Consider the following 49,161-nt stretch of genomic DNA (forward strand, 5'->3'; position numbering starts at 1 on the left):
GACAGACTCCTGGGCTTGCCGCGCCGATCCGGCGCGGCGATATGACCCGGCAGCCGATCCCGGGTCACCGATCGCCTGCGAGCGCTGACGGGGGATCGGAATGGTCGTTTGGTTAGACCAGGACCTCGGGCGGATCGGGGTGGCCGAGGAATGCGGTGGGGCTGGCGGTCAGGCCGTATGCGCCGGCCTGGAACAGGACGATCAGGTCGCCGATCTCGGCTGGGGGCAGGTCGGCCTTGTCGGCGAGCACGTCTAGGGGTGTGCAGAGGCGGCCGACCACGTTGACCGTCTCGGTCTCGGGGCCGGCGGAACTGGCGACCGCGATCGGGTAGTTGCGGCGGATGGCGCGGCCGAGGTTGCCGGTGGCGGCGAGTTGGTGGTGGAGGCCGCCGTCGACGACGAGGTAGGTCCGGCCGCGGGACTGCTTGCGGTCCACGACGCGGGTCACGTAGACGCCTGCCTCGCCGACTAGGTAGCGGCCGAGTTCGATCACCACGCGGGCCTCGGGCAGTCGGCGCGTGATGGTGTCCTGCATCAGGTCGGCCAGGTTCTCGCCGATCGCGCCGAGGTCGAGCGGCTTGTCGCGGTCGGCGTATGGAATGCCGAAGCCGCCGCCCAGATTCAGGTAGCGGACCGGGCCGGGGGCCGCGTCGGCCAGTGCCGCGACTAGGTCTACGGTGGCGCGCTGGGCGGCGCAGATGCTCTCCACCTCGAGGTTCTGCGAGCCGGCGAAGATGTGGAAGCCCAGGAATTCGACGTCGCCGGCGCTGCCGATTTCGGCCAGCAGTGCTGGGACCTGCTCGGCGTCTACGCCGAACTGCTGCGGGCCACCGCCGAGGCGCATCCCTGAGCCGCGCACGGCGAAGTCGGGATTGACCCGCACGGCGACCCTGGCCGGCACGCCGAGATCCCGGCTCACCGCGCGGATCCGGCGCAGTTCCCCCTGCGACTCGAGTTCCAGGGTGACCCCGGCGGCGACCGCCTGGCGCAACTCCGGGGTGGTCTTGCCGGGTCCAGCGAAGCTGATGCGCCGGGCCGGCACCGTGGTGTCCAGCGCCTTGCGCAGCTCGCCGCAGGAGGCCACGTCGAGGCCGTCCACCAGCGTGCTCATGTGGTGCAGCAGCGCGGGCATCGGATTCGCCTTGACGGCGTAGCTGAGCTCGATCCCGGCCGGCAGCGCTCCACGGACTGCGCGGACCCGCTGGGTGAGGAGGTCTCGGTCGTAGGCGAAGAACGGGGTGGCGCCCACGCGCTCGGCGAGTAGATCCAGCGGAACGCCGCCCACGGTGAGCATCCCGTTCTCGCGCGCGAACGGTACGTCGGTGATTTCTCTCGTACTCGTGCTCGTACTCGTCATCGCGTCCCTCGTCCCGACGTTATAAGGATTCTCGGGACGTGTCGGCGTGCGACTTCATCCCGCAGTCCTCTTGCATGATTTCAGGCTTGTGCCGATCGGCCCCCGATGTCAACGGCCCCCCGGCGACAGCTAGTTGCAGTCGCTTTGCTGGCGCCGGTACCAGGGCTTTTGCACGTTGACCGCACCGTTGGGCCAATGCAGAATCAGGAATCGCTGGTCCACGTCGTTATCCGACTTGATATCTCGACCGGCTTTCAGCCGTGAGATTACTGTGATGGCGGGTGAGTGAATGTCCACCGGAAACGCGTCCACTGCCGATGAACCGATCGCGGTCGTCGGCGCCTCCTGCCGGCTTCCCGGAGCGGCGAATCCCGAGCAGTTCTGGCAGCTGCTCGAGGGCGGCCGGCAGGCCGTCGCCGAGGTGCCCGAGGGGCGCTGGCCGGACGAGGGCCTGACCCGGTACCGGCGCGGCGGGTTCCTGCGGGACGTGAGCCGCTTCGACGCAGCGTTCTTCGGGATCTCCGCCCACGAGGCGGCGGCGATGGACCCGCAGCAGCGGCTGATGCTGGAGCTGTGCTGGGAGGCGCTGGAGCACGCCCGGGTGGCCCCCGCCGGCATCCGCGGCAGCCGGACCGGCGTGTTCGTGGGCGCGATCAACGGCGACTACGCGCTGCTGCAGCAGAAGCTCGACGGCCAGGCCGCCACCCGGCACACCCTCACCGGCGCCCAGCGCAGCCTGATCGCGAACCGGGTCTCCTACCTGCTCGGCCTGCGCGGCCCCAGCCTGACCCTGGACTGCGGCCAGTCCTCGTCGCTGGTGGCGGTGCACATGGCCTGCGAAAGCCTGCGTCAGGGCACGACGGATCTGGCGCTGGCGGGCGGCGTGAACCTGAACCTGCTGGCCGAGACGAGCGCCACCATCGGCGAGTTCGGCGCGCTCTCCTCGGACGGACACTGCTACACCTTCGACAGCCGGGCCAACGGCTACGTGCGCGGCGAGGGCGGTGTCGTGGTCGTGCTCAAGCCGCTCTCGGCCGCCCTGCTCGCCGGCGACCGCGTGCTGTGCGTCATCCTCGGCGGCGCGGTCAACAACGACGGCGGCGGCGCGGGTCTCACGGTTCCGGACCAGGGCGCGCAGGAGGACGTCGTCCGGCTGGCCTGCGGCCAGGCCCGGGTGCGCCCGTCCGACGTCCAGTACGTCGAGCTGCACGGCACCGGCACCCGTGTCGGCGACCCGATCGAGGCCGCGGCGCTGGGCGCGGTGCTCGGCACCGACCGTCCGGCCGAGCGGCCGCTGCTGGTCGGCTCGGTCAAGACCAACGTCGGCCACCTCGAGGGCGCGGCCGGCGCCACCGGTCTACTCAAGACGGTGCTGAGCCTCAGCCACCGCGCGCTCGCGCCCAGCATGAACTTCCAGTCCCCGCCACCCGAGATCCCGCTGCCCGAACTCGGCCTCGACGTGGTGCGTTCGGCGCGGCCGTGGCCAGCTCCCGACAGCAGGCTGATCGCCGGGGTCAGTTCCTTCGGCATGGGCGGCACCAACTGCCACCTCGTGCTCGCCGAGGCGCCCGTATCAGTGCCGAAAAACACTGAGCCCGGCGCGGCGCAGGTCCGCGACGTCCCGGTGCTGCTCTCGGCCCGCTCGAGGCCCGCTCTGTTTGCCCAGGCCAGAGCTCTGTCCCGGCACCTGGGCGCCCACCCGGAGGCGGCGCCGGCCGACGTGGCCGCGTCGCTGGCCCGCACCCGCTCCCGGTTCGAGTACCGGGCCGTCGTGTTCGGCGAGGACCGGACCGAGCTGCTGGCCGGTCTGGACGCGCTCGCCGACGGCCGGCCCGGCGAATCGGTGGTGCTGGGCAAGCGGATCGAGGGCGGCGACGTCCTGGTCTTCCCCGGACAGGGTTCGCAGTGGCCTGGCATGGCTCGCGCTCTGCTGGAGAGTCCCGGCCCGTTCACGCGGCGGCTGGCCGAGTGCGCGCAGGCGCTGGAGCCGTACATCGACTTCTCGCTGCTCGACGTGTTGCGGGAGGCACCCGGCGCGCCGGGGCTGGACCGCGACGACGTCGTGCAGCCTGCGTTGTGGGCCGTGATGGTGTCGTTGGCCGAGGTCTGGCGTGCGCACGGGGTCGAGCCGACGACCGTGCTCGGGCACTCGCAGGGCGAGATCGCCGCGGCGACGGTCGTCAGGGCGCTGAGCCTGGCCGACGCGGCACGGGTGGTCGCGCTGCGCATCCGGGCCATCCGAGAGCTCTCCGGCGGCGGCATGATGTCGGTCGGGGCGCCGTACGAAACAGTGCTCGACGTCGTGGCGAGCAGGCCGGCCCTCACCGTCGCGGCCGTCAACGGCCCCCGCGCCGTGGTGCTGTCCGGTCCGTCGGACGACCTGGCCGACGCGCAGGCCGAGTTTGTGGCGGCCGGCCACCGTACCAAGATCCTCCCGGTCGCCTACGCCTCTCACTCCGCGGCCGTGGACGGGGTGCGCGAGCGTCTGCTCGAAGAGCTCGCGCCGATCAGGCCGGTGTCGGTTCCGGCGGTGTTCATCTCCAGTGTGACCGGCGAGCCGATCGACACCGCGAAGCTGGACGCCGAGTACTGGTTCAGCAACCTGCGTCAGACCGTGTTGTTCGCGCAGGCCACCCGGTACGCGCTTGAGCACGGGGCGGCCCGGTTCGTGGAGTGCAGCCCCCACCCGGTGCTGCTTGGCGCCATCGGCGAGACCGCCGAGCAGGCGGAGCGGCCGGCGGCCACCATCGGGACGCTGCGCCGCGACGACGGCGGACCCGACCGGGTACGCCGCGCCGCCGCCGAGCACCACGTGGCGGGCGGCACGGACCTGGACGTGTACTGCGTCCTGCCTGGCGCGCGCCTGACCGATCTGCCCACCTACGCCTTCCAGCGGGAGCGGTACTGGCTGAGCGGTGTGCTCGCCACGCCCGCCGCGTCCTCGGCCTCTGTTTCGCTCGTGCCTGATGCCAAGGAGTCGGGGACGCCGGCCCGGTCGCGGCGCGAGCTGCGGGAGCTGGTGACCGACGCGGTGGCCTCCATCCTCGGCAACGGCGACTCCTCGGCGATCGAGACGTCCCGCACCTTCAAGGATCTCGGCTTCGAGTCGGTCGCCGTGGTCGAGCTGCGCAATCGTATCCAGGTCCTGACGGGGCTGGCGCTGCCCTCCACCGTGATATTCGACTTCCCGACTCCCGAGGACCTGGTCGACGCGCTGTACCAGCGCCTGTCCGGCGAGCCGGAGTCTGGCGCCGCAGCGGCCCCGAGTGCCGGTGGGACGGCTGAGGTGGACGAGCCGATCGCGATCATCGGGATGGCCTGTCGGTTCCCCGGCGGCGCGGACACACCGGAGGGGCTCTGGCGGATCGCGGCCGAGGGGATCGACGCGATCGGGCCGTTCCCGGCGGACCGCGGCTGGGACGTGGAAGGCCTCTACCATCCCGAGCCCGGCCACACCGGCACCGCCTACACCCGGCACGGCGGCTTCCTGCCCGACGCGGGCCACTTCGACCCGGCCTTCTTCGGCATCAGCCCGCGTGAGGCCACGGCGATGGACCCGCAGCAGCGGCTGCTGTTGGAGACCGCGTGGGAGGCGTTGGAGCGGGCCGGGATCGACCCAGCGAGCCTGCGCGGCCGACCCGTCGGCCTGTATGCGGGGGCGAGTGCCGACGAGTACGGCCCCCGGCTGGCCGAGGGCGCCCCGGGCCACGACGGCTTCCTGCTCACCGGCAGTTCCAACAGCGTCATCTCCGGTCGCGTCGCCTACACCCTCGGCCTCGAGGGTCCGGCGGTCACGGTGGACACGGCGTGCTCCTCCTCACTGGTCGCCCTGCACCTGGCGGCCCAGGCGCTGCGGACCGGTGACGCGCGGCTGGCGCTGGCCGGTGGCGTGGCGGTGCTCGCGACCCCGGGCATGTTCCTGGAGTTCAGCCGGCAGCAGGGGCTGTCCCCGGACGGGCGCTGCAAGTCCTTCGCGGCCGGCGCGGACGGCACCGGCTGGGCGGAGGGCGTGGGCCTGGTCGTGCTGGAGAAGCTTTCGGACGCCCGCACCCAGGGCCACCAGGTGCTCGCGGTGATCCGCGGCAGCGCGGTCAACCAGGACGGCGCGAGCAACGGCCTGACCGCGCCGAACGGTGCCTCGCAGCAACGGGTGATCCGGCAGGCGCTGGCCAACGCCGGGCTGACCACGGCCGACGTGGACGTGGTGGAGGCGCACGGCACCGGCACCAGCCTCGGCGATCCGATCGAGGCGCAGGCGCTGATCGCCACGTACGGGCAGGAGCGTCCGGCCGACCGGCCGGTGCGGCTCGGATCGCTGAAGTCGAACATCGGGCACACCCAGGCCGCGGCCGGCGTCGCGGGCGTGATCAAGATGGTGCAGGCCATCCGGCACGGGCTGCTGCCGCGCACCCTGCACGTCGACGAGCCCACGCCGCACGTGGACTGGTCCGCCGGGGCCGTGCAGCTGCTGACCGAGACGGTCGCCTGGCCGCAGACCGGCGTGCGGCGGGCGGCGGTGTCCTCGTTCGGTATCAGCGGGACGAACGCGCACCTGATCCTCGAGCAGGCGCCCGAGGTGGAGGCCGAAACCGAGCCCCGGCAGCCGGAACCGGTCCAGTCGCAGGTCCCTGCTCGGCCGCAGAGCCTGGTGACCGTGCCGGTCTCGGCCAAGTCGCCGCAGGCACTGGCCGCCTACGCAGGACGGCTGCTGTCCCACGTCGAGAGCTCCGCGCAGGTGGAGCCAGCTCACCTGGCGGCAGGACTGGCCCGGCGCACGGACTTCGAGTACCGCGCGGCCGTGGTGGCCGCGGACCGCGCCGAACTGGCCGCGGCGCTGGCCGCCCTCGCACGGGACGGCAGGAACGGCGGCCTGGTGACGGGGGTCGCGACCCGCGATGGCAAGCTGGCGTTCCTGTTCACCGGCCAGGGCAGCCAGCGGCTCGGGATGGGCCGGGAGCTGTGCCGGAACGAGCCGGTGTTCGCAGAGGCCTTCGAAGCGGCGTGCCAGGCCCTAGATGAGTATCTGCCGGTGCCGCTGGAGACGGTCGTGTTCGCCGAGGCGGGTTCGGCCAAGGCGGCGCTGCTGGATCAGACGCGGTATACGCAGGCTGCGTTGTTCGCGATCGAGACCGCGCTCTACCGGCTGGTCACCCGGCGCGGGCTGGTCCCGGACCTCCTGATCGGCCACTCCATCGGCGAGCTGACCGCCGCGCACGTGGCGGGAGTGCTGTCGCTGGAGGACGCGGCTCGGCTGGTGGCGGTGCGCGGACGGCTGATGCAGGCCGCCCGGGACGACGGAGCCATGGCCGCGATTCAGGCCACCGAGTCCGAGATCCTGGCCACGCTGCCCGAGGGCGTGGCGATCGCCGGGCTCAACTCCCCCACCACGACCGTCGTCTCCGGCGACCGCGATGCGGTCGGAACCCTGGCCGCGCAATGGAAGCAGCGGGGACGCAAGGTCCGGCCGCTCGCGGTGAGCCACGCCTTCCACTCCTCGCACATGGACAGCGCGCTGGCCGAGTTCCAGGACGAGGCCGCGCGGCTGACCTACGGGGTGCCCACGATCCCGATCGTCTCCAACGTCACCGGCCGGCCGGCTACGTCCGAGGAGTTGGCGTCCCCGGAGTACTGGGCGCGGCATCTGCGGCAGCCGGTGCGCTTCGCCGACGGTCTGCGCACGCTGCACGAGGCGGGCGTGACCACGTACCTCGAGCTCGGCCCCGACTCCACCCTGACGATTCTCACCCGCCAGACGCTGACCGCGCCGGTCACCGCCTCCGTGCTGCACCCCAGGCAGCCCGAGGCCCGCAGCTTCGCCGCCGCGCTGGCCACGGCCTGGACCGGCGGCCACCTGCCCAAGTCCACGTCCACACAGACCGTCGCAGCCCCCTTCGACCTGCCCACGTATCCGTTCCAGCGCAGCCACTACTGGCTGAGCGCCCCGGCCACGCAGAGCGCGGAGGGCCTCGGGCTGGACACGACGGGGCATGCGCTGCTGGCCGCTTCCGCTGCGCTGCCGGACGACCAGGGCGTGCTACTCAGCGGGCGGATCTCGCTGACGACTCACCCGTGGCTGGCCGACCACACCATCGGTGGGACGACGGTACTGCCAGGCACGGCGTTCCTCGACCTGGCCCTGCACGCCGCCCAGGCCCTCGACGGCTACGAGCTCGACGCGTACGACGTCCGGGAGCTGACGATCGAGGCGCCCTTGGCCCTGATGGGTCGGGCCCGGGTTCAGCTCCAGGTCGTCGTGGGCGCACCGGATACCGAGGGCCTGCGCACCTTGACCGTCCAGTCCCGGCCCCACTCGGCCCAGGCCGACGCGGATCCGGCGCCGTGGACCCGGCACGCGAGCGGCCACCTTGCTCCGACCGGTACCGCCCCCGCTCCGAGCCTGTCCGCCGGCGCCGAGGCAGCCGCGTGGCCGCCGCCGGGTGCCGAGCCGCTGGACCTCAGCGCCGCCTACGAACGGCTGGCCGACGCCGGGTATGCCTACGGCCCCGCCTTCCAGGGCCTGGCCGCGGCGTGGCGACACGGCGAGGACGTCCTCGCGGAGATCGAGTTGCCGCAGATCACTGACCCGACCTACCGTGCCGACGGCTTCGGCATCCACCCGGCCCTGCTGGACGCCGCGCTCCACCCGCTGGTCCTGGCCGCGCTCGCCGCAGACGGCAGCACCCGAGTGCCCTTCACCTGGGCGGACGCCCGACTGCACGCTCTCGGCGGCACCACGGCGCGCGTCCGGCTGCACCCGACGGGCCCTGACACCACCTCGGTGTTCGTCACCGACGCGGCCGGCGCCCCGCTGGCCGAGATCGGCGCGCTCACGCTGCGGCCCGTCGCCCTCGAGCAGCTGAGCGGCGCGACGGCGCCGGGTGCCGCGTTGCTGTACGAGTCCTGGACGCAGATCCCGCTTGAGACCGGCCCTGTCGCCGACGCCCTGTCCGTCATCGGCACGCCTGAGGCTGTGGCCGAGGTGCTGGGCGATGCGGCCGGAGCGAGTGTCCACCCGGACCTCGCGGCCGTCGCCAGTCCCGCACCCGCACTCGTCCTCGCGCCCTTCGCAGGATCCTCCGACAAGGGCCTCACGGTGCCGCAGGCTGCTCGCGCTGCGGCGCGGCAGGCGCTGGAGCTGGTGCAGGGATGGGTTTCCCTGCCGGAGTTCGAGGGCTCACGACTGGTCGTGGTCACGCAGGGCACTGTTTCCGCGCGGCCCGGGGAGTCGGTGCCGGGGTTCGTGGACGCCACCGTGTGGGGGCTGCTGCGGTCCGCGCAGACCGAATACCCCGGACGCATCACCCTGATCGACCTCGACGGCGCGGCCGCTTCCCGCGACGCTCTCGCCGCGGCGGCGGCCACCGGCGAGAACCAGATCGCCCTGCGCGACGGCACCGCGCTGATCCCCCGGCTCGACCGGGTCCCCGCGTCTGCTGGGCAGTCCGAGGCACTGGAGTTCGATCCGGCGGGGACCGTGCTGGTGACGGGTGGCACGGGCGTGCTGGCCGCGCTCTTCGCCCGCCATCTGGTCTCCCGCTACGGGGTGCGGCACCTGCTGCTGACCAGTCGACGGGGCTTGGCTGCCCCGGGGGCGGCCGAACTGGTCGCGCAGCTCGGCGAGCTGGGCGCGGAGGCGACGGTCGCAGCGTGCGACGTGGCCGACCGGGACGCGCTCACCGCGCTGCTGGCCTCCGTGCCCGCCGAGCACCCGCTGACCGCCGTGATCCACACCGCCGGCGTGCTCGACGACGGAATCGTCAGTGCCCTTTCGCCAGAGCGCATCGACACCGTGCTGCGGCCGAAGGTGGACGCGGCGTGGAACCTGCACGAGCTCACCCAGGGCGCGAGCTTGTCAGCCTTCGTCCTGTTCTCGTCCATCGCGGGCGTACTCGGCACGGTCGGGCAGGCCAACTACGCGGCGGCGAACGCCTTCCTGGACGCCCTGGCCCGCCACCGCAAGGACCTGGGCCTGCCGGCCACCTCGCTTGCGTGGGGTCTGTGGCAGCAGGACGGCGCCATGGCCAGCAACCTGTCCCAGGCCGACCTGGCGCGCTGGGCCCGCAGCGGACTGTCCGGGCTGACCGAGGAGACCGGGATCCCGCTGTTCGACCGGGCGGTTGCCGACGCGTCGCCCGTGCTGATCCCGGCCAAGCTGGACCTGGCCACGCTGCGCGCCCAGGCGGCAGCCGGCCGACTGCCCGGGCTCTTCCGAGGGCTGATACGCACCGTCACCCGCCGGCAGGCGGCCGCCGGTGGCCGAAGTGGTGTGGACGCCCTGGCGGCGCGGCTGGCCGGGCTGGCCGCCGCAGAACGCAGTGCCCTGCTGCTGGACTTGGTGCGGACGCAGACGGCCGTCGTCCTCGGTCACGCGAGTGCCGAGGCCATCCGCGCCGACCACGCCTTCGGCGACCTCGGCATCGACTCGCTGACGGCAGTCGAGCTCTGCAACGGCCTGCGCGCCACCACCGGCCTGTACCTGCCCGCCACGCTCGTCTTCGACTACCCGACCCCGGCCGCGGTCGCCGCGTACCTGGAGGCCGAGCTCGTCGGGACCGCGACGGCCGACGCCGCAGCCACCGCGAGCAACACGCCCACCATCGCCGACGAACCGATCGCCCTGGTGGGGATGGCCTGCCGCTATCCCGGCGAGGTCGCCACCCCCGAGGACCTGTGGCGGATCACGGTCGAGGGCGTCGACGCCGTCACCGAGTTCCCCACCGACCGCGGCTGGGACCTGGACCACCTCTACCACCCGGATCCCGACCACCCCGGCACCTCCTACGCGCGGCACGGCGGATTCCTGCACCACGCCGGGCAGTTCGATGCCGAGTTCTTCGGCATCAGCCCCCGCGAGGCGCTGGCGATGGACCCGCAGCAGCGCCTGCTGCTGGAGACCTCCTGGGAGGCCGTGGAGCGCGCCGGTATCGACCCGGGTACCCTGCGCGGCAGCCGGACCGGCGTCTACGCGGGCCTGATGTACCACGACTACGCCCCGCAGCCCGCCCAGGTGCCGCAGGACGTCGAGGGATACGTCATCACCGGCACGACCGGCAGCGTCGCCAGCGGCCGCATCTCCTACACGTTCGGATTCGAAGGACCCTGCGTCACCGTCGACACCGCCTGCTCCTCCTCGCTGGTGGCCATCCACCTCGCGGTGCAGGCGCTGCGGGGCGGCGAATGCGATCTCGCCCTGGCCGGCGGCGCCACCGTGATGTCCGCGCCGGGCAGTTTCGTGGAGTTCAGCCGGCAGCGCGGCCTCGCCCCCGACGGGCGCTCGAAGGCCTTCGCCGCGGCGGCCGACGGGGTCGCGTGGGGTGAAGGCGTGGGCCTGATCGTGCTGGAGAAGCTCTCCGACGCCCGGGCCCGGGGCCACGAGGTGCTCGCGGTGATCCGGGGCAGCGCGGTCAACCAGGACGGCGCGAGCAACGGCCTGACCGCGCCGAACGGACCGTCGCAGCAGCGCGTCATCCGGCAGGCGTTGGCCAACGCCGGGCTGACGACCGGCGACGTGGACGTGGTGGAGGCGCACGGGACGGGCACCAAGCTCGGCGACCCCATCGAGGCGCAGGCGCTGATCGCCACGTACGGCAAGGACCGCCCGACCGGACAGCCGCTGTGGCTCGGCTCGCTCAAGTCGAACATCGGCCACACGCAGGCCGCGGCCGGCGTCGCGGGCGTGATCAAGATGGTCGAGGCGATGCGGCACGGCGTGCTGCCGAAGACGCTGCACGTGGACGAGCCGACGCCGCACGTGGACTGGTCGACCGGGACAGTGCGGCTGCTGACCGAGGCCACCGCCTGGCCGGAAGTACGCCGGGCGCGCCGCGCCGCGGTGTCCTCCTTCGGCATCGGCGGGACCAACGCGCACGTGATCCTGGAGCAGGCGCCCGAGCCCGAGCTCGCCGACGTGGCCCAGCCGGTCGAGGCGGGGACGGCCCCGGTCGTGCCGATCACGCTGTCGGCGAAGTCGGCGCAGGCGCTCGCGGCCTACGGGGCTCGACTGGCCGATCACGTCGCAGCCGAGCCGGAGTCGGAGCCCGCGCGGCTCGCCGGAGTCCTGGCTCAGCGTGCTGACTTCGAGTACCGGGCCGGTGTCGTGGCCGAGGGCCGGGCGGAACTGGCCGCGGCGCTGCGGGATCTGGCGGCCGGTACGCCGTCGGCCGCGGTGGTGGTCGGCCGCACGGTGGCCGGGCGGCGGGTGTTCGTGTACCCGGGTCAGGGTTCGCAGTGGGCCGGCATGGGTGCCGGGCTGCTCGACTCCTCGCCGGTGTTCGCCGCCGCGCTGCGCGAGTGCGCCGACGCGCTGGCCCCGTACACCGGCTGGGACGTGGAGGACGTGCTGCGCCAGACGCCCGGTGCCCCCGGCCTGGAGCGGGTGGAGGTGGTGCAGCCGGCGCTGTGGGCGATGATGATCTCGCTGACGCGGTGGTGGGAGAGCCACGGGATCACCCCGGACGCGGTGATCGGCCACTCCCAGGGCGAGATCGCCGCCGCGCACATCGCCGGAGCGCTGACGCTGCAGGACTCCGCGCGGATCGTGGCCCTGCGCTCGCAGGCCATCAATACCCTGACCAGCACGGGCGGCATGCTGACCGCCGCGCTGCCGGTCGCCGAGGCACAGGCGCTGCTCGAGGAGCACGGCGAGGGGCTGGTGTCGGTGGCCGCGGTGAACTCCCTGGCGTCCACGGTGCTCTCCGGCGACGCGTCCCGCTTGGACGCCATCGAGCTCGTACTCGCCGAGCGCGGCGTGCGGCATCGTCGGATCCCGGTCACGTACGCGTCCCACAGTGCCCACGTCGAGCCGCTGCGCGAGCACCTGCTCGAGGTCCTCGGGTCTGTCGAGGCGTCGCCGGCGTCAGTGCCCTTCTACAGCACCGTCGCCACCGAGTCGATCGACACGACCACTCTCACCGCGGAGTACTGGTACGAGAACCTGCGCCGGCCGGTCCGGCTGCACGAGACGGTCCAGCGCCTGCTCGCCGACGGCTACACGCACTTCGTCGAGCCCAGCCCGCATCCCGGCCTGGTCTCACCGTTGCAGGAGATCCTCGAATCCCACGCCGCACCCACCGCGGTGCACCACACGCTGCAGCGCGGCCAGGACGGTCCGCGCCAGGCCCAGACCGCTCTCGCCCACGCCTACGCCCACGGCCTGACGACCACGTTCGCGGGCCCGGCGTCCCCGGCTACTCCGGCCACCGCAGCTACCCCGGCGACGGTCCCGCCGACCTATCCCTTCCAGCACGAGCACTACTGGCTGCTCGCCACGGCTCACAGCGGGAAGGCCGATGAGCACGGCCTCGACGCCACCGACCACGCGCTGCTCACCGCGGCCACCGTGCTCGGGGACGAACACGGCGTCGTGCTCACCGGGCGGCTCTCGCTCAGCGCGCAGCCCTGGCTCAACGACCACGCCTTCGCCGGCACGACCCTGCTGCCCGGCACCGCGTACCTCGACCTCGCGCTGCACGCCGCGACCCGGCACACCGAGCACCCCTACGTCGAGGACCTCACCATCCAGGCCCCGCTCGCCCTGACTCCCGGCAGCCCCACCCAGATCCAGGTCATCGTCGCCGCCGCGGACTCCGACGGCCGCCGCGCCCTGGACATCTACGCCCGGCCCGAAGACGGCGGCGAGACCCCGTGGACCCGCCACGCCGGCGGCGCCCTGACCGACCAGCCGCCGACGACCGCACCCGAGGACCCCGCCGAGCTCACCGCGTGGCCGCCCGCAGACGCCGAACCGCTAAACCTGGACGGCGCGTACGCGCGGCTCGCGGACGCGGGCTACGAATACGGTCCGGTATTCCAGGGTCTGACCGCAGCCTGGCGGCGCGGGCAGGACCTGTTCGCCGAAGTCTCGCTGCCGGAGGGCACGGCCGGTGTAGACGACCACACCGTGCACCCGGCCCTGCTCGACGCCGCCCTGCATGTCATTGCCCTGCAACCGGCCGAGCGGCCCCGCCTGCCCTTCTCCTGGTCGGGGATCCGGCTGGCCGCGACCGGCGCCACCACGCTGCGCGCCCACTTCCGCGCGACCGGCGAGGACGCCTACGCCGTCACCCTCACCGACTCCGCCGGCAACGCCGTCGCCCACATCGTGGAACTCTCGCTGCGTGCGACGTCCGCGCGGAACGCAGAGCTCTACCGACTCGAGTGGGTCGGCGTGCCGAGTGCGCCGCGGCGGATCGAGCCCGGCGAGCAGCGGTGGGCGCTCGTCGGCACCGGTCCGCAGGCCCGGGACGTGCGCGCCCTGTTCGAGACGGACGGCATCGACGTGGTCGCATACCCCGACCTCGGCTCGCTCGTGGATCCGGTGCCCTCGGTGGTGGCCGTGCCCCTCGGGTGGCCTGCCGGACCGCATCCGGTCGACGCGGTACGCACGGCGCTCGGCGAAGTCCTGAAGCTGGTCCAGCAGTGGCTGGCGCAGGACAGGTTCGCCGACTCGCGCCTGGTGATCCTCACCGACCGGCAATCGCCGACCGGGGCGGCGGTATGGGGCCTGATTCGCTCGGCGCAGGCCGAGAACCCGGGTCGGTTCGTCCTCGCCGACCTCTCGGCGGGCGGACCGGGCGCGGGCGGGCTGCTCGCCGGAGCGCTCGAGGCGTACACGCCGCAGCTGGCGATCAGCGCGGACGGCGTATCAGTGCCCAGGGTGCATCGGCACACCACGAGCCATCCCTCTGCCGTTGACCTGAGCGGCGGGACGGTGCTCATCACCGGCGGCACGAGCGGGTTGGGCGCGCTGACCGCGGCTCACCTCGTCGAGCGCCACGGTGTCAGGGATCTGCTGCTTACCTCGCGTCAGGGCCCTGTGGCACCCGGCGCGGCGGAACTCGCCGCCGAGCTGAAGCGCTTGGGCGCGAGCGTCCGAATCGAGGCCTGCGACGTGTCCGACCGGGCCGCGCTCGCCGCGTTGCTCGACTCCGTCCCGGCGCAGCGGCCTCTCGTCGGCGTCGTCCACGCGGCCGGAGTGCTCGACGACGCGGTCGTCGCACGGCTCACCGCCGATCAGGTGGACGCCGTGCTGCGGCCGAAGGCCGACGCGGCCTGGCTGCTGCACGAGCTCACCGAAGGACAGCAGCTGCGCGCCTTCGTCCTGTTCTCCTCGGCCGCCGGAGTGCTGGGTACGGCCGGGCAAGGGAACTACGCCGCCGCCAACGCCGTCCTGGACGCGCTCGCCGAGCACCGCCGCGAGAGCGGGCTGCCCGCCACGTCGCTCGCCTGGGGCCTGTGGTCGATGCCGACCGGCATGACCGGACAGCTGACCGAGACCGATCTGGCCAGACTCGCCGCGATCGGAATCTCTCCGCTGACCGAGCGTCAGGGGCTCGACCTGCTGGACGCCGCGTTGGCCGCGCAGGGTGGCGACGACGCGCGTCTGGTGGCCTCCCGGTGGGACCTGCCGGCGCTGCGGGCCAGGGTGGCCGTGGGCGAGAGCGTGCCCGAGGTGCTGCTGGATCTGGCCGGTCCGCCGCGTACCGCGACGACCTCGACGTCTGGCACCTCGACGTCTGCCGCCGGGCGAGCCCCGGCAGCGGCGAAGCAGGGGCCCTCGCGCGGGCTGGCGGAGCAGCTCGACGGGCTCAGCCGCGCCGACGCCGAACCGGTGGTGCACGACTTCGTCCGGCGGCAGGTGGCCGTCAGCCTCGGCCACCGCTCGCCCGACGCTATCGACGCCGACACGCCCCTGAGCGAACTCGGCATCGACTCGCTGACCTCGGTGGAGCTGCGCAACCGGCTCAGCGCCGAGACCGGACTGCGGCTGCCCGCGGCCCTGGTGTTCAACCACCCCACAGTGACGCTGCTGGCCGGGCACCTGCTCGACGAACTGGTGCCGAGCGAGGCGGTCGCGGCCGAACGGCTGCTGCGGGAGACCTTCGACCGCGTCACCCCGTGGTTCTCCCGCATCCAGCCGGCCGAGCGCGACCAGCTCGCGGCCGTGCTGCGCGACGCCCTCGACCGGCTCGGCCTGCCGACCGTCGCCGAGGTCCCGGCCGCCGGGCTCGGGCTGGACTCGGACGAGGAGCTGTTCGCCTTCATCGACGCACGATCCTGAGATTCATGACCTGCTGAGATTCACGACCTGCTGAGATTCAAGACCTTGAGTTCCACGGACACTTTCGGATTGGGGTTCCCATGGCCGGCGAAGACGAGCTTCGCGACTATCTGAGACGGGCCGCGCTCGACCTCGCGGACGCGCGCAGGCGCCTGGCGGAGCAGGACGCGCGGCAGCACGAGCCGATCGCCGTGGTCGGCATGGCCTGCCGGTTCCCGGACGCACCGGACCCGGAGGCCTACTGGGAGCTGCTGCACGACGGGCGCCGCGCCGCCATCGGCGACGTGCCGCCGGAGCGCTTCAACCACGATCCGCGGTCCGCGGACAACGACCTCTACACCCCCCGCCGCGGCGCGTTCCTGCCCGACGTCGCGGGCTGGGACGCCGGATTCTTCGGGTTCTCGGCGCGCGAGGCGCTGCGGATGGACCCGCAGCAGCGGCTGCTGATGGAACTGGCCTGGGAGGCCATGGAGGACGCCGGCACTCCCCCGGCGAGCCTGTCCGGCAGCCGCACCGGCGTGCTGCTCGGCTTCTCCGACGCCTTCCAGTACGGGCAGTTGGAGACCGAGCGCCACGGTCAGCGCGTCTACGCCGACCCGTACATGGGCCAGGGCAGCCTGGCCAGCGTGGTCGCCGGACGGCTGGCCTACCACTTCGACCTGCGCGGGCCGACGTTCTCGCTGGACACCGCGTGCTCCTCCTCGCTCGTCGCGGTGCACCTGGCGGTGCAGGCGCTGCGCAACCGGGAGTGCGACCAGGCGCTGGTCGGCGGCGCGTACCTGGCGCTGCACCAGTTCCTCTACATCCACAGCTGCGCGACCTCGATGCTCTCGCCCACGGACGGCTGCAAGACCTTCGACTCCGCCGCCGACGGATACCTGATGGGCGAGGGCGGTGGCATGGTGATGCTGGCCCGGCTCTCCGACGCGCTGCGCGACGGCCGCCGGATCAGGGCCGTGATCCGCGGCTCTGCGGTCAACCAGGACGGCCGGAGCAACGGCCTGACGGCGCCCAACCGCGCCGCCCAGGTCGAGGTGATCCGGCAGGCGCTGCACGCGGCCGGGGCGACGCCGGACGAGGTCGACTACGTGGAGGCGCACGGCTCGGGCACCGCGCTGGGCGACGACATCGAGCTGACCGCGCTCCAGGACGTGTTCGGCGCCCGCGCCGCGGACCGCCCGCTGCACGTCGGCGCGGTCAAGACCAACCTCGGCCACACGCACACGGCGGCGGGTATCGCGGGGCTGATCAAGTCCGTGCTCGTGCTCGAACACGGCGTCGTCCCGGCGAACCAGAACATGACCGAGCCGGTGGAGGTGCTCGCGCACTGCCCGGCGCTGCGTCCGGCCGGCGGCACGACGCCGTTGCCCGCCGACGGACGCCCGGCGATCGCCGGGGTCAGTTCCTTCGGCTGGTCCGGGACCAACGCCCACGTCGTCCTCGAGACCGCGCCGGCCACCGCCCCCGAGCCCGAGTCGGCCGTCGAGGACGCTCTGCCCGCCGACCTCCCGCTGCTCCTGCCGATATCAGCGGCCGATGACGCCGCGCTGCGCCAGTCGCTGACCCGGCTGGCGGACGGCATCGGCACCGCGCCGCTGCGCGACGTCGCCCACACCCTGCAGTCCGGCCGCGCGCAACACCGGCACCGCCGCGCGGTGGTGGCCTCGGACGCCGCCGGTGCGGCGGCCCGGCTCAACGAGGCGGCGAGCACCGGGAGCCGCAGTGTCGCGGGACGTCCGCGGGTGGCGTTCCTGCTGCCCGGGGTCGGCGACCAGTACCGCGGCCTGGCCCGTTCGCTCTACCGCACCGAGCCCGTGTTCGCGGCGGCGATCGACACCTGCGCCGCCGTCCTGGCCGACGAATGCGGCGTCGACATCCTGCCTCTGCTGCTGGCCGATCCGCCCAGCGGGCAGGCCGAGTCGCTGGTGTTCCCCGGCCGTGGCCAGTCCGCTCCCGCGGTGGACGAGGACCCGCTCTCGCGCGCACAGACCGCGCACCCGTTCCTGTTCAGCGTCGAGTACGCGCTGGCGAAGCTGCTCGGGCACCGCGGCGTCACGCCGGACGTGCTGGTCGGCTACAGCCTCGGCGAGTACGTCGCGGCCTGTCTGGCCGGGGTGTTCACCTTGGCCGACGCGCTGCGGGTGGTCACCGAGCGGGCCCGGCTGATCGAGTCCGCGCCCGAGGGCCGGATGCTCGCGGTCGCGGCGGCCGAGCAGGCCGTGCGGACCGCGCTGGCCGACTGCGCCGCGCAGGTGGACGTCGCCGCGGTCAACGGGCCCGGGATGACCGTGCTCAGCGGCGCGCCGGACGACATCGACGCGGCGGTGGGCCACCTGACGGCGGCCGGCATCCCCGGCAGGGTCCTGCGTTCCGCGCACCCGTTCCACTCCACGCTGCTGAGCCCGGCGCAGGACCGGCTCGCCGCGCTCATCGCCGCCGTGCCCCGCCGGGCGCCGGCCATCCCGATCGTCTCGAACGCCACGGGCCGTCAGCTGACGGACGAGCAGGCGACCGACCCGCAGTACTGGGCGCAGCATCTGTGCCGACCGGTCCGCTTCGCGCAGAGCGTATTGACCTGCGCCGACCGAGGCGTGGACGCCTACGTCGAGCTCGGCCCCGGCCAGGTGCTCGGCTCTCTGGTGCGGCAGAACCTCGCCCACGCCGACACGCAGGTGGACGTGCTGGGCACGCTGCCCGCGCCGTGGGCGGCGCACGGGGACCGGGAGGAGGCGGCTGCGCTGTTGGAGACCTGCGGCCGCCTGTGGGAACTCGGCACGCCGCTGGACTGGTCCGCGCTCGCGCCGCAGGGCGGCACCTTGGTCGGACTGCCCGGATATCCCTTCCAGCGCACCAGGTACTGGCCCGAGTCCGAGACGTCCGAGACTTCTGGCGCCTCCGGCACCTCCGGCACCTCGCGCGGCGTCGACCTCCCGGCGACCGGGACTGCCTACGCGCCGGTCTGGCGCCCCGACCACAAGCGCCCTGCCGCTGCCGCGCCGCTCACCGGCACCCTCGTGGTGTTCGGCCACGAGACCGGCATCGGCCCGGAGCTAGCGAACCTGGCCGAAGCCGCGGGCCTCACCGTGCTCGAAGTGGTGCCCGGCAACGGCTTTCGGCGCGAGGGGCGACGCATCGTCATCGACCCGGCGTCGGTGGCGCACTACAAGGAACTCGCCGGCGCGGCCCTCGCGGCCGAGCCCGCCGGCGAAGGGCCCCTGTACGTCGCGCACCTGTGGAGCCTCGACGCCGCCACTCCGGCAGGAGCGTTCGCGGGCGACGAGGAGCTGCGCGCGGCCGTCCGGTACGGCTTCGACAGCCTGCTGACGACCGTGCAGGCCCTGTCCGACTCGGGTGTCATCAGGGAACTGCGACTGCTCACCGTCACGGCCGGATCGACCGAGATCACCGGCGGGGACTGCACGTCCCCGGTGCAGGCCCTGGCCCACGGCTTCGGCCGGTCGGTGCGCAAGGAGCACCGCGACCTGGCCTGGCGCGGCGTGGACCTGCACCCGGACGCGGACCCGCGGCAGGCCGCGGGCGAGCTGGTGCAGGAGCTGCGGCGCGACCCGTGGAAGTACGCCGACCCGGCGGCCGAGCCGGCCCTGGTCGGCTGGCGCGAGGGCCGCCGCTGGCTCGAGAGCTGGACGGAACTGCCGGTGGACGAATCCTGCGCGGACGCATGGGACTTGGACGGCGCCTACCTGATCACCGGCGGCACCTGCGGGCTGGGCATGGCCCTGGCCAAGGACCTCGTCCGACGCGGCGTGCGGCGGCTGGCCCTGGTGGCCCGCACGCCGATCGACCGCGACGGCCCCGACCCGACCGGCAGGCAGGCCCGGATGCTGCGCGACGTCGCGGAGCTGGAGGCGGCCGGCGCGCAGGTGCTGCTGCTCACGGCGGACGCCGGGGTCCCGGGCGAACTCCGGGCGGCGCTGCGCAAGGCCCGCGAGCACTTCGGCACTTTGTACGGGGTCGTACACGCCGCCGGTGTCCCCGGAGGCGGGTGGGCGCAGCGGCAGACCCCGGCCGGAGCCCTGGAGGTGCTGGCGCCCAAGGTGCTGGCGATGGGGCCGCTGGCCGAGCTCGTCGGGCCGGACACCGCCCCCGACGCGCGCCCGAAACTGCTGGTGCTCTACTCCTCGGTGATCACCGCGCTGGGCGACCTCGGCCAGAGCGACTACTGCGCCGCCAACAGCGTCCTCGACGCCTACGGCACCGCCCTCGCGGCCGCGGCCCCCGACACCCAGGTGCTCACCGTGGCCTGGGGCCAGTGGCAGCACGACGCCTGGCAGCGCCCCACGGCCGGCGACGAACTGGCCGAGCAGGTGGCCTACCGGGAGCGGTACGGCTTCACCGACGCGGGCGGCTGCGCGCAGCTGGACCGGCTGGTCGGCGCGGCCGGCGGCAGTGTGCTGGCGATGCGTCAGCCGCTGCCGGAGGCCCACCGGGAGTGGGCGCGGCTGAGCGACCTGGACGCGGTGCTGGTCCCGGCACTGCGTAAGAACACGAATGCCCGCTTCCCCCGGCCGCCGCAGCGCACCGGCTATCTCGCGCCGCGCTCCGCGCTGGAGACGGCGATCGCCGAGGTGTGGGGCGAGTTCCTCGGCATCGACGCGGTCGGCGTCAACGACCCCTTCTTCGACCTCGGCGGCAACTCGCTGGTCGGCGTGGCGATGGTGACGGCGATCGAGCGCCAGCTCGAGCGGCGTATCGCCCCCGCGCTGCTGTTCGCGCACCCCACGGTCGCCTCCTTCGCGGCGGCGCTCGACCCGTCCGGAGACGGCGGCCCGGCCGCCGGGACCGCTAGCCCGTCCGCAAGCACATCCGGCTCGGCCCGCGGCGCGCGCCGTCGGCTCGGCGCCGCCCAGACCGCCGGCACACGGAAGTGAGGACTCACGTGACCGAGAACATCCCCGCAGAGGTATCCGGCTCCGACATCGCCCTGGTGGGCATGGCCGGCCGGTTCCCGGGCGCGGCCGACGTGGCCGGACTGTGGACGACCGTGCGCGCAGGCCGCTCCGGCCTGACCGCCTTTACCGACGAGGAGCTGCTCGCCGCCGGCGTGCCGCGGGACCTGGTCGCCGACCCCGACTACGTCAAGTCAGGCGCCGTACTCGAGGGCATCGACCGGTTCGACGCCGAGTTCTTCGGCATCAGCCCCAAGGAAGCCCAGATCATCGATCCGCAGCAGCGGCTGTTCCTGGAGCACGCCTGGCACGCCCTGGAGGACGCCGGCTGCGACCCGGCCCGCTTCGACGGCTCCATCGGCGTGTTCGCCGGGTCCGCCTGGAGCTCCTACCTGGCCAACAACCTGGCACCCGCCGGAACCGTGCGCAGTATGGGCGAGATCGCGGTGGCGCTGGGCAATGACAAGGACACCCTGGCGCTGCGCGCCGCGCACACCCTCGGGCTGTCCGGCCCCGCCTTCGGCATCCAGAGCTTCTGCTCGACCTCGCTGGTGGCGGTGTGCGTCGCGGCCAGCAGCCTGGCGAACTTCGAGTGCGACATGGCGCTCGCGGGCGGCGTCGTGGTCACCGTCCCGCACCGGGTCGGCTACCTCTACCAGCAGGGCGGCATCACCTCGCCCGACGGCGAGTGCCGGGCTTTCGACGCCGCGGGATCCGGCGCGGCGATGGGCAGCGGCGTGGGCGTGGTGGCGCTGCGCCGGCTGGCCGACGCCCTCGCCGACGGCGACCGCGTGTACGCGGTGCTGCGCGGCTGGGCCGTGAACAACGACGCCGGCCACAAGGTGGGCTTCACCGCCCCCGGCGTGGACGGGCAGGCCGCGGTGATCGCCGAGGCCGTCGCGGCGGCCGGGCTCGAGCCGTCGGACATCGACTACATCGAGGCGCACGGCACCGGCACCAGGCTCGGTGACGCGGTGGAACTCGCGGCGCTGCAACGGGTCTTCGACGGCCACCGGCTGCGCATCGGCTCGGTGAAGTCGAACGTGGGCCACCTGGACCGGGCCGCGGGCGTCACCGGACTGATCAAGGCCGCGCTCGCCCTGCACCACGGCGAGATCCCGCCCACCCGCAACTTCACCGACCCCAACCCGCAGCTGACCGCGGGCGGCGCCGAACTGTCGGTCGTCACCGAGCGCCAGCCGTGGCCGCGCGGGGAGCGGCCTCGCCGAGCGGGAGTCAGCGCCTTCGGCATCGGCGGCACCAACGCGCACGTCGTTCTCGAGGAGAGCCCGCGGACGGACCGTCCCGCCGCGCCCGCGCGCCCGGAACTGCTGGTCTGGTCCGCGCGCTCGGCCGCCGCCGCGGACGAGGCCACCGAGGCTCTGGCCGAGCGGCTGGAGCAGACCGAGGACGACTTGGCCGATATCGCCCACACCCTGCGGCTCGGACGCGCGCAGTTCCAGCACCGCCGTATGGCCGTCGCCGACTCGCCGGACGCCGCGGCCGCGCTGCTCCGGGCCGGCGATGCATATCAGGGCACGGACGACGGCGCCTCGCGCCCGGTCGGCTTCCTGTTCACGGGCACCGACCGGATCGATCCCGCCGTGGCGGCGCAGCTGTACGCGGACGAGCCGGCGTTCCGCGCCGCGTTCGACGCCTGCCGCGAGTCCTTGGCCGCGCAGCGCGCCGACACACTCGGCAACCCGCTTGGCGAGCTGACGGGGGCGGTGGCCGCGTTCGCGGCCGGCTACGCGCTGGGTCGGCTCGTGGAGTCCTGGGGCGTCACGCCCGCGACGGTGCTCGGCGAAGGCACGGGAGCATACGTCGCGGCGGTGCTGTCCGGGTCGCAGTCCCTTGACGAGGCGATCGGTCAGGTGGGACGGCCGCCGGAGACGACCGAGACCCGGCTGACCATCCCGCAGACCGAGCAGCCGTATGTGTATGTGGAGTTCGGCCCCGCGCTAGCCGACGGCAACGAGTCGGAGGAATCTCTTCGGATTCCGCTGCTGCCGAGCTCCGGCGACGCCATCAGTACACGGACAAGCATTCTCGAGGCGGCCGGACAGCTGTGGCTCGCGGGCGTCGCTCTCGACTGGGCCGCTTTCCAGGGCGACAGAACCCTGCGGCGCGTGGACCTGCCGCTGTATCCGTTCCAGCGCAGCTCGTACTGGATCGAGGCGCCGACGCAGCAGCCTGAGGCATCAGTGCAGACCGCGAAGCCGACGCAGGCCCCAGTGAACCAGGTGCAGCTGCTGAAGCAGACCTGGCACGTGGCCCCGAGCGGCGACACCGTCGTCGACCCTGCCACCTGCGTACTCGTCCCGGACATCGCAGGGGTCGCCGACGTGCTGGCCCAGCGGCTGCGCGAGAACGGCCGCGACGTCCTGACCGCCAGCGACGCCGAGCACCTCGCCGCGACCGTGGCGGGTCTGGCCGGCACCCGCGTCACCGTCGTGGACCTGTCCCCGCTCGACCGCTCGGAGCCCGGCAGCGATGCCGCCGCCGCGGTGCGGACCGCCGGGCGCAACCTCGCCGCCTGCGCGGCCGATGGATCAAAGAACGCCGACGTGGTCGTGGTGACCCGGGGCGGGCAGGCCGTCGCCGACGGCGAAGCCGCGCACTCGGCCCAGGCCGCCGTCGCCACCCTGCCGGTCGTCGCCGGCCAGGAGCACCTGAACGTCTCAGCCCGCTGCGTCGACCTGGACGCCCGGTACGACGCCGCGCGGGCCGCGCTGGCGCTGGTCGCCGAGCTCGGCGACGCGTCGCCGCCGGCCCTGGTGGCCCACCGCGACGGCGCCCGGCTGGCTCCGCGGTACACGCCGGTCGAGCAGCGCGGCGCGGCTTCCCCGGTCCGCCGCGGTGGCGGATATCTGGTCACCGGCGGGCTCGGCGACGTCGGGCTCCTCGTCACGGAGCACCTGGCCTCGGGCGGGGCGGGCCGCCTCGTCCTGACCAGCCGGACCGGTCTGTCGAATGAGGACCCGGCGAGCCCTCGGGCCGCCGCCGTGGCCCGGCTGCGCGCCCTCGGTGCCGAGGTGCACACCCCGCGCATCGACGTGACCGACGCGGCCGCCATGCGGGAACTGTTCGCCCGCCACCGCATCGACGGCGTGGTGCACCTGGCCGCGGACGCCACGCTCGACACCTTCGCTCCCCTGGGCGAGCTCGACGAGGCGAACGTGGCCCGGCACTTCGGCGCCAAGCACGACGGTGCCGGAGTCCTGGCCGACGTGGTCGAGGCGCTGCCGGTCGGGTCACGCCCGGAGTGGTGCGTGCTGTTCTCCTCGACCTCGGCGTTCTTCGGCGGCGTCACGCTCGGCAGCTACGCCGCCGCCAACGCGGCGCTCGGTGCCCGGGTGCACGGCCGGCAGCCCGAGGGCACCCGGTGGATCGCAGCGGCCTGGGACACCTGGCCCGGCACCGTCGACCGCCTCGACGGCCCGATGGGCGCCACCATGGCCGCCCGCGCGATGACCCGGGAGCAGGCCCTTTCCGCCTTCGACGGCGTGCTCGCGCAGCCCGGAGCCGCCGTGATCGTCGCGGTCGGACCGCTCGAGGACCGGCTGGCGCCGCCGTCGGCGCAGCCCGCGCCGGCAACCCGGACCGAGACCCGCTTCCCGCGCCCCGACCTGCCGCAGCCCTACTCCCCGCCGCTGACCGCCACCGAGCGCGCCCTGGCCGAACTGTGGTCCACGGTGCTGGGCGTGGAGCCGGTGGGCAAGCACGACAACTTCTTCGACCTGAGCGGAAACTCGCTGCTCGGGCTGCAGATGCTCGCCCTGGTGAAGAAGCGGTTCGGCATCGCCGTCCCGACGGTGAGCCTGTTCGAGCGCCCCACTGTGCGCGCCCTGGCCACCGCCCTCGACGAGCAGACCCCCGCGCCGACACCGGTGCCGGTGCCGCTGCCGACTCAGGCCCCTGTCGCACCGGTCGAAGTGATCCCTCCGGTCACCCCGGCCGCGCCGGTCACCCCGGTCGCGCACCTCGAACCGGAGAGCACCGACCTCGACCCCGACTTCGAACGGCACATCGCGGTCGTCGGCATGGCCGGGCGCTTCCCCGGCGCCGGGGACGTGGCCACGTTCTGGCGCAACCTGTGCGAGGGCGTGGAGTCCATCACCTTCTTCTCGCCCGAGGAGCTGGCCGCGGCCGGCGTGGATCCGGCCACCGCGGCGGACCCGGCCTACGTGCCGGCCCGCCCGGTGCTCGAGGACATCGCCGGGTTCGACGCCGGGTTCTTCGGTATCAGCCCCCGCATGGCCGCGATCACCGACCCGCAGCAGCGGCTGTTCCTCGAGGTCTGCTGGGAGGCGCTGGAGCAGTCGGGGTACTGCCGGCCGGAGCACCGGGGCCGGGTCGGGGTGTTCGGCGGCTGCAATCTGAGCACGTATCTGCTCGGCATGGCCGAGCGCTCCGAGTCGGACGCGAACCTCTACGAGCTGGTCATGGGCAACGACAAGGACGCGCTCACCACCACGGTGTCGTACCTGTTCGACCTGACCGGCCCGAGCGTCGCGGTGCAGACCTTCTGCTCCACCTCGCTGGTCGCGGTGCACACGGCGGTGCGCAGCCTGCGCGCCGGCGACTGCGAGATGGCGATCGCGGGCGGGGTGTCCGTGCGCGTCCCGGACCGGGTCGGCCACCTGTTCGAGGCCGGCGGCCAGGATTCGCCGGACGGGCACGTGCGCACCTTCGACGCCCAGGCCCAGGGCAGCCTGTTCGGCGACGGCGCGACCGCCGTGGTGCTCAAGCCGCTCGGCGCCGCCCTGCGCGACGGGGACCACATCTGGTCGGTCATCCGCGGCACCGCGATGAACAACGACGGCGCGCTCAAGGTCGGCTACACCGCGCCGAGCGTCGCGGGCCAGTCCCGGGTCGTCGCCGACGCCCTGGTGGACGCCCGGGTCACGGCCGAGGAGATCGGCTACGTCGAGGCGCACGGCACCGGCACCGTTCTGGGCGACCCGATCGAGGTCGCGGCGCTCACCCGGGCCTTCGGTCCGACCGAGAGGCGCCAGTACTGCCCGATCGGCTCGGTGAAGACCAACATCGGCCACCTCGACCGGGCCGCCGGGACGGCCGGGCTGATCAAGACCTCGCTGGTGGTCAAGGAAGGCCTGATCCCTGCGACGCTGCACTACACCAGTCCGAACCCGGAGATCGACTTCGAGCACAGCCCCTTCTACGTCAACGACCGGCTGGCCTCGTGGGGCGGCGAGCGCGGCGTCCGGCGGATCGCCGGGCTCAACTCGCTCGGCATGGGCGGCACCAACGTGCACGTGGTGGTCGAGCAGCCGCCGGTCCGCCCGGCCCCTGCGGCCGCGGATGCCGGTACCCGGCGCCGCTACCAGGTGCTGCCGGTCTCCGCGCGTCGCGCCGAGGCCGCGGACGAGGCGGTGCGGCGGCTGGCCGAGCACCTCGAGGCCCGGTCGGAGCAGCTGCGACTGGCCGACGTCGCCTTCACCCTCCAGGTGGGCCGCAAGACCTTCGAGCACCGCCGGGTCGCCGTGGCCGACGGGATCGGTTCAGCGGTGGCGGTGCTCTCCGGGGACGACGCAGGGCTCTGCGCCCGGGTCGAGGCGACCGAAGGCCGGCCGGTGGCGTTCCTGTTCACCGGTGTCGGCGAGCAGTACCCGGGCATGGTCGGCGAGCTCTACCGGCGCGAGCCGGTGTTCCGGGCGAAGCTGGACGCGTGCCTGAGCCGGCTCGCCGACGTCCTGGCCGGTACCGACGCGGCGGACCTGCTCACGGGTGCGCGCACGAACGGCTCCGGGCTGGCCGCGCTGCTTGGCCGAGAGGTCGCGGCGGACGGGCGCACGGCGGCGTTGCAGCGCACTGAGGTCGCTCAGCCGCTCATGTTCGCGGTCGACTACGCGCTGGCCGGCACCCTGATGGAGTGGGGCATCGAGCCGACCGTCATGCTGGGCTACAGCCTCGGCGAGTACGTCGCCGCCTGCCTGTCCGGCGTGCTGTCCCTGGACGACGCGCTTGCCCTGGTCAGCCGCCGCGCCCAGCTCATCGGCCGGGCCGAGCCGGGTGTGATGGCGGCGGTGCCGCTCTCGGCCGAGGAACTGCGCGAGCGCTACGGGCTCGAGCGCCTGGGCCTGGACATCGCCGCGGTCAACGGGCCGCAGGCCGTGGTCGTGGCGGGCGAGCGCAAGGCCGTGGACGCCCTCGTCGAGCACCTGCGCGAGGCCGGGATTCCGGCCAGGGAGCTGCGGACCACGCACGCCTTCCACTCCCGGATGCTGGCGCCGCTGGCCGACGAGCTGACCGGGTGGATCGTGCGCAACGTCAAGCTCAATCCGCCGACCGTGCCGTACGTGTCCAACGTGACCGGTCGCACGGCCACCGCCGAACTGGTCTGCGACCCGGCCTACTGGGCCCGGCACATGTGCGAGACCGTGCGGTTCGCGGACGGCGCGGCGACGCTGCTGGCGTACGACGAGGAGTGCGCGGTGGTCGAGATCGGCCCCGGCCAGTCCCTCGGCGCGCTGCTGCGCACGGCCGGCTGCCCGACGCACCGGTGGCCGTTGATCACCGCCACGCTTCCGGCCGAGGCCGACCCGCGCGCCGACGACGCCGTGCTGCCCGACTGCCTGGCCCGGCTGTGGCTGGCCGGCGTGGAGGTGGACTGGGCGACCTATCACGGCAGGCGGCCCGGGCCCGGTACGTCTGCGGCGCAAGCGGACGCGGCGCCCGGCCGGATACCGCTGCCGACGTATCCGTTCCAGCGTCAGCGGTTCTGGATCGACCGGAAGCCGCAGGCGCTGCCGATCGGCGGCGCGGCGGGTAGCGCGAGCGCGGCTTCGACGGCCCCGGAGCACGTGGCGCAGGCCGGCTCGCTCCAGGCGATCGACGCGATCCCGCTGCTGCCCGAGGAGCAGTGGGTGCACGTGCCGGTGTGGCGGCAGAAGACCGCCGCGCCGAGCGGACCCGCGCCGAGCTCGTGGCTGGTGTTCGCCCGGGACGGCGTCGCGGACGCGGTGCTCGACCGGCTGCGCGAGGCGGTGCGTCCCACCGGCGCGACGGTCACCATGGTGCGGCCCGGCGCGGCTTTCGAGGCGGCGTCAGAGGGCTGCGTCATCCGGCCCGGGAGCATCGAAGACACCACGGCCCTGATTCGGTACCTGCGTTCGGGCCCCGGGCTGGACCGCGTCGTGCACCTGTGGACGGTCGAGGACGGCGGCGCCGCGGAGGACTCGCAGACCCCTGTGCTGGGCCTGCAGACGCTTGTCGCGCTCGCCCGGGCGGCCGGGGAGATCGGCCTCGAGAGCTGGTCTCTGGACATCGTGACCAGCGGCTCCCAGCGCGTGCTCGACGACGCCGAGGCCCGGCCGTACGCCGCGCTGGTGACCGGTCCCGCCCTGGCCATCCCGTGCGAATACACCTCGGTCACCACCCGGATCATCGACGTGGATCGCGGCGCGGCGGGAGCCAGCCTGGTCGCGGAACTGCTCCGGCCGACCGCGACGGGAACGGTGGCGCTGCGCGGAAACCGCCGCTGGCTGCGCGGTTTCGAAGCGGTCGAGCCCGCGCCGGACGCCGAACTCGGGAACGTGCTGCGCGAGCGCGGCGTGTACCTGATCACCGGCGGCCTCGGCGGGATCGGGCTGGCGATGGCCGAGCGGCTGGCCCGCGACTGCCGGGCCCGGCTGGTGCTCTTCGGCCGGCAGGGGCTGCCGGATCCCGCGCGCTGGGCGGCCATCGCGGCCGGCGAGGACGAGGTGTCCGAGACGGTGCGGGCCCGGGTGGCACGCGTCCTGGAGGTCCTCGAGCAGGGCGGCGAGGTCGAGATCGTGGCCGGCGACGTCACGAACGCGGCCGACGTGCGGCGGGCGGTGGACCGGGCGCGCGAGCGGTTCGGCGCACTGCACGGCGTGCTGCACGCCGCGGGCGTGCCGGGCACCGGGCTCATGCAGTTCCAGCAGCCCGGCGGCTCCGAGCAGGTGCTGGCCCCGAAGGTGGCGGGCACCCTGGCTTTGGCCGACGCGCTGGGCCTGGCCGAGGGCGCGAGCGCGCTCGACTTCCTGGTGCTGTTCTCCTCCATCACGGCCGTGGCCGGCGGCGGACCCGGGCAGGTCGACTACTGCGCCGCGAACGCCTTCCTGGACGCGTACGCCGCCGAGCGCTCGGCGCTGGGCGAGCGGGTGCTCTCGGTGGGCTGGGGCGAGTGGACCTGGAACGCCTGGGACGGCGGCCTTTCCGGCTACGACGAGGGCGTGCAGACCTTCTTCCGCGAGCACCGGGCCCGCTTCGGCATCGGCTTCGACCAGGGCTGGCGGACGCTGCTGCGCTCCCTCGCGACCGGCGAGCCGCACGTGGTGATCTCCACCCAGGACCTGACGGCCATCCTGGAGGTCGCCGGCGGCTTCACCGTGGACGCGGTCGCGGCCGCGGCGGCCGTGCCGCAGGGCGTCACCGGCCGCCACCCCAGGCCCGATCTGGTGACGGTGTTCCAGGAGCCGGACGGGGCCGCGGAGAAGACGATCGCAGAGGCCTGGTGCCAGGCGCTGCAGCTCGAGCGGGTCGGCGCCGCCGACAACTTCTTCGAGCTGGGCGGCACCTCGCTGCTGAGCATCTCGCTGCTGGGCGTGCTGCGCCGGGCCTTCCCCGACGCGGAACTGCCCTCCCACATCATCCACGAGGCCCCGACCGTGGCCGCCCTGGCCCGGATCGCGCAGGGCATCGCGGCGCGGGCCGAGCAGGAGGCGGCGGCGCACGACGCGGCCGCCCAGGGCGAACTGCGCCGCTCCGGCCTGCGCTCGGCCGCCCGGCGGCGCCGGGCCTGACCCGCGGAGACAACAACAACCACTTACCACCCACCCGTCAGTGCACACGGAAACGGAAACGAGGAGCCATGCCCGAGATCGGCGTGATCGGCGCGGGAGTGATGGGCGTCGGAGTCGCCCAGAACCTGGCGCAGTGCGGATTCGACGTCGTCCTGGTCGACCGGGACGAGGAGGTCCTGGCGAACGCGCGGGCCGCGATCGCCCGCAACTGCCGGATGAGTGCCCTGATGGGCGGCCCGGCCTTGGACGCGGACGCGGTCCTGGCCCGGATCACCACCGCCCAGGGCGCCGACGCGGTGGCCAAGTCGGAGATCGTGATCGAGAACATCACCGAGAACTGGGAGGCCAAGCGCGCGCTGCACGCCGAGCTCGACCAGGTGTGCGGGCCGGAGGTGGTGATCATCGCCAACACCTCCGCCATCCCGATCACCCGGATCGCCTCGGTGGGCGCGCACCCGGAGCGGGTGGTGGGCGTGCACTTCATGAACCCGGTGCCGGCCAAGCCGGTGGTGGAGCTCATCCCCGGCGTGCACACCGCGCCGGACACGGTCCGCCGGACCAGGGAGCTGCTCGAGGCGATGGGCAAGCGCGCGGTCGAGGCCAAGGACGCCTCCGGCTTCATCTCGAACAGGGTCCTGATGCTCACGGTGAACGAGGCCGCCTTCCTGGTCTACGAGGGGGTGGCCACCGCGGAGGCGGTGGACGAGGTGTTCCGGGGCTGCTTCGGCCACCCGATGGGCCCGCTGGAGACCGCCGACCTGATCGGCGTCGACACGATCCTCTACAGCGTCGAGGTGCTCTACGAGCACTTCGCGGACAGCAAGTACCGGCCGTGCCCGCTGCTCAAGCAGATGACCGACGCCGGACTGCACGGCCGCAAGAGCGGCCGCGGCTTCTACACCTACAACTGAGAACTCGAGGAGACCATCATGTTGGACACCACCGCGGGTAAGATCTCCGCCTTCATCGCCCACCGCTTCCCCAAGGCCACGATCACCGACGCCGACGACATCTTCTCCCTGGGCTTCATCAACTCGCTGTTCGCGATGGAGCTGGTGATGTTCCTGGAGAAGGAGTTCGGGATCACCCTGCCCAACAACGAGCTCGTCATCGACAACTTCCGCACCGTCACCCGCATGGCGGAGCTGGTGGGCCGGCTGCGCCCCGAGCCGGCGGCGGTGTGACGATGACGATCGATCAGCTCGCGACCGCGACGGGCGAGCGCGTGAACGCCGTCCTGCGCCGCACCGTCCTTGACCACGTGGCCCCCGAGCGCGTGGCCCCCGACCGCACCGTCCCGACCCGTCCCGCCCCCGACCGCGCCGCCGCGCGCGAGTTCGTGGACGAATACGTCGTCCCGCACGCCGACCGCTGGGACACCCTCGGCAAGATCCCGCAGGAGCTGCTCACCCGGATCGGCGAGGCGGGCCTGTGGGCCCCGTTCCTGCCGGCCGAGGTGGGCGGGCACGGGGTGAGCATGGCCGTGCTCGGCGAGATCCACGAGGAGGTGGGCCGCGGCTGCTCCTCGGTGCGCAGCCTGCTGACGGTGCACACCATGGTGTCCTGGGCGCTGCGGCGCTGGGGCACAGAGACCCAGCTGCGCCGCTGGGGGGCCGCGCTGGCCGCCGGAGACCTGCTCGGGGCGTTCTGCCTGTCCGAGCCGGGCGCCGGCACCGACACCGACTCCCTGACCACGACCGCGCAGCGCACCGACGAGGGCTGGCTGCTCAACGGCACCAAGAAGTGGATCACCAACGGCCAGCGCGCGGACCTGTTCCTGGTCTTCGCCCGCGGCCCGCACGGCACCGTGGCCCTGCTCGTGCCGCGCTGGTCGCCCGGGGTCACGGTGCTGCCGATCGAGGGCATGCTCGGCACCCGGGCGTCGATGCTCGCCGAGGTGGCCTTCCGCGACGTGGCGCTGGACGCCGACGCGCTGCTCGGGCCGACCGGGCTGGCCTCCGGCATGGTGCTCACCGGCACCCTCGACCTGGGCCGCTACAGCGTCGCGGTGGGCTCGGTCGGCATCATCCAGGCCTGCCTGGACGCCTGCTCGGACTACGCGAGCCGGCGTCAGGTGCGCGGCTCCGCGCTGCGGGAGCTGCCGCTGATCCAGGCGAAGCTCTCCGACATGGTCACCGACGTGCGCGCGGCGCGGCTGCTGTGCGCGGAGGCCGGGCGGCTCAAGGACCTGGGCGACCCGGCGACGATCATGGCGACCTGGGTGGCGAAGTACTTCGCCTCCTGCGCCGCGGCCAAGCACGCCTCCGAGGCGGTGCAGATCCACGGCGCGAACGGATGCAGTCCCGAATACCCGGTGGCGCGCTTCTACCGGGACGCGAAGGTCATGGAGATCATCGAGGGCAGCACGGAGATCCAGCGGATCACCATCGCCGCCGAAGCCGACAGGACGTGGGGAGTATGAGCGACACCTTGACGGTCCCGGTGCCCGACACCGGGACCGTGGCGGGGACCGAGACCGCAGCCGGCGACGCGCCGGGCGCCTTCCCGCGCAAGCCGAAGCGGGGCAGCATCAAGTGCGTGGTCTGGGACCTCGACAACACCCTGTGGGACGGGGTGCTGCTGGAGGACGCCGCGGTGGCGGTGCGCCCGGCCGTGGTCGAGCACATCCGGCGGCTGGACCGGGTGGGCGTGCTGCACTCGATCGCCAGCCGCAACGACGCCGAGACGGCACTGGGCAAGCTCAGGGAACTGGGACTGCAGGAGCTGTTCCTGTGCCCGGAGATCGGCTGGAACGCCAAGTCCGAGTCCATCCGGCGGATCGCCGGCCACCTGAACCTCGGCCTCGACGCCTTCGCCTTCGTCGACGACCAGGACTTCGAGCTCGCCGAGGTCGGCGCCGCGCTGCCGGGCGTCACCCGGGTGCACATCGACGAGCTCGAAGAGGCGCTCGCCCGGCCGGAGTTCAACCCGCGCTTCGTCACCGACGAGTCGGCCCAGCGCCGCGAGATGTACCGCGGCCAGCTCACCCGCGAGGTGCTGGAGGCGGAGTTCGTCGGCACCGGGGAGGAGTTCCTGGCCGGGCTGGAGATGACCTTCACCATCGCCCCCGCCCGGCAGGAGGACCTGCAGCGGGCCGAGGAGCTGACGGTGCGCACGAACCAGCTCAACTCCACCGGCCGCACCTACTCCTACGAGGAGCTCGACGCCCTGCGCGAGTCGCCGGACCACCTGCTGCTGGTGGCCTCGCTGACCGACCGGTTCGGCTCCTACGGCAAGATCGGGCTCGCCCTGGTGGAACGCGGCACGCCGGACTGGCGGCTGAACATGATGCTGATGTCCTGCCGGGTGATGTCGCGCGGGGTGGGCACGATCCTGCTGGCCCACATCATGGGCCTGGCGAAGGAGGCCGGAGCCGGGCTGGTGGCCGACTTCGTGGAGACCGGCCGCAACCGGATGATGCAGATCACCTACGCCTTCAGCGGATTCCGCGAGGTGCGGCGCGAGGGCGAGCGGGTGGTGCTGGCCGCCGACCTCGGCACGCTGCAGGAGCCGCCGTCCTACGTCCGGCTCGAGGTGGGCGCGTGAGCACCACCACGCTCGGGCGACGCAGGCAGGCCGACTCCTGGCTGCCCTACCCCGACACGGACGCCGGCGTGCGGCTGTACTGCCTGCCGCACGCCGGGGGCTCGGCCTCCGCGTTCCGGCCGTGGATCGGGCACCTGCCCGGGGTGGCCGTGCGCCCGGTGCAGCCGCCCGGCCGGGACACCCGGCTCGGCGACGCCCCGCACACGGACATGGCTGCGCTGACCGCGGAACTCGCCGAGGTGATCCTCGCCGACGCCGAGGACCGGCCGTACGCGGTGTACGGACACAGCCTCGGCGCGCTGGTGGCCTTCGAGGTGCTGCGCACCATCGATCGGATCGGCGGGCCCGGGCCGGCCCACCTGCTGATCTCGGGCTGCCGGGCTCCGCACCTGCCCGCGTCCGGAACGGGGGTGCGCCTGGAGCGCGACATGTCGCAGGACCGGATCGTGGCCTGGCTGCGCGGTCTCGGCGGCACCCCCGAGGCGTTCCTGTCCGATCCGCGCGCCCTCGCCATGATCCTGGCCCCGATCCGGGCCGACCTGGTGGTGAAGAACTCTTATCGCTACGACCCCGCGCCGCCGTTGGAGGTGCCGATCACGGCCCTGGCCTCGACCGACGACCCGCAGGCCGACGCCGCGTCCGTCGGCGCGTGGCGCGAGCTGACGGTGGGCCGCTGCGCGACCCACACGCTGCCCGGCGGCCACTTCGCCGTGTTCGAGCAGGCGGAGGCGACGCTCCAGATCATTCACAGGGCCCTGCGCCCGTGAGCGCGGAGCGTCCCGGATCGGACCCGGCCGAGGAGGCGGAGCCGGTCCGATCCGGGACGGTCGTCGCGCCCTTCCTGTCGGTTGACGTGGGACACCCGGATTGCCGGATTGCCGGGTTGACCACGACCGGAGCCGGAGCCAGGGCCGGTGCGACCTGACGTGGCGGTCGCGCCAGCGCCGAGAGCCACAGCGGCCCGCGCGGCTGACCGGGCCGCCCGTCCGACCGGAATATCGCACGTCGTAAATATGCTGCGATGCGGGCGGAGACGGTGCGAGCATGGCTCGTATGACCGGTGCGTATGGGCAGCAGGACCCCGACGGGCCGGCGCGGGAGCGCACGGTCCGGCTCGACGCGCCGCCTCGAAACAGGGCTTCCGGCTGCTCCACGTCGGCCCCGCTCCCGAGGCATCAGTCGCCGGCCGGGCTCACACCTGCGGACCTGGAGGCCGTCGACCGGGATACCGGCCGCGGATGGTGCGTCCTGGGACGGCTGGCCGGCGGGATGGCCGACAGCGTGCAACTGCTGGGATCCGGTGACGCCCGCGCGGTGGTGAAGATCAAGAACGGCCAGTGGTGGGGCGGCCAACTGGAACGGACGGCGGTGACGGCCGACGCGCTGCGGGCCGCGGGCTACCCGACGCCGCCCGTGCTCGGCTGCGGGCCGCTGGGCGAGGACCGGTTCTACCTGGCCACCGGGTTCGCCGCGGGATCCCAGCCGGCCGGGCTGGACCCGGTCATGGCGCGCGCGGTCCTGGCCGCCGTCGACCTGCACGCCGCGGTGCACCCGCCCCAGATCCGCGACTGGTCCGCGATGATCACCCTGTTCCTCAATGGAGGGATCGCCGAACACCGGTTCCCCGCGCCGCTGGCCGGCTTGGCCCGGCAGGCACTGGACCTCGTATCGCATCCGGTGCCGGCGCTCCCGAGCGGCGACTTCGTGCACGGCGACTTCAGCACCCGCAACCTGCTCACCGATGATCGACGGCTCAGCGCCGTCATCGACATCGAGGGCTTCGGACGCGGCACCCGCACCATCGATCTCGTGTCGCTGCTCGACTCTGGAGCCGGACCCGAGGACCGGGGCACCACCGACCTCATCGTCGAAGCCGCGATCGCCGCTAGCGACGAGCACACGTTCCGTGCCTGTCTCTCACATCGCGTGCTCGCATCGCTGATCTCGACCCCCCGAGCGCCCTCGGCGACTCGCGGCGGCCGCGCGACGGGCACGTGCGCTGCTGGCTCTGGCCGGCTGATGCCGACTGATGCCGACTGTCCGGCCACAGCACGACCGCTTCCACGAACCCGCTGACCGCGCGCCGTCCCGCTTCACCTGACAGCTTCAGCGCAGGTGGCAGACCACTGCGACGGCGGATCGTGCTCGAACCGCGCACGCTTGTAGGGTGGACGACCATGAACCCTGCCATCGTCGAGACCGCGGCCCTGACCATCGACTGCGCTGACGCGGCCGCCATGGGCGTGTTCTACCGGGCGGCCGGCGGGGGCGAGGTCACCTTCAGCGACGAGGAGTCCTGCGGGGTGACGCTGGGCGGGCTCCTGCTCATCTTCCGGGCGCTGCCGGACTACCGGCCGCCGATCTGGCCGGGATCCGGCTCGCCCATGCAGATGCACTTCGAGTTCAATGTCGACGGCGATCTGGACGAGGCCGCGGCGCGGCTGGTCGCGCTCGGTGCGACGCTCGCCGAGTTCCAGCCCCACGACAACGGCCGGGTGATGTTCGATCCGGCCGGTCACCCATTCTGCATCGGCGCACCGGTCTGACCGGCATCGACCCGCGGTTCACGAGAGACTCAGCTCCCTGATCCGCTGGCCGATCAGCCGCACGGTCGGGTACTCCATGACGGCGACCAGCGGGAGCTGCACGGCGAAGGCGTCGGCGAGCCGGTCGGCGATCTGCACCGCCGTCGCGGAACGGCCGCCGAGCTCGAAGAAGTTGTCGTCGGCCCCGATCCGCTCCAGGCCGAGCCCGGCCGCCCACACGCCGGCCACCTCCGTCTCCAGACCGGGCTCCGGCTCGATGTACCCGGTGCTCAACGTCGCCGGGCGAGGCCGCGTGGCCCCGACGAGCGGCGTCACGGCGTGGACCGGTGCGGCCGCGTCCCCGGCCGCACGCGGCGTCGCGCCGCGCACCGTCAGGCCGGAGAGCTGCCCCGCCACAGTAAGCAGGCCCTCGACTGTGGCGGCGTGCGCGGCGGCATTGTCGAGATCGGCGGTGTCCCAGACGGCGAACGTCCAGCGTCCGCGGCCGTGCAGCCGCTCCGTACGCGCATACGCCTCCAGCGTCCGCATCCCGCCCGAGCCGGCCGACGGACACAGCACCAGGCGACGCTCCGCCGCCTGCCCGCCGAGCGCACCCGCGAGAGCGTGGAGGTCGCGGATCGCGGCCGGGCCGTCTTCGTGCCCGCCGACGGCGTGGATCACGAGGTCCACCGCGCCGAACACGTCGGCCGCCCTGCGGATCGCGTCCTTCAGCCCGACCTCGTCCCCGGAGCCGAGCGGCAGCGCCAAGACGCGCGAGCCCGCCCGCTCGAGCTGCGCCAACGCCGCCGAGCTTTCGCCGATCAGGGTGCTGCCGGTGATGAGTACCAGCCCGCACTGGTAGTGCTCGGCCAGGTGACGGGCCATCACCAGGCCGCCACCGCCGAGCCCGCCGGTGATGAGCACCGTGTCGTTGGCATTGAGCGGCGGCCGATCGGCGTCCGGCTCGGGCAGCGGGCACGGCTCGGCCTGCGGTCGCCAGACCTCGTCGCCGCGCACCGCGAGGCTCGCGTGCTCGAGGCACAGGATCGCCGACAGTACCTGGTCGAGGTCTGCGTCGGCCGCGACGTCGACGTGCCGGAATCCCACCTGGGGGAAGCGTTCGGCGAGCGCCGGGGCCAACGCGGCGATCCCCGCGTGCTCGGGATGCCGCAGATCCGGGCCGAACACGCCCACCACACCCGGTGTCAGCAGGACGCACTGGGCTACCGGCAGGTCACCCGCGTCGGCGAGCGCCGCGGCGAACGCCAGCACCGAGTCGTGCCCGCGCTCCTGTTCGGCCTCGAAGTGTCCGACGCCGTCGCCCTGCCCGGAGCCGAGGCTGAAGCCGTGGACCACGGTCCGCGGCACGACCACCAGCGAGCGCACCAGCTGCCCCAGGTCGTCGGTGTCGGCCGGGCGAAGGGCGAAATCCCCATCGTCGGCAACGAATTCCTGCCCGCTGCGCACGGTGACCACTTCGGCCCCCGCGTACACGAGCCGGTCGGCCAGCGCCTGCGCCTGGCCCTCGCCGCCGAGGATCAGCCAGGGCCCTGCCGCGCGCAGCCTGCGATCCAGACCGGCCGACGGCAGGGGATGCCTGCGCCAGGACTCGAGGTGAGAGCCGTGATCCGGGTTCTTATCCACGTGCTCTGACTTTTCGTCACTGCTGAGCCAGTACCTCTTGCGCTGGAACGGGTAGGTGGGCAGCTCGATCCGCCGACCGGCTCGCTGATGCAGCGCGGCCCAGTCGATCGTCGAGCCCGCCTGCCACAGCCTGGCCACCAGGGCCGGCAGCCACTCCCCCGCCGTCCCGCCGTCCGGCGCAACGACGACGATCTCCTGCGGACCGGTGGCAGACCCCTGCTCCGGATCGTGAATCAGGACCCCGATGCCGCCGAGCGCCGATCGCAGTGCGGCAAGCACATCCTCGGGCTCAGCTGTGGCAGTTCGGCCCGGATCAGAGGCCAGCAGCCTGATCGCGGCGGCCAGTTCGGCCCACCAGGCCTGCGATACGCCCGTTCCGGCGACCAGCCCCACCAGCGGGTCGCGTCGCCGGGTCTCGCCGTCGATCCAGCGGGCCGGGTCGGCCAAGGCCGCCACGGCGTCGTCACGATCGCGGCAGACCACGGCTCGGCGCAGGCCGAACCGCCCGCGCGAGACCTGGAGGGTGTACGCCACGTCGGCCAGATCCTGCTCAGGATGTCGGGCGATGTGCTCGCGCAGGCGCCGGGTCAGGGCCGCGAGCGCCTCGGCGTCCGCGGCGGAGAAGGTGAGCAGGTGCGGACCCGGCCGCTCGGGGCGCGGCGCGCGCGGCGGCGGCTCCTCGAGCACCACGTGCGCGTTCGTGCCGCCGACGCCGAAGGAGTTGACCCCGGCCCGGCGCGGGTGCGCCCCGGCCGGCCAGGGCCGGTCCTCGGTCAGTACGGTGAACCGCTCGCCCGCCGCGGCCAGGGCCGGGTTCGGGGTCTGATACCCGGCGGTGGCCGGGAGGGTGGCGTCGCGCAGGCTGAGCGCCGCCCGCAGCAGCCCGGTGACGCCGGCGGCCCGGTCCAGGTGGCCGATGCTGGGCTTGACCGAGCCCAGCACGCAAGGGCTCTGCCGCGCCGGGCCGAGCACCCGGTTCAGGGCGGAGAGCTCGATCGAGTCCCCGAGCGGGGTGCCGACGGCGTGGCACTCGACGTAGCCGATCGAGCCGGGTTCGACCCCGGCCACGGCCAGCGCGCTCTCGATCACCGCCGCCTGGCCGGCGACCGCGGGCGCGGAGTATCCGGCCCGGTCGCGGCCGTCGTTGTTCATCGCGGAGCCGAGGATCACCGCGTGCACGGTGTCGCCGTCGGCCAGGGCGTCGGGCAGCCGCTTGAGCGCCACCATGGCGGCGCCGGCCCCCATGACGGTGCCGTCGGCCGCGGCGTCCAGGGCGCGCACCCGCCCGTCCGGCGAGAGGATCCCGCCGGCCTCGTAGTGGTACCCCGCGTGCGGGGGCAGCGGCAGGAACGCCCCGCCGGCCAGCGCGGTGTCGCACTCGAACGTGACAAGGCTCTGACAGGCCAGGTGCACCGCCACGAGCGAGGTGGAGCAGAAGGTCTGCACGGTCAGACTGGGACCGCGCAGGCCGAGCTTGTAGGAGACCAGCGAGGCGAGCGAGTCGCGCTCCATCCCCGCGGCCACCAGCTGCTTGCCGCCGGGTTCGGCGGTCAGCCGGTCCAGATGGGCCGTCATGTACTCCGGAAACGCGCAGCCGGCGAACACGCCCACCAGCGTTCCGGGATCGGTGGGGCAGTATCCGGCGCTCTCCAGCGCCTCCCAGGAGCACTCCAGCACCAGCCGGTGGTGCGGGTCGGTGGCTTCGGCCTCGCGGACGCCGAAGCCGAACGCGGCGGCGTCGAAGAGTTCGAGGTCGGCCACCGCCGCGCCCACCCGCACGTACCCGGGGTCGGCGCGCTCCTCGGCGCCGACCCCCGCCGCGCTCAGTTCCTCGTCGGTCAGCTCCCGCAGGCCGGGTATCCCGGCCCGCAGGTTGCGCAGCAGCGCGCCGACGTCGGCCGCGCCGGGAAACCGGCCCGACATCCCGACGATGGCGACCGCCGATTCGTACTCCGCTTCGTTCGCGGTATCCGTCATGTCGAAATCCCCAGCCTGTTGAGCCATGGCCCTCCGCGCCGCGCGGAGCGGAGGGCCCCCGGAATGCCCGCTCTACACCAGCGCGCTGCGTCCCCAGCCGTGCGAGAGACGGTAGGTGGCCACCGCGCCCGCCACGACGCCGAACACCAGGCACACCAGCGCCGCCCGGAGCGCGGGGCCGGCGTCGCCGGCGATGGCGTGGCGGAACATGCCGAGGCCCCAGTAGCCGGGCGAGTACTTCGCCACCGCCTGGGCCCAGCCCGGCATCATGCTGGTCGGCAGCATCGAGCCGCCGATCGAGCTGATCACGATCGCGCCGACGTCGCTGGCCACGATCAGGTCCCCGCGGCTGCGCACCACGATCGCCAGGGCCGAGCCCAGGGCGAGCAGGGTGAAGCCCCACACGGCCATGGCCATCAGCAGCAGGGGCAGGGAGTGCGGGAACTCCATCCCCACCACCAGGCACCCGTAGACGATCAGCACCGCCTGCTGGAAGACCAGCACCACGAACACCGGCACGGCCTTGCCGATCAGCAGCTCGACCCGGGCCGCCCGGCTGGCCCGCAGCCGGTCCCAGGTCTGCCACTCGCGCTCGATGAAGATGGAGTGGCCGACGATGGCGGTGGCGAAGAAGGAGAACATCACGAGCTGGCCGGTGACCGCCTCGACCGCGCCCGCGCCCAGCGCCTTCTGGTACAGGGGCTGGAAGAGCACCATGAAGATCATGGGCGTCACCAGGTAGCTGATGAGCTGGGAGGGGTCGCGCAGCCGCAGGACGGCGTTGTAGCGGATCAGGGCGCGGGTACGGTACAGGGCTTCAGTCGACATCGCTGGCCACCAGGGATCGATAGAGGTCGTCGAGGGTCGGGTTGTTCAGTTCCACCGACTCCACCGGCCGCGGAGCCTTCTCCAGCAGCTCGAGCAGGGTCGTGGTGGGGTCCGTGGTGGAGACGTGGAACTCCTCGGTCGCGCACCTGACCCGGACCTGTCCGGGCAGGGAGCCGAGCAGTTCGGCGCTGCTGCCGCGGGCGATGATCCGCCCCTTCGAGGCCACCGCGATGGTGGCCTGAAGCTCGGTCAGCTCGGTGAGGTAGTGGGTGGTGTAGACGATGGCCGCGCCTTCGGCCGCCCGCTGCTTGACCACGTCGAGCAGCGCCTGCCGGGTCTCCGGGTCGGCCCCGGCGGTGGGCTCGTCGAGCAGCAGCAGCCGGGGGCCGTGGATCAGCGCGGTGGCCGCCTGGGTCCGCCGCTGCTGGCCGCCGGAGAGGTAGCCGGCCTGGCGGTCCAGGAAGGAGGTGAGCTGCATCAGCGTGACCAGCTCGTCGATGGCGTTGGCCAGCGCGGCTCCGCGCAGGCCGGCCAGGCTGCCGAACAGGCTCAGGTGCTCGCGCACCGTCAGCGGCTTGTACAGCGCGATGTGCTGCGGGGACATGCCGACCAGGTCGCGGGCCTTGGCCGGGGGCTGGCCGTCCACCAGGACGGTGCCGCTGTCCGGCTGGATCAGGCCGGAGACCATCTCCACGAAGGTGGTCTTGCCCGCTCCGTTGTGGCCCACGAGCCCGACGATCTCGCCCGGCTCCACCCGGAGGCTGAACCCGTCGAGCGCCTTGATCTCGTCGTACCGCTTCCTCAAATCGATCGCTTCCAGCACGGTCACTCCTCCCGCAGGGCCCAGGCCCGTCCGACGGACGTGGGGGATGGGTCGTCGTTGCTGACGGCCGCGCGCAACTGCACCCGGTCGAACTTGCCGTTCACCGATCTGGGCAGGGCGTCCAGCACGTGGACGCGCTGCGGCAGCATGTAAGAGGGCAGCGTTCCGGCGAGGGCGCGGGTGAGCGCGTCCGGCGCGGTCCCGACTTCGCGCATGGCCACGTACAGGACCACGCGCTGCCCCAGCCGTGCGTCCTCGACCCCGAGCGCCACCGCCTCCGAGGCGAGGCCGGTCGCGTACGCGGCCTCCTCGATCTCGGTGGGACTGACCCGGTAGCCGGAGGTCTTGATCATCTCGTCGACGCGGCCGACGAAGTAGAGGAACCCGTCCGCGTCGCGGTAGACCGTGTCCCCGGACCACACCGCGGTCTCCGGCCCGGTGCCGGAGTCCGGGCGCGGCAGCGGCCGGAAGCGCTCCGCGGTGCGGACCGGGTCGTTCCAGTACCCGAGCCCGACCAGCGCGCCGCGGTGCACCAGCTCTCCGTGCTCGCCGGGGGCGCAGGGCGTCCCGTCCGGACGCACCACCAGCACCTCGGCGTTGGGGATGGCCTTGCCGATCGAGTCCGGCCGCCGGTCCACCTCGGCCGGGTCCAGGTAGGTGGAGCGGAAGGCCTCGGTGAGCCCGTACATGAGGTACGGCCGCGCGGCCGGGAAGATCCGCCGCAGCCGCGCGAGCGTGGCCCGCGGCATCCGCCCGCCGGTGTTGGCGAAGTAGCGCAGCCGCTCGGTCGCCTCGGCGGGCCAGTCCTGCTCGACCAGTTGCAGCCACAGCGGCGGCACCCCGGTCAGGCCGGTGACGCCGTGCCGGGCGCAGAGCCCGACGACGTCCTTGGGCCGCAGGTAGTCGGCCAGCACGACGTGCGCCCCGGCGTTCAGGGCCGTGGTGAGCTGGCTCAGGCCCGCGTCGAAGCTGAGCGGCAGGATGCCGAGCACGACGTCGTCCGGGGTGTTGCCCAGGTACGCGGCCACACTCGCGGCGCCGGCCAGCAGGTTGCGGTGCGAGAGCACCACGCCCTTCGGGCCGCCGGTGCTGCCGGAGGTGTACATGATGGCCGCGACGTCTTGGTCAATCACCTCGTCGGCCCCGGGCACCGGGTCTGACGGCGCGTCGGCCGCGTCGGCCCCGCCCACCAGCTCGGCCCACGGAACCAGCCCATTCTCGGACTCCGTGGCCGTCGGCGAGCTGCCGCCGATGAGCACCACGGGCACCGCCGCGTCCTGCTCGAACGCCGCCAGCACGGTCCGCGACCGTTCCGCGGTGGTGACCACCGCACGCGGCGCGCAGTCCCGTAGGACATAAGAGAGCTGACCCTGCCGGTAGAGCGGGTTCACCGGCACGAATACCGCGCCGGCGGCCGCGACGGCCAGCAGGGAGACGACCGTCTCCGGCCTCTTCTCCGCATAGACCACCACCCGGTCCCCGCGCCGTACGCCCAGGGCGTGCAGGCCGTGCGCGGCTGCGGCCACCTGCTGCGCCAGCGCGCGGTAGGTCAGCGTCACCGCCCCGACGGTCACCGCCGGGCGGTCCGGGTCGCCGCGGCCGACGAGCTGGTCGATGCGCACGACCGGGCCGGCCGGGACTCGGACGCGGGGCTCGGGCGTCGACTCCGGCTTCGGCTCCGCCTTCGACTCAGGCATCGACGAACTGCCCGGGTTCGGCCAGGGCGGCCACCACCAGCCACAGCGAGCCGACCGTGTCGAAGGTCTCGTCGGTGAGCACGTCGTCGGGCAGTTCCAGGGCGAAGGTCTCCTCGAGGTCGTTGAGCAGCTGGACCACGCCCATCGAGTCGAGGCCCAGGGCCCTGAGGTTGTCCTGAACCCCGAGCTCGGCACCGTCCGCGTAGGGCAGGTGCGTCAGCAGGGTCTTCCGGAACGCGTGCGGAACATCCATCGTCGCCACCACTTCTTCGGTGAGCCTGAGCGCGTCGTCGTGCGACGCTCCGGCAGCGCTGCGGCTGCCGCGCCACGGGATCGGCCCGTCGCGAGACCGATCGGACCACGGCGCGTTCTCGCCGGCTCATCGGTCCGCTATCGAAAGCGGGGCGATAGCGCAGCGATGAATCGACCGGTCACGGTGGCCTCGTTGTGCACGACGGGATCGGACTTCGGGAGGCACCATGTTCACCGATACGCTCTCGCCGATGGACCCCGTCACCGCCGGTCTCACGGCGGGTGGCGGCGGGGCCGACGGCCGGGCGGCAGCCGGCGACCGCGAGCGGGCGGTGTACCGGTACGCCACCGCCCGCGGGGCGCTGCTCTCGCCCGACGCGGCGGCCGCCGACCTGGGCCTGCCCCTGCCGGAGGTCCACGCGGCGATCCATCGGCTCGTCGATCTACACCTGCTGGAGGCCGACGACGCGGCCGCGGGCGCACTCGTGCCCAGAGGTCCGCAGGTCGCGGCCGCCTTGCTCATCTCCCCCATCGAGCGCGCGATGTACCAGCGCCGGGAGTTGGCCGACACGCTGCGCGAACACATCGAGGACATCACCAGGCCGGAGCCCGGCGGGACGGAGCCGGCCGGCGCCATCGACGTGCTGCACGGGGTCGCCGAGATCCGGGGGCTGTGCAAGCTGGCCGCCGAGGTCTGTCGCAGCGAGCTGATCGTGCTGCGGCCCAGCCACGGCGACGGGGACGTGTTCGACGAGCTCTTCGACGCCTGCTACGGCATCCTCGCGCCGGGCATCAGCCTGCGTATCATCGGCCCGCACCGCAACCGGGCCGGCTTCGACGCGCGGGCCAAGGCGGCGCGGTGGGAGCAGAGCGGCGCGCAGATCCGTACCCTGAGCCAGGTGCCGCAGGCCGCCGTGGTGTTCGACCGGACCCTCGCGGTGATGGTCAACCTGTCCGACTCCGGCGGCGAGCCGACGGCCAGGCGGGTGCGCGACCAGAACGTGGTGCGCTTCCTGATCAGCCTGTTCGACCAGCTGTGGGAGAGCGCGACCCCGTTCTCCTCGGACGAACCGGGCTACGCGGCGGCCAGCGACGACCTGCAGCGCACCATCGCCCGGCTGATGGCCCAGGGCTTCACCGACGAGGTGGTGGCCCGGCGGCTCGGCATGTCGGTGCGCACCTGCCGCCGGCACATCGCGGCCATGCTGCAGAATCTGGACGCGGTCAGCCGCTTCCAGGCCGGAGTCCAGGCCGCGACCCGGTTCACCCTGCACGACGCCTGCGGGACGTGAGGACGCCGGCGCCTGCCGTCAGTGCCCTGGGCCATGGTGGCGGCCGGGCACCGGGGCAGGCGCGGCGCGCACCATACGCTCGGCCACGGATCGCAGAGGTCGAGCACTGACCAGGGCGCCCATCGGTACCCCGGCCCAGCCCTGTTCGTCGAGCAGCGCGAGCACCCGCGGCGTGCGCAGTGCCCGTCCCCCGGCGACGACGTAGCCGTCCGTCGGATCCACTCCGTCCAGACCGTTGGCCTCCTGCACGGCCGACACCAAGGCGTACTCGGCAGGTGTGCCCGCGCCGGCCTCGGCTGTACCGGTCACGTTGGTGGGCCCGGTGATCCGGAACAGGTCCGGGCACCGTACGGCGGGCTGGTCGTACATCAGGCCGAGCAGGTGAATCCGCAATTCCTCCGGCGTGACGGGGCCGCGGGCGACCACGTCCGCGACCATGCCGCCCTCATGGGGCGCCAGCCGGATCGAGGCGACCGCCGGGTGCGTGCCCAGCAGCGACGCGGTCTGCGCGCAGTCGACGGCGTCGCCGTGGACGCGGACCAAGGGCCGCCGGGCCGCAGCCGGAGGGAACTCCAGCAACTCAGCGGCCTCACTCACGCGCAGGTCCGTACCCGGCTCCCGGTGCGCCTCCACCAATCGCGCGCAGCCGCGCAGGAAGCGCTCGGCCGCGTCGCGGTCCATCACCTCGTCCATCACCTGCAGGGCCAACGTGACTCCGTCACCCCACTCGTACATACGGAGGTAAAGATCAGAGTCCGCAAACGCCCAGTCCTCGGGCGCGGCATGCCAGGCGAGACGGTCGCGTCGGGTGCCGCACGAACGCGGCGCGTTGTCCAGGAAGTTGAGTTCCGACCTGACCCGGACCGGCTGGCCTCGCCGCGCGCTCTCGCGTGCGAGCTCCTCCTCGATCCGGTCGTACGGAACGTGGGCGTGCTGCATGGACTGCTCGACCCGCTCGGCCGCGCGGCGCAGCACGACGCTGAACGGCGGGTCGTCCCTCAGGTCCACGGCGACCAGCGTCGGATAGGACATGCAGGTCAGCACATCGGAGTACCCGCTGGCCGCGCGCTGGCTGGTGTAGAGCCGGTGCGCGATCGACTGCTCGCCGGTGTAGGCGGCCATGACGACGGCGTAGGCGGCCAGGTACACGGCGGACGGCCAGACCCGGTACCGCTCCGCGATCCCGCGCGCCGAGGCGAGCAGCGACGGCACCGTGAAATGAGCGCTGTGAGCGCTGTGAGCGCTGTGAGCGCTGTGAGCGCGGTGTGCGCTGTGAGCGCCCGTGCTCCCGGCCGGTGTGCGCCGGGACGCGTACACGTCGGCGGGCAGCCGGGCGATCTCACCGCGCCAGTGTCCGAGCGCTGCGTCGACCTGGTCCGGGCGGCGGGCGGACTCGCGCCGGGCCAGGTCCACCGGCTGGTCCAGCACCGGCGGCAGGGCCACCGGCTGCGCCCGCACGCGCGCCGCGAGCACCGTGTCCAGCTCGGCCCGCAGGATGTCCAGGCTCACGTCGTCGAAGGCCAGATGGTTGAACACCAGGTGCAGCCGCCGCAGCGCGCCGCCGGTGGTGACGACGCAGGCGCGCAGCGGCCATTCGCGGCCGAGGTCGAACGCGGTCCGGGTCAGCCGCTCCACCACCTCGGTCGGCGACGCGGTGCCGTCCTCCTCGGTGGTCGCCTCGTGGATGCGCGGGGGCGCGGGCGGATCGACCCGCTGGCGGGGCCAGGGCACCGCGTCCACGTCGTAGACGGTGCGCAGGATCTCGTGCCGGCGGGTCAGGTACGTCAGCGCGGACCGCACGTGCTGCGTCGTGGCGCCCTGCGGCAGTGCGTAGCTGGTGGTGATGTGGGCCTCGTGCCGAGAAGCGGCCGGCATCGCGAGGTAACGCAGGACATGGTGGTGCTGGCCCCAGCACAGATTCGCGCTCTTCGCCGTTTGCATCAGCCCTCCCGGATAAGTCCAATGTGCTGATACTCTCCGTTCTCCCCGCGGCCCGAAAGCTCGCCCTGCTGGCAATTAATGACCGGCACGAAACTGACACCGGTGAACGCGCTGGTCCCCGGGCCTGCGCCTTGACGCGGCCATTCCCACGGGCACATCGTGAATGACGTTCGGGGTTCTCCGAATTTCGATCAGACGCAGACGCGGAAAGCTGAATTCCCGATTTCCAGGAGATGCGGTTGCCATCATGACGAAGACTGAGATCAGGCCCGCGATCGGGCTGGGCCTTGAGCGGCTGGCCCGGGCCGAGGGCCTCGCGGCCGGACTGGCCGAGGCCCTCGAGGGCCTCGGCGCCGAAGCAGCCCCCGGCTCCGTCGCCGCGCTGCCCGCCGCGGCCGTGCCCGCCGACGCGGACGTCGCGGCGCACCCCCTGGCCGCACGCGTGGGCATCTGCTTCGTCCGGCCCGCGGTGAGCGGGATCGCGCCGCCGGCCGAGCTCACCGCGTTCGGCGTCCGCCTGGGCGCGGTCCGCCTCGGCGTCACCCGGCGGCTGTTGGAGCACACCGTCGCGCACCTGTCCGGCCGGACCATCGGCGGCGAGCAGGCCGTCCGCAAGCAGCTGATCCAGGGGACGCTCGCCGAGGCCGAGGTGACGATCGCCGTGGTGCGCCACATGCTGCGGGCCGAGCCCGCGGTCGCGGCCGCCGTGGCCGACGCGCACGCGCGGCTCACCGGCCTTGACTGGGAGCTGGCGAAACTGCTCGGCGCCAGCGGATACCTCGCCACCGGTCCGGCCGCCGAGGCCTACGTCTCGCGGCTGACCGCCCACTGCTGGATTCCCGGATCGGGAGAACTCACATGGCTGAGCTGAGCCCACTGCTGCTCGAACTGCGGGACATGAGCCGGGAACTCGGGGGCGAGCTGCGGACCATGGCCCTGGCCCTGGACGCGGACCCCGCCGACACCGAGATGCTGCGCGAATCGCCCACGCTCTCCTTCCTGCGCGTGGTCGGCACGCCCAAGGCCTTCCGGGCGTACGACGTCCCGGCGCACGCCGAGCAGTTCACCGAGAGCTGCCTGGGCCGGGTTGTGTGCAACATCGAGCTGGCCCGCGGCGACGTCAGCGTCCTGCAGGCCGTCGCGGCCCCCTCGCTCGCCGGGTTCACCGTCGACGCGCTGGGCGACGCCGCGCAGCAGGACGCGTTCTACCGCGACTTCGCCAAGTACGAGCCGTGGACGTTCTTCGGCATGACCGAGGCGCGCGGCGGCAGCGACGCGACCGCGATGCACACCAGCCTGGACCCCGACGGCGACGGCGGCTTCCTGCTGAACGGCGCGAAGCGCTACGTCGCCAACGCCGACCGCGGCCTGATGGGCGTGGTGTGGGCCAGGACCGGTACGTCCTCGCTCTCCATCCGGGCCGTGCTGCTGCGCCGTCCCGCGCCGGGATTCTCCAGCAGCTCCCTGGACATGCTGGGCATGCGCGGCGCGCGCTTCGGCGAGATGGTCTTCGACGCGGTGCCGGTGCCGCGCGAGATGCTGCTGGGAGCACACCTGCCGGCCTCCCGGCGCGGCCTGTGGGGCGGGAACCGCGCGTTCACCGTGGTACGCCTGCAGATCGCGGCCCAGGCGCTCGGCGCCGCGTTCGCGGTGCGCGACGCGGTGTGCGCGCTGCGGCCCGGCTGGACCGGCCACGAGCTGATGTCGGCCCGGCTGGACGCGGCCAGGGAACTGCTCTACGACGCCGCGGTGGGCGCCGACCTCGACCCGGACGCTCGGATCCCGGTGGCGGTGGCCAAGGTGCACGCCGCCGAACTGGCCGTGGAGACGACCCGGTGGGCCGAGTCCGCGCTGCCTCCCGGCACGTTCCTGGACCATCCGCTGCTGGAGAAGTGGTGCCGCGACATCTACGCGTACCAGTTCATGGACGGCACCAGCAATCTGCTGCGCCTGGCCATCGCGCCCAGCGCGGGCGCGCACGGGGAGGACTCGTGACGCCAGGCGACGTGCGCGGCCGTCTTGTCGGAAACACCTGAGATCAGGGGTCGTGGACCATGACGAGAATCCCGCGCGGGGCGGCGGTCCTGCCGGCGGTACTGCCGCCGGGCCAGTGCCACCTGTGGCTGGTCCGGGTACGCCGGCGCCCCGGCTGGCTCGGCCTGCTGGACCCGCGCGAGCGGCGGCAGGCGCAGCGGCTCTGCGACAGCGGCGCGGCGGACGTCCTGGTCACCTCGCGCGCCGTGCAGCGCCTGGTCGGCGCGCGGTACCTGGGCGTGCCGCCGGCCGAGGTGGAAATCAACCGCGACTGCGCACACTGCGACAGGTCCGGCGAGCACCAGGGCCGGCCCAGATTCCGTGATTCAGACCTCGATTATTCGGTCTCGCACAGCGACGGCTGGGTCCTGATGGCAATCACCCGGACCGGGCTGGTCGGGGTGGACATCGAGGACCTGGCCTCGGCGCCCGAGCCCGAGGGCTTCGCCCGGACCGTGCTGACCTCCGCCGAACGCGAGCAGTTCGACCGACTGGCGCCGGCGGCCGGGCCGCGTTGGCTGATGGGCGCGTGGACGCGTAAGGAGGCTGCGATGAAGCTGACCGGCCTCGGCCTGGCGGCCTCGCCTCGGGCTCTGGACGTGAGCGGGCCCACGGTCGCGGCTGCCGAGGTGCCGCGCTGGCCGGCCGCCGACGTACACCTGCGCGCCGTCCCGGCCCCGGACCACCACGTGGCCGCGCTGGCCACGACGGTGCCGGGCATGGAGCTGCGGCGGTTCACCCTGCCGCGGCCCGCGGCCGGGCTGAGGTTCCATCCGGGCGCCACCCTCTCCTAGGAGTCGCACTCATGGCGGTCATGCAAGTTCTGCCGGAGCAGCCGGCGCAGCTGGAGCAGTTCGAAAAGCTCGAACAGCTCGAACAGTTGGAGAACGAGGCCGGGGACGCGCATCCACTCCTCGGCCGGGAGTTCGAACGCGCCCAGGTAGAACGCGCCCTGGACGCCCTGTCACAGGGAACCGCGTGCCTGGTCGAGATCAGCGGCGACCCCGGAATCGGCAAGACCCGGATGCTCGCACAGATCGGGTATCGCGCCCAGCGCCGCGGTTTTCCGCTGCTGGCCGGCCGCACCGCCGTGCCCGCGTGCGAACGCCCGGCCGGCGCGACACTCGGCGGCTTCGGCGCGCTCGGTGCCCTCGGCGAGGCGATCGACGACCACCTGCGCGGAGTCGCCCCGCGCTGTCTGGCGGATCTGAACCCCGAGCACCGCGAACGCCTCGCCGCGCTGTTCCCGTCGTTCCCCTCGCCCACCTCGATGCGCTCGTTCCCCTCCCTCCATGCGTTCCCCGCGTTCCCGTCTCAGGCCTCGGCTTTCGGCAACGCCCCCGAGCGGGAGCGCTCGGCTCACGGCCTCTTCCTGTCCGTCCGCGCACTGCTCGAGGCCCTCGCGTCGGCGGGTCCGATCGTGATCACCCTGGACGACGTCCACTGGGCCGACGAGGACACCACCACCGTGCTGGCCCTCCTCCTGG

At 73.3% G+C, this 49,161-nt stretch carries 22 protein-coding genes; 15 read left to right on the forward strand and 7 right to left on the reverse strand.

Going from position 1 to position 49,161, the window contains the following annotated elements:
• Positions 1-112: 112 nt before the first annotated feature.
• Positions 113-1,357 carry a pyridoxal-dependent decarboxylase, exosortase A system-associated gene (locus KDL01_RS09525; protein ID WP_212528025.1) on the reverse strand — a complete coding sequence of 415 codons (1,245 nt, stop codon included), beginning with the start codon at positions 1,355-1,357 and terminating at the stop codon, positions 113-115.
• Positions 1,358-1,646: 289 nt separating this feature from the next.
• Between KDL01_RS09525 and KDL01_RS09530 the strand changes: the two genes are divergently transcribed.
• From KDL01_RS09530 to KDL01_RS09575, 10 genes are all read left to right on the forward strand, one after another.
• Entirely contained in the window at positions 1,647-15,416 is a 13,770-nt protein-coding gene (locus KDL01_RS09530; protein WP_212528026.1) for a type I polyketide synthase, read from the forward strand.
• 80 nt (positions 15,417-15,496) lie between these two features.
• On the forward strand, positions 15,497-20,305 hold the full coding sequence (locus tag KDL01_RS09535; protein WP_212528027.1) for a type I polyketide synthase: 4,809 nt from the start codon (positions 15,497-15,499) through the stop codon (positions 20,303-20,305).
• An 8-nt stretch (positions 20,306-20,313) separates the two neighbouring features.
• Positions 20,314-29,115, forward strand: a complete 8,802-nt coding sequence (locus KDL01_RS44475) for a type I polyketide synthase (protein WP_212528028.1) — start codon at positions 20,314-20,316, stop codon at positions 29,113-29,115.
• A 68-nt stretch (positions 29,116-29,183) separates the two neighbouring features.
• Entirely contained in the window at positions 29,184-30,026 is an 843-nt protein-coding gene (locus tag KDL01_RS09545) for a 3-hydroxyacyl-CoA dehydrogenase family protein (protein ID WP_212528029.1), read from the forward strand.
• Between the two features lie 18 nt (positions 30,027-30,044).
• Positions 30,045-30,299 (forward strand): acyl carrier protein, encoded by a 255-nt coding sequence (locus KDL01_RS09550; protein WP_212528030.1) that lies wholly within the window; start codon positions 30,045-30,047, stop codon positions 30,297-30,299.
• A 2-nt stretch (positions 30,300-30,301) separates the two neighbouring features.
• Entirely contained in the window at positions 30,302-31,537 is a 1,236-nt protein-coding gene (locus tag KDL01_RS09555) for an acyl-CoA dehydrogenase family protein (RefSeq protein ID WP_212528031.1), read from the forward strand.
• On the forward strand, positions 31,534-32,661 hold the full coding sequence (locus KDL01_RS09560; protein WP_212528032.1) for an HAD-IIIC family phosphatase: 1,128 nt from the start codon (positions 31,534-31,536) through the stop codon (positions 32,659-32,661). Before KDL01_RS09555 ends, KDL01_RS09560 begins: the two co-directional genes overlap by 4 nt.
• Entirely contained in the window at positions 32,658-33,428 is a 771-nt protein-coding gene (locus KDL01_RS09565; protein WP_212528033.1) for a thioesterase II family protein, read from the forward strand. Before KDL01_RS09560 ends, KDL01_RS09565 begins: the two co-directional genes overlap by 4 nt.
• A 286-nt stretch (positions 33,429-33,714) precedes the next feature.
• On the forward strand, positions 33,715-34,737 hold the full coding sequence (locus KDL01_RS09570) for an aminoglycoside phosphotransferase family protein (protein WP_212528034.1): 1,023 nt from the start codon (positions 33,715-33,717) through the stop codon (positions 34,735-34,737).
• Positions 34,738-34,838: 101 nt separating this feature from the next.
• On the forward strand, positions 34,839-35,207 hold the full coding sequence (locus tag KDL01_RS09575; RefSeq protein WP_212528035.1) for a VOC family protein: 369 nt from the start codon (positions 34,839-34,841) through the stop codon (positions 35,205-35,207).
• A gap of 18 nt (positions 35,208-35,225) precedes the next feature.
• Here the strand turns inward: KDL01_RS09575 and KDL01_RS09580 are convergent, their stop codons facing one another.
• The 5 genes from KDL01_RS09580 to KDL01_RS09600 form a co-directional block, all read right to left on the reverse strand.
• Complete coding sequence (locus KDL01_RS09580) at positions 35,226-38,807, reverse strand: beta-ketoacyl synthase N-terminal-like domain-containing protein (protein WP_212528036.1); 3,582 nt, start codon at positions 38,805-38,807, stop codon at positions 35,226-35,228.
• Positions 38,808-38,879: 72 nt separating this feature from the next.
• On the reverse strand, positions 38,880-39,635 hold the full coding sequence (locus KDL01_RS09585; RefSeq protein WP_212528037.1) for an ABC transporter permease: 756 nt from the start codon (positions 39,633-39,635) through the stop codon (positions 38,880-38,882).
• Positions 39,625-40,458: an ABC transporter ATP-binding protein gene (locus KDL01_RS09590; RefSeq protein WP_212528038.1), complete on the reverse strand. Its 834-nt coding sequence runs from the start codon at positions 40,456-40,458 to the stop codon at positions 39,625-39,627. Before KDL01_RS09590 ends, KDL01_RS09585 begins: the two co-directional genes overlap by 11 nt.
• A 2-nt stretch (positions 40,459-40,460) precedes the next feature.
• Positions 40,461-42,155: an acyl-CoA ligase (AMP-forming), exosortase A system-associated gene (locus tag KDL01_RS09595; RefSeq protein ID WP_212528039.1), complete on the reverse strand. Its 1,695-nt coding sequence runs from the start codon at positions 42,153-42,155 to the stop codon at positions 40,461-40,463.
• Entirely contained in the window at positions 42,148-42,408 is a 261-nt protein-coding gene (locus KDL01_RS09600) for a phosphopantetheine-binding protein (RefSeq protein ID WP_212528040.1), read from the reverse strand. The genes KDL01_RS09595 and KDL01_RS09600 overlap by 8 nt, the downstream gene beginning before the upstream one ends.
• Positions 42,409-42,634: 226 nt before the next feature.
• On the opposite strand from KDL01_RS09600, the gene KDL01_RS09605 reads away from it, so the two are divergent.
• Positions 42,635-43,699, forward strand: coding sequence for a helix-turn-helix transcriptional regulator (locus KDL01_RS09605; RefSeq protein ID WP_212528041.1), 1,065 nt, complete (start codon positions 42,635-42,637; stop codon positions 43,697-43,699).
• An 18-nt stretch (positions 43,700-43,717) separates the two neighbouring features.
• On the opposite strand, the gene KDL01_RS09610 is transcribed toward KDL01_RS09605, so the two are convergent.
• Positions 43,718-45,640, reverse strand: coding sequence for a condensation domain-containing protein (locus tag KDL01_RS09610; protein ID WP_212528042.1), 1,923 nt, complete (start codon positions 45,638-45,640; stop codon positions 43,718-43,720).
• A 247-nt stretch (positions 45,641-45,887) separates the two neighbouring features.
• Here KDL01_RS09610 and KDL01_RS09615 point away from each other — a divergent pair, with 247 nt between their 5' ends.
• The 4 genes from KDL01_RS09615 to KDL01_RS09630 form a co-directional block, all read left to right on the forward strand.
• Positions 45,888-46,511 (forward strand): acyl-CoA dehydrogenase family protein, encoded by a 624-nt coding sequence (locus tag KDL01_RS09615; RefSeq protein WP_212528043.1) that lies wholly within the window; start codon positions 45,888-45,890, stop codon positions 46,509-46,511.
• The gene (locus tag KDL01_RS09620; protein ID WP_212528044.1) at positions 46,499-47,635 is read left to right on the forward strand and encodes an acyl-CoA dehydrogenase family protein; all 1,137 of its coding nucleotides are present in this window, start codon (positions 46,499-46,501) and stop codon (positions 47,633-47,635) included. The genes KDL01_RS09615 and KDL01_RS09620 overlap by 13 nt, the downstream gene beginning before the upstream one ends.
• A gap of 59 nt (positions 47,636-47,694) precedes the next feature.
• Complete coding sequence (locus KDL01_RS09625) at positions 47,695-48,468, forward strand: 4'-phosphopantetheinyl transferase family protein (protein ID WP_212528045.1); 774 nt, start codon at positions 47,695-47,697, stop codon at positions 48,466-48,468.
• Between the two features lie 11 nt (positions 48,469-48,479).
• Positions 48,480-49,161 (forward strand): ATP-binding protein (locus KDL01_RS09630; protein WP_212528046.1); only part of this gene is annotated, 682 nt, incomplete at its 3' end.

The sequence above is a fragment of the Actinospica durhamensis genome (genome assembly GCF_018139695.1).
Taxonomy (GTDB): domain Bacteria; phylum Actinomycetota; class Actinomycetes; order Streptomycetales; family Catenulisporaceae; genus Actinospica; species Actinospica durhamensis.

Coding starts and splice junctions, on each gene's coding strand:
- KDL01_RS09525 (WP_212528025.1), bottom strand. CDS start 1,357: ATGACGAGTACGAGCACGAGTACGAGAGAAATCACCGACGTACCGTTC.
- KDL01_RS09530 (WP_212528026.1), top strand. CDS start 1,647: ATGTCCACCGGAAACGCGTCCACTGCCGATGAACCGATCGCGGTCGTC.
- KDL01_RS09535 (WP_212528027.1), top strand. CDS start 15,497: ATGGCCGGCGAAGACGAGCTTCGCGACTATCTGAGACGGGCCGCGCTC.
- KDL01_RS09545 (WP_212528029.1), top strand. CDS start 29,184: ATGCCCGAGATCGGCGTGATCGGCGCGGGAGTGATGGGCGTCGGAGTC.
- KDL01_RS09550 (WP_212528030.1), top strand. CDS start 30,045: ATGTTGGACACCACCGCGGGTAAGATCTCCGCCTTCATCGCCCACCGC.
- KDL01_RS09555 (WP_212528031.1), top strand. CDS start 30,302: ATGACGATCGATCAGCTCGCGACCGCGACGGGCGAGCGCGTGAACGCC.
- KDL01_RS09560 (WP_212528032.1), top strand. CDS start 31,534: ATGAGCGACACCTTGACGGTCCCGGTGCCCGACACCGGGACCGTGGCG.
- KDL01_RS09570 (WP_212528034.1), top strand. CDS start 33,715: ATGACCGGTGCGTATGGGCAGCAGGACCCCGACGGGCCGGCGCGGGAG.
- KDL01_RS09575 (WP_212528035.1), top strand. CDS start 34,839: ATGAACCCTGCCATCGTCGAGACCGCGGCCCTGACCATCGACTGCGCT.
- KDL01_RS09580 (WP_212528036.1), bottom strand. CDS start 38,807: ATGACGGATACCGCGAACGAAGCGGAGTACGAATCGGCGGTCGCCATC.
- KDL01_RS09585 (WP_212528037.1), bottom strand. CDS start 39,635: ATGTCGACTGAAGCCCTGTACCGTACCCGCGCCCTGATCCGCTACAAC.
- KDL01_RS09595 (WP_212528039.1), bottom strand. CDS start 42,155: ATGCCTGAGTCGAAGGCGGAGCCGAAGCCGGAGTCGACGCCCGAGCCC.
- KDL01_RS09600 (WP_212528040.1), bottom strand. CDS start 42,408: ATGGATGTTCCGCACGCGTTCCGGAAGACCCTGCTGACGCACCTGCCC.
- KDL01_RS09605 (WP_212528041.1), top strand. CDS start 42,635: ATGTTCACCGATACGCTCTCGCCGATGGACCCCGTCACCGCCGGTCTC.
- KDL01_RS09610 (WP_212528042.1), bottom strand. CDS start 45,640: ATGCAAACGGCGAAGAGCGCGAATCTGTGCTGGGGCCAGCACCACCAT.
- KDL01_RS09615 (WP_212528043.1), top strand. CDS start 45,888: ATGACGAAGACTGAGATCAGGCCCGCGATCGGGCTGGGCCTTGAGCGG.
- KDL01_RS09620 (WP_212528044.1), top strand. CDS start 46,499: ATGGCTGAGCTGAGCCCACTGCTGCTCGAACTGCGGGACATGAGCCGG.
- KDL01_RS09625 (WP_212528045.1), top strand. CDS start 47,695: ATGACGAGAATCCCGCGCGGGGCGGCGGTCCTGCCGGCGGTACTGCCG.